Consider the following 56,358-nt stretch of genomic DNA (forward strand, 5'->3'; position numbering starts at 1 on the left):
GTCGGGGCCGGCCCAGACTTGGGGCGACGTCGTGAATATCTGTCCGCAGTTCCCGCCGATGTCACGCTGGCGACCCACGGCGTTGTCGACACCGCCGGCAACCGAGACGTGTGCTCCGACGTGCATGGTCCTGCCTCGCTGCCGGCGGGCAAAGGGGCTTCGAAGCCGGATAGGGCGAATGTGGCCCCGCGACCGCCGGCCACTCGATTGGATCCTCGCGGTCGGTTGCACTTCACGCTGCGGTGGGATCCTCGCGATCGCGGTTCCACGCCGCGGCGTCGTACTTCGCGCGGGCGCGCTCGCGGGCGCGGTCAAGCTCGTCGTCGGTCCACTCGCCCGTCTCGGCGTCGGCCCACTCTGCGAGCGACGCCTCGAACGCGTCCACCGCCGTCTCCCGGGCCACGTCCGCGTGCTCACCGATCGTCGTCACCCGCTCGCGGAACCGCTCGGTGGTGACCCCATCGACGAACGTCGCGAGATGGCGGTCGGATGTATCGTCGAACATGACCGACCCGTGTTGGATCACGCTATCGCGTCGGCGGTACTGGGCGTTCCCGCTGATCTTCCGTCCGTCGACGACGACGTCGTGAGCCGGATGGAGCGCACGCAGGTAACACGCCGGCTCGAACAGTTCGGGACGCTCCTCCTCGGCGAACGTTGCCGAAACCCCGAGCCGATCGAATCCCGAGAAGAGTGGCTCGCAGAGACGTTCGTACGTATCCATCAGATCGCCCGGAAGTTCGTCGGCGGGCGCGACGATCGAATAGGAGATGTCGGCGTGGGTGTCGTGATAGATCGCCCCGCCGCCGGTCGGCCGCCGAACCACGTCGATCCCCTCGCGTTCGCAGAACTCCCAATCCACTGTCTCGGGGTCCTGGTGGTAGCCGAGCGAGAGCGTCGCAGGGTCCCAGCGGTAGACCCGAAGCGTGCGTGGGCCACCCTCGGCGGCGGTCTCGGCGGCGATCTCGTCGAGCGCCATGTTCATCGCGCCCCGTCGTCGGTCCTCGCGGATCAGCCGCCACTCCCGATCGGAGATATCGGTCATACCGTCCGAACACAGCGCCGGAACAAATCGATTTGGAGAGCGGAGCGACAACCGGCCATCAGATTCTATATCGCTGTATGATGTTTATCGAAGTCCACGCGCGATGCTTTTGTCCGTCGCGGGGGTACGCGAGAGCGATGGTTCGCAACGTCGCGAGCGAAATGGCCGCCCTCGAACCCGAGGATTTCCACCTCCTCTCGGGCGTCGAGCAAGGGATGCGGTTCAGCGAGTGGGTCAATCGGGGGACGTTGCCCGATTTTGCGGGACTCACGAGCGAGAACGTCGATTACCGTCTGGATCGGTGTGCGGACCGCGGACTGCTCGAACGCCGGACGATACAGTACGAGGGCTACAAGCTCACCTTCGAGGGGTACGACGCGCTCGCGCTCCATACCTTCGCCGAGCGAGGCACCATCGAAGGCGTCGGCGCACCCCTCGGGGTCGGCAAGGAAAGCGACGTCTACGAAGTCCAATCCTACACCCCGTTCGCGCTCAAGTTCCACCGCGAGGGGTACACCAACTTTCGGGAGGTCATGCGCGAGCGTGAGTACACCGCCGACCGGGATCACGTCTCGTGGCTCTACACCGCGCGGAAGGCCGCCGAACGCGAGTACGACGCGCTCGAAACGCTCTATCCCGACGTGTCGGTACCTCGCCCGATCGATCACAACCGCCATGCGATCGTGATGGAGAAGATCGACGGTGTCGAACTGTCGAGAGCTGACCTTGACGACGATCAGGTGCTCGGCGTCTGCGATCTCGTGCTTCGGGAGGTCGCGCGTGCGTTCGATGCGGGCTACGTCCACGCCGACATGAGCGAGTATAACGTCTTCGTCGGCACAGACGGAGTCACTATCTTCGACTGGCCCCAGGCGGTCCCGACCGATCACGAGAACGCCGTCGACCTCCTCGAACGTGATGTCGAGAACGTCCTCGGGTACTTCCACCGGAAATATCCTCGACGGATGGCAGAAACACCCGATAGCGACGCTATCGCCGATGCGATTGCCGACGCGGAGTTCGAATCGATCGACGACGTAACACCGCTATAAACTCTATCCCGATACATCAAACTGCCTGGTGACGGTTCGCTTGATGGCTGAAACTCGGCCGAGTTCGCTGTTCGTCGCCCACCGCCTGACATCACTGGCGCTCCGGCGGTTTCCTCGATCGTAACAAAGAAACTACGTTAATTCATATCAGCGAACGATTTTGCCCTGGCCACTCGAGCGATGGGTCGTGCAGCCGACCACGCTCGCGGATCGGGTGAGGCGATGAGATTCAGCGGACGGCTCCCCTCTCGATTGATCCTGAAGTATTACATCTACCAGGCCACGACGACCTTCGGCTTTTTCTGGCCGGTGTTCACGCTGTTCTTGCTCTCGCGAGGGCTCTCCTATACCGAGATCGGACTGCTGTCGAGCCTTTCGGCTGGGGCGACCGTGGTCGGCGAGGTGCCGACCGGGTACGTCGGGGATCGACTCGGGCGACGCAATAGCCTCGTGATCGGGGCGGCTCTCCTCACGGTGTCACTGCTCGGGTTCGTCGTGGTGCACACCTTCTGGGGGTTCGCGGTTCTGTGGGTACTCTGGGGTCTCGGCGGCGCGTTCCAGTCTGGGAGTGCGGATGCGTGGCTCTACGACGCGCTCGAAACTCACCTCGACGAGGGTGAGTACACCCGGATTCGCGGGCGTGGTGGGTCGGTCAACCAGTGGGTGAGTGCGGCGACGATGCTGACCGCCGGCGGGCTGTACAGTATCGACCATCGGCTCCCGTTTCTCGCCGGCGGGCTCCTGCTCGCACTTTCGATCCCCGTCGTGCTCTCCTTCCCCCGGACGGCGACCGACACCGACGAGGACGAGTTGACGGTGCTCGACGCGCTGCCGGTCATCCAAGAGCGGTTGACTGCACCGCCGCTTCGATCACTGGTACTCTATGTGGCGCTGTTCTTCGCGATCATCGGCGCGGCCGACGAGTTCATTCAGCCGATCGCGACTCGCACTCTCGGACTCCCCGAGACTGGGCTGGGGCCGCTGTACGCGAGCTTTACCGTGGTCGCTGCGATCGCGAGCTACTTCGCCGGCGACATCGAAGACCGACTCTCGACTAGCGGGGCCGTGTTCGTCGTATCAGTGACGACCACGATTCTCTTCGTGGTTCCCGCATTCGCCCCGCTCGCCGCGTTCCCGCTGTTCTTCGGGATGAAGGCGAGCCAGGCGGTGCTCCGGCCGATCGTGAGTGGCTACATCAACGATCACGTCGCGTCACTCGGCCGGGCGACGGTACTCAGCGCCGCCTCGCTCGTCTACGCCGTCGTCCGGCTCCCGCTCCGTCCGATGGTGGGCTGGATCGCCGATCTCACAGCCCCGATCCCGACGACTGCGCTGCTCGGCGGTGTCTTCCTCGCCAGCGCGGCCGTGATCTATAGCTGGGAGACGCCCGCGGGGAACGCCGACGCGTCGCCGGGGCAAACGGCGGACTGAGACGATCGGCTCGTCGACGTTCGTCGGTTCACTCGTCGCTCGACGGGGACTCGTCGTCCGGTCGAGCGACGAGGACGGAGACCGAGGCGAGCCGGACGACGCGTTCGGCGACGCTACCGAGGACGAGTCCTTCGAGACCGGTGCGGCCGTGGGTGGCCATCACGATCAGGTCGGCGGCGTGATCGTCTGCCGCAGCGATGATCTCTTCGTGGGCCGCGCCGTGACGGACCTCGCCCGTGGCCGCGACGTCGCACCCTTCGGCCGCCGACACGAGGTCGTCGACGTAGCGCTCGCCGATGCGCTCCATGTCGTCGCGGACCTGGTCGTCGTACTCGTGGACCGTCACTCCCGAATCGGGGTCTTCGATGACGTGGACGATCCGGACGGCCGCACCGTACGTCGCAGCGAGGTCGAAGCCGCGTTCTGCTGCCTGGCGCGCGTGGTCGCTGCCGTCGGTCGGGATCAGGAGGGTCTCGTACATGGGTCGAATACGTCCAGCAGTCACATATACTGCCGGTGGGACGGCGTGACCGGCCTCGGTGTTTTGGGTACTAGTGCGGTGCAGGCCGGACAGCGGGCCTGCGCCGATTCACCGATCAGAGGAAAAAGGAGATGATCGCGAGGATGATGAAGACGATGACGAGAATCCGCGCGATCTCCATCGAGATGCCGGCGATGCCCTGTGCACCGACCACGTACGCGATCAGTGCGAGGACCAGAAACGCGATCGCGAGCTCAATGAACCCGCCGCCAAGCTGGAGCGCCGTCCCGGTGAGCGTCGCGAGCATTTTAGACCCTCCTTCCAGTGGGTGATTTCGGCGCGCGCGTCTCGGTCCGGATCATCGTCGGCGGACAAGTCTGTTGCATCACGCCAGAGCAAGTGGTTCCTCGAAGATTCAACCCGAGGCTTGCAACAGCCGGTCGTATAAAAACAACGCCTACGAGTCGGCCAAGGACCGTGGCGTTCCGAAGCGCTTAACAGCGCCACTGGCGGAGATCCAGTGACTCGCTGGGACGGGCACCGGCGGGCACCTGCGTGATACTGCAGGTCGGAATGTGGCCAGCGTGGTCCCCCGGACCACGCGGCTGAACCATCAACGCCCGCAAACAACACATGGCACGAAGTTTCTACTCCCACATCGGCGACGCGTGGCACGACGCGGACAACGAGATGCACGAGGAGCTCCAGTGGCAGCGCCTCCAGGAGTGGCGCGACCAGGGCGCGATCGAGCGGATCGAGCGCCCCACCCGACTCGATCGGGCGCGCTCGCTCGGCTACAAGGCGAAACAGGGTATCGTTCTCGCCCGGATCGCGGTCCGGAAGGGCACGGCCCGAAAGCAGCGCCACGACGCGGGCCGGCGGACGAAGCGCCAGGGCGTCAACAAGGTCACCCGCCGGAAGTCGATCCAGCGGATCGCGGAGGAACGATCCAGCCGGAAGTTCACGAACCTCCGCGTGCTGAACTCCTACCCGGTCGGCGAGGACGGCTCGCAGAAGTGGTTCGAGGCGATCCTCGTCGATCCCGAGCATCCCGCGATCGAGAACGACGACGACCTGAGCTGGATCTGTGCGGACGACCAGCGCGGCCGGGCGTTCCGCGGGCTGACGAGCGCCGGCACCCAGGGCCGTGGTCTCGGCACGAAGGGCAAGGGCACGGAGCACACCCGCCCGAGCGTCCACGGCGGCAAGGGCCGCGGGAAGTAAGTCCGCTCCGAAGCGACGACGAAGTCCGATTTCTGGACGAGAGGTCCGACGAGGCGAAGTTATACGGCCAGTCGGTGTCGACAGGCACCCGTGGAGTTCCGAGACGACGCGCTGATACTCGACAAACCGCCGAACGGCCTCGACGAACTCGTCCTCGATGTCACTGGCATTCTGGATCGTGTCGGCATCGAGTACGTCGTCGTCAGCGGGTACGTCGCCGTGTTGCTCGGTCGAGCGCGTGCCACCGAGGACATCGATGTCATCACGGACCGGTTCGACGAATCGACGGCCGACGACCTGGTCGATGGGCTGCAGGACGCCGGTTACTGGGGGTCGGCAATGTCGCTCGATCGGCTGTACGAAACGCTCAGCGACGGACTCCCGGTTCGGATCGCCGAAGAGGGCCATCGCGTGCCGAGCGTCGAGTGCAAGTTCGCCGCGGACGAGTACGACAAGGCATCCCTGCACGACACGCTCGCCGTCCGGCTTGGCGGCGAGGAGTTCGTGATCGGCTCGCTCGAACTCCAGATCGCGTACAAGCTCGACATGGGTGCGGAGCGGGACTACGAGGACGCGCTCTATCTCCACGAACTGCTGGAGCCAACGCTTAACACCAGCAAGCTCGAATCGTACGTCGAGAGGTTGGGTGTCGAAGCCGAATATGACGAACTCAAGCGGACGTGACGACCCTCCCCGCAACCGCGAGGCACGCCACGAGGAGATCACGGCGTGGGCCGAATACGTCCGGACACATCCCGACAGCGACTGGGGCGACCAGGTGAACAAGTTGGTGAACGCACAGCTCCAGTCGGCGCGTCACTTCGAGCACGATCGCCCGGACATGGACGACCTCCGCGACTCGCCCCTGTTCGATCGATCGTAGCCGATCGAGTATCCCCGGCGGCAAGGGTTGCAAGAAGTAAGCCGACCACTCTTTGCTCGCGAGGACGTACCGCTCTCGATGAGTCACGACACCGTCGCAAGCGACGCCGATCCGAACGCCGACACGCTCACGATGTACGCGGACTACGTCTGCCCGTTCTGTTATCTCGGGGAGGCCTCGCTGGCACAGTACCGCGAGGAGCGCGACGAACCCCTCAACGTCGAGTGGCACCCCTTCGACCTCCGGAGCCGCGAGCGAGGGCCGGACGGTGAGATCGATCCAGCGGCCGACAGCGGTAAGGACGACGAGTATTACGAGCAGGCCAGGGAGAACGTCCGGCGACTCCAGGAGGAGTACGACGTCGAGATGAGTCTCGAGATCGCCGAGGACGTCGACTCGAAGAACGCCCAGCAGGCGGCGCTGTTCGTCCGGGAGGAGTATCCCGAGGCGTTCGCAACGTTCCACGAACGAGTGTTCGACGCGCTCTGGCAGGACGAACGCGACATCGGCGACCCCGATGTACTCGCCGAGATCGCGGCCGACGTCGGATCGGCCGACGGCGAGGGGATCGATCCGGATGCCCTCCGGGCAGCGATCGACGATCCCGAGCGCGAGACGGCGCTCGAAAAGCGATTTCGGGAGGCCCAGCAGACGGGAATCACAGGAGTCCCGACGTTCGCCTACGACGGCCACGCCGCTCGCGGGGCCGTCCCGCCCGAGCATCTCCGGCGGCTCATCGAGGGCTGAGCCACGACACGATCGACGGCACCTGAGGAGCGAACCGCCGGCCAGCACGGGCGACCGTCCGGCCGGCCTCACCGGGATGATCCTGTCCGAGTTGATAACCGATCTCGTCCTGGCGCTTCGGAGCGTCGAAGACCGACGGTTCGTCGAACGCGAACAGTTCGCACAGTTCGGCGTCGACGTCCGCATCGGCGAGGATCGCGTTGGTGGCGCGCCGTGCGGCCTCGTTCGCGCCCTCCATGCTGGCGAGGTCAGTGGTTGTCCGGACGTAATCGGCAGCGAGAACGAAGTTGTCGGCCGCCGTCCGCGCGTCGGGCCGATGGCGGAGCGAGCGGACAGTGTTGAGCAGCAGCGGTTCGTGGTTCGCTGCGACGGTTCCTGCCGAACCGAACTCGATCGCGGGATCGAGAAACCAGTCCACGAGGTCGGTCTCGTCGAGGCTGCCGGTTTCGAGGTGGTCGTCGAGCTGGGCGAGCACCTCGGTTTTGATCTCCTCGGCGGTACACTCGCGAGCCGGCTTGTCGTAGACGATTCCAGGGGAGTTCCAATCGGAGATGCAGATCGAGAGGATTCCTTCCACCTGACCGTCGCCGTAGTCGTCGGGATCGAACTCGCTCCAGAACTGGCGCTGGGAGATCGAGGTGAGCGACCACGGCGCGTCGAGGTAAACACCGTGACCGTGGACGTCGGTCGAATCCTCGGCGAGGTAGAACTGGATCCCGTTCATCCACGCGGTGTCGAGCCCGTCGAGCCGGGAGAGCGACGGTGCGGCCGCCACGAGATCGGGCGTGCGGAGATCGACCATCACCTCGACCGGGACCGCACCGATGTAGTAGTCCGCCGCGATCCGTTCGGTCTCGCCATCGCGGCCGACTGTCACGCCGGTCACCCGGTCGGTGTCGGTGTGGATCTCGCGGACGGGGGTTTCGGGACGGAGCGCCACGCCGAGATCGTCGAGATACGTGACCCAGGGATCGATCCAGACCTCGCTCGACGGGCCGTCGAGCAGCGAGTCGGCGTCGACGGTCGAATCGACCAGGCCCCGAAACAGCTGGAGGTAGATCCGGCCGATGGTTCTCGTCGAACTCTTCTCGGGTCGCATCGCCACCAGCGACTGGGTGACGCCGTAGCCGAGGCGTTTCTGGTACGCTGGCGACATGTTCTCCGCGTCGATGAACTCCCACCACGAGATTTTGTCGTACTCCTCGCGCCGGCGGCGCTCGCACGAGGTCGCGAACTGGAGCAGTCGACTCGCGAAGAAGGCTTGCTCGTGTTCGGAGATGAGCTCGCGCGCGAAGAGGTTGCCGAGCAGCCGTCGCCAGCCCGCGATCGACTCCGGAGTTTCGGTCGGGAACACCTCCGGCCGGCCAGTTTCGGCCATCAGCATCTGGGTCGTGGGTTCGAGGTTGTCGTAGACGCCCTCGGGATTGTCGCCGTAGGGAATCCGCTTCATCGAGTCGGTGAGGTGGCGATAAAAGCCCGGAAAGAACCGGAAACCGTGTTCTCCGGGTAGCGGTTTCCGATCGGCGGTCGCGGAGCCGGGAACCGGAATGGAACGGGCCTTGCCGCCGAAACGCTCGCGCGCCTCGTACACCGTGACGTCGAAGCCGCGCTCGCCGAGTTCTTGGGCCGCGCTCAGCCCGCCGACGCCCCCGCCGAGTACCGCAACGGTCGGTGTCGTTGAACCCCCCATTGGTGACTCATCCGATAACGGGGTTCCGGCCCGTAAAACGTTGTGCTGGCGGCTATCGCTACCGAATTCGTGGCTCACGACGATCGAACGCCAGCGCTAAGTATCACTCGGTGGTATCATGAGTATGAGCGAACTGGGCAAGGTCGACCGCGAGTTCTTCGATTCGCACATCTATCCACGTCTCGGGGCCGATCGCGACGACGTGCGGCTCGGTCCCCAGCACGGCGTCGACTTCGCGGTGATCGATGTCGGCGATCGGACCGTCGTCACCGCGACCGACCCCGTGTTCGTGATGCCCTCGCTCGGGTTCGAGCGCGCGGCGTGGTTCGCCTTCCATGTCCTCATGAGCGACGTCGCGGTCTCGGGCATCCAGCCGACGCACCTCTCGATCGATCTGAACCTTCCGCCGGAGATCACCGACGAGGAGTTCGAACAGGTGTGGAAGACGTTCGACGCCGAGGCAACGGAACTGGGTGTGAACGTCGTCACCGGCCACACCGGTAGGTACGCGGGTTGTACGTATCCGATGGTGGGCGGCGGAACGGTACTCGGCGTCGGCGATCCCGCTGATCTCGTGCGACCGGACGGCGCGCGACCGGGCGACAGAGTGCTCGTCACGAAGGGACCGGCGATCGAGGCTACCGGCCTCCTCTCGATCCAGTTCGAGGAACTCATGCGCCACGACCTCGCTGCCGACGAGATCGCGGCCGCCACCGACCGCTTCGACGACATGAGTCCGGTCCGGGACGCGCTGACCGCGGCCGCCGCCGGGCCGGTGACCGCGATGCACGACGCGACCGAGTGTGGCGTCTTCGGCGGGCTCTACGAGATGGCGCGTGCGGGCGGGGTCCACCTCGATGTCGAGACCGATTCGATCCCCGTCCAGCCAGGCGTCGAGGCGGCATGCGAATTCTTCGACATCGATCCGTGGATCGCGATCAGCGAGGGGACCCTCCTCCTCACGGTGGCTCCCGAGGGCGTCGATAGCGTGCTCGCCGCACTCGATGACGAGGGAATCCCGGCAGCTGAGGCCGGAGTGGTCTCCGAGGGCTCAGGTGTCACGGTCGACGGCGAGGAAATCAACCACCCCGAACGCGATCCGTTCTGGGCCACCTTCGAGGAGTACATGGGGAAGCTGGAGGACGAGACATGACCCGCGAGCCGGCACCCGTCTCGCGCCCGGTCGGGCTCACGATCGCGAGCAGCGATTCTGGGGGTGGGGCGGGAATTCAAGCCGACCTGAAGACGATGGAGGCTTGCGGCGCGTTCGGGACGAGCGTGATCGTCGCCACGACGGCCCAGAACACCCGGGGCGTCGACTCGGTCCACGTCCTCCCGATCGACGAGATCGACGCCCAGTACGCGGCCATCACGACCGACTTCGATCTCGGAGGGGTGAAGACCGGAATGCTCGCCACGGCCGATGTCGTCGAGACCGTGACCGGCTACGCCCGCGACCTCGACGCGCCGCTCGTGGTCGATCCAGTGATGGTGGCGGCCTCGGGCGATCGGTTGCTCGAACCCGAGGGCGAGAATGCCTACGAGGACTTGGTCGGTGAGGCGGCGCTGGTGACGCCGAACGCGGACGAGTGCGCGGTGCTCACCGGAACCGAACCTGAGGACGAGGTGAGCGCACGCGAAGCGGGCGAGCAGTTGGTCGAGATGGGTGCGGACGCGGCGCTGATCAAGGGTGGACACGTTCCTGGCGAGACGGCAATGGACGTGCTCGTGACCGGCGATGGAGCGACGGTCTACGAGCACCCACGAGTCGAGACCGACGCGACCCACGGATCGGGCTGTACGCTCGCCAGCGCGATCACCGCGCGTCTGGCCCACGACGATACGCTCGATGCGGCCGTCGAAGACGGATTGGCGCTCATGGAGCGCGCGATCCGGTACCCGCTCGACGTCGGCAAAGGGCCCGGCGCGGTCCACCACTACGCCGATCTCCGCAATCGTGCGGCGCGCGAACCCACCGCCGAGACCGTCGCTGGCGTGGTCGAGGCGCTGGTCGAGCGCGACGTCAGCCCGCTCGTTCCCGAGGTCGGGATGAACGTCGTCGGCGCGACACCGTACGCCGAACGGGTGAACGAGACCGCCGCGGTCGAGGGCCGGATCACGCGGACGCTGTCGGGCGTGAACCCGAATCGCGGGGTGCGCTTCGGCGCGTCGAGCCACGTCGCACGATTTCTGCTCGCCGCCCGCGAGTTCGACAGTGAATTGCGGTTCGCCGTCAACTGCCGATTCGACGACGACGTGGAGGCATCGCTCGACGCGCTCGACTGGTCGGTCGCCAAGTACGATCGGAGCGAGGAACCCGAGCAGGTGAAAGCAGCCGACGAAGGCACGATGGGATGGGGCGCGCGCCAGGCGTTCGATCGCTCCGAGACGCCGGCTGCGGTGATCGACCGCGGCGAGGTGGGGAAGGAAGCGATCGTCAAACTCGTCGCGGCGAATGGGGAAACGCTGACCGAGCGGGCGCTTTCGTTGCTCGACGTGCTCGAAAACGCCTAAGCGTCCCCCGTCTCGTCATCAGACCCGCCGGGTGAGCACGAACAGCAACAGCGCCATCAACACCGATCCGAGGAGTGCTTCGATGCCGGCGATCGCCCGCGCACCCGCCCCGATCGGTTGTATGTCGCCGTAGCTGAGCGTGGAAAACGTGACGACACTGAAGTAGAGGCCGTTGTAGAACACGCGCACCAGCTGGCCCGGTGTCGCCGCGAGAACGTCCGCGACTGGCTGTTCGAACCCATACGTTCCGGAGTCCGTGCGCAGCCCACCGGTCAGCGGATACAGGATTCCGGAACATCCCATCACCACGACCGAGCTCGTGACGACCCGCGTAGGGCTGGTTCCGTACCGCATCACCCACCGCGAGCCTTCGAGTTTGAGCGCACGGAGGTACTCGCCGCTCGCCCACGCCGCCCGTCTCCGAGAGCTCTTCTCGCCGAGATAACACGCCCGCGACCGCTGCGGGAGGGCGTCCTGCTCGAACAGCCGACGGAGCTCCCGGTAGGTCCAACTCGCCGCTTCGAGCGTTGCGACCCGCGTCTCGCGGTCTTCGATGTCGTCGACGAGGCTCTCGTAGATCACTCGGTCGCCGAAGTCGGTCGCGCGGTCGAGGCGCACGTCGGTGAAGCTGGCGCGGTAGAGCTTCGTCCCGTCGAGACTCGCCTCCCGGAGATCGATGTCGTCGAACGTCGCCCCTTCCACGTCGGCCGCGTCGAAGCGCGCTCGGCGGGCGTCAACCCGATCGAACGTCGCCCGCCGACAGTCCGCGCCGGTGAGATCGGCTCCACGGAGGGTTGCACCGGTGAAGTCCGCCCCGACGAGACTTCGCCCGCGCAACCACGACGCGCCCGTGAGGTCCGCCCCGCGGAGGTCAGCCCCGTCGAGGCGTTCGTCCGGTTCGGGTCGGTGGGCATCGAGGGCTTCGCGCGTCTTCGGGCCGTTGCCGTGCCAGAAACACCGATCGTCGTCGCCACGCACTGGCCGCCAGCAACGTGCCGTGCCCCGATTCGTGAGCAGTTCCACGTCCTCGACGTAGCCGCATCGTGTCTCGGACATCGTTCGGAACTGGCCTGAGAACCGTTATAGGCTTTTTAGCCGTGACGGGCGAACGTGGCCGGTAGCAGGCACTTACTGGTTCGGAACGTGTCGGGTGAGGGTGTTTCGGACGATCAGTACGACGAACAGCGCCATGCCGCCCACAGCGATCGCGAACACGAGGTTCGAGAGCGCGGCCGTCACGGCGCGATCGAGCAGCGTCGTCGACCACCGGAGCAGTAGTTGCGACGGCAGCACCTCCTGGCCGGTGACGACGAGCGCCGCGACGCCCGCGGCGAACAGGCCGCTCCCGATGCCGGAGTAGGCCGCGAACTTCCCGGCATGCATCCTCGCGATCCCGGCGGGAATCGAGATCACCGAGCGGAGCACTGGGAGGAGGCGACCCCAGAACACCGACGACTCGCCGTACCGGCGGAACCAGCGCCTGGCGCGCACGAGATCGTCATCGGAGACCCGGACGTAGTTCCCGTACCGGTCGATGACCGGCTGGTGGGCCGCATCGAAGACGTAGTACGCGAACAGACTGCCGACCGTGGCCCCGGCGGTCGCCGCGAGCACGAACGCGGCGAAGCTCGCGGGGCCATCGACGAGCGTCGCGGCCGCGACGGGGACGACGAGTTCGCTCGGGATGAACGGAAAGAGCAGCGAGGTTTCGAGGAACATGAAGACGAACAGCGCGAGGAGCCCATAGCGAGCGACGAGATCGGTCGCCGTTCGTCCGAGGTCGCCCCAGTCACCGAACCCGTCCCACCAGCCGAGATCGGCCATCGCTGGCTCGATGGCCACACGAAGGACACACTCGACGACCATTCGTCGGCCGTACGCGCATCCGACGTTTCTTCGTTCTGCATTGCGTCGCCTGGTTTCGATCGCTGATGTCTGCGCTCCCCCTACACTCGGTCGACGTGGCTCGACACGCTCGCGGCGAACGCGGGACGGCTCCTGGTCGGCTTCGTCGACGGGACGATCAGTCGTCGTTCGTCGGTCGCCGCTCGCCGGTCGTCCCGTCATCGACGTGCTGGCCCCAGAACCCGTCGTGTTTCTCGACGACGAGATCGCCCTCGACACGGGTCCGGCAGGCGAGTCGGAGGCCGGAATCGGGCGAATGCGGCGGGAAAGAGAGTCGGCGACGCTCGCGGTCGTCCATGTCGCTGACCGGTCCGTCGATCGCGACCGCGCAGGTCCCGCAGGTGGCGTGGCCACCGCAGTTCAGCGTGCTCGACGCACCGTTGTGTGGTGATTCGCCCGTAACGAGGAGCGCGTCCCGGAGGTTCGCCTCCTCTTCACACTCGATCTCGCGCCCGTCGAACGCGATGGTTGGCATACCGTCTCACAGTTCTCGGGAGACAAATCCCTGTCGCGGTCGAGCCACGATTCGACGCGAGCGACGATCAGTTCCACCCCGGAACCCACAGGCTTTAGCGCTCGGGTGCGCCGGATACGGACATGGCAGAGGGGATCGTCGGGGAGTTCCTCGCACTCAAGGAGGAAACGGATGCCGACCTGTTGGCGATGCAGTGTGGCGATTTCTACGAGTTCTTCGGCGACGACGCCGAGTTCGTAGGCGAGGAGCTCGATCTCAAAATTTCCGAGAAGTCCTCACACGGCTCGGCCTACCCGATGGCCGGCGTTCCCCTCACCGAACTCACGCCCTACCTGAAAGCCCTCGTCGAGCGTGGCTACCGCGTCGCCGTGGCCGACCAGTACGAGGTCGATGGCGGCCACGAGCGCGCGATCGAACGAGTCGTCACGCCTGGGACGCTGCTCGAAACCACCGACAGCGAGGCACGCTATCTCGCGGCGATCGTCCGCGAGGGTGGCGGAAACGGCGGGGAGGACGAGAGCCGCTACGGCCTCGCGTTCGCGGACGTGACCACCGGCCGATTTCACGCCACCGAAATCGTGGGCGGCAGCGAGGACGTGCTGACCGAGTGCTACCGATTCGCACCCGCCGAAATACTCCCGGGTCCCGCGGTGCGGACCGACGACGACCTCCTCGGACGGCTCCGCGATCGCACCGACGGGACGCTCTCGCTCCACACCACTGACGCGTTCGCACCGGATACCGCACGCGCGACCGTCGACGAGCAGTTCGGATCCGAGGCGCTCGCGAGCGTCGGTCTCGACGAGGCCACCGGTGCGATCCGTGCGGCCGGTGGGGTGCTCGATTACGTCGACACGACCGGGGTCGGCACGCTCGCGTCGATGACCAGGCTCCAGCCCTCACAATCGAAGGAGGGCGTCGCGCTCGACGCGACCACCCAGCGCAACCTCGAACTCGTCGAGCCGATGGGCGATGGCGGGCGGACGCTGCTCGACACCATCGACCACACCGTGACGAGCGCCGGTGGGCGACTCCTCCGCGAGTGGCTCTGTCGGCCGATCCGGGCGCGCGAGGAACTCACCCGCCGAGCCGACGGCGTTGAGGCGCTCGCCGCGGCGGCGCTCGCACGCGAAGAGCTTCGCGAGGAACTCGGCGCGGCGTACGATGTCGAACGGCTGTCGAGCAAGACGGTGTCGGGCAGCGCCGACGCACGCGACCTGCTCCGGGTGCGCGACACGCTCGCCGTGCTGCCGCGGCTCGTCGACGCCATCGAAGGCTCGCCGGACCTCCAGAATTCGCCGATCGCCGACGTGCTCGCGCGGCCGGACCGCGCCGCTGCCGAGGAGCTTCGAGGAGCGCTCGACGAGGCACTCGCCGAGGACCCGCCAGGAGGTGTCCGCGAGGGCGACCTCATCCGGCGGGGCTACGACGACGATCTGGACGAACTGATCGACGGTCACGAAGCGGCGCTCGACTGGATCGACGGCCTCGCCGACCGCGAGAAGCGTCGCCACTCGATCACCCACCTCTCGACCGGGCGGAACAAGACGGACGGGTACTACATCCAGGTCGGCAACTCCGAGACCGACGAGGTCCCCGAAGAGTACGACCAGATCAAGTCGCTGAAGAACGCGAATCGGTACACCACCGACGAACTCGACGAGCGCGAGCGCGAGGTGTTCCGGTTCGAGGAGCGCCGGAGTGACCTGGAGTACGAGCTGTTCTGCGAGCTCCGCGAGCGGGTCGCGGACGCGGCGGAACTCCTCCAAGACGTGGGCCGCGCGCTCGCCGAGTGCGACTGCCTGGCGAGCCTCGCGGTCCACGCCGTGAGTCACGACTGGACCCGGCCCGAGCTGGTCGATTCGGGCCTCGACATCGACGGCGGCCGTCACCCGGTGGTCGAACAGGAGGTCGAGTTCGTCCCGAACGACCTCGCACTCACCGAGGATCGCGCGTTCCTCGTGGTGACGGGGCCGAACATGAGCGGAAAATCCACCTATATGCGCCAGACCGCGCTCATCACGCTGCTCGCCCAGATCGGGAGCTTCGTGCCCGCCCGGAGTGCGCAGGTCGCGCCCGTCGACGGCATCTACACCCGAGTCGGCGCGCTCGACGAACTCGCCCAGGGCCGGTCGACGTTCATGGTGGAGATGGCCGAACTCGCCAACATCCTCCACTCCGCGACCGACGAGTCGTTGGTGATCCTCGACGAGGTTGGTCGAGGAACCGCAACGTACGACGGCATCTCGATCGCGTGGGCCGCGACCGAGTATCTCCACAACGAGGTGCGCGCGAAGACGCTGTTCGCGACTCACTACCACGAACTTACAGGCCTCGCCGAACACCTCGACCGGGTGGCGAACGTCCACGTCGCAGCGGACGAACGAGGGGACGAAGTCACGTTCCTCCGAACCGTCGAGGAGGGGCCGACCGACCGCTCCTACGGGATCCACGTCGCGGACCTCGCCGGGGTGCCCGAGCCTGTGGTCGGACGCTCACGAGACGTGCTCTCGAAGCTCCGGGCAGAGAAGGCGATCGAGGCGCGCGGGTCGTCTTCGGACGAGTCGGTCCAGGCCGTGTTCGATCTCGACTCGGGGTCGTTCCGCGGCTCGGCGAGCGCGGACGGCGGCCGGACGGCGGACGAACTCTCCGAAGGGGAAACGACCGAGAACGAAACCGTTGACGGCTCGCTCGACCCCGACGCCGAATCGGTGCTCGACGCGGTACAGGAAACGAACATCGGCGAGACGTCGCCGATCGAACTCATGAGTCGGGTCGAAGAGTGGCAACGGCGACTCGACGACACGGAGGACGACGAATGAGCGACGGAGCGGACGGAGACGAGCAGGTCGACGAAATCCACCGACTCGACGAGGCGACGATCGAGCGTATCGCCGCCGGCGAGGTGGTCGAGCGACCCGCCTCCGCGGTGAAGGAGCTAGTCGAGAACAGCCTCGACGCCGACGCCTCGCGGGTGCGGGTCGTGGTCGAGGCGGGCGGCACCGACGGGATCCGCGTGACGGACGACGGCCGCGGGATGAGCGCCGAGGCGGTCGAGCGCGCGGTTGAGAAACACACCACGAGCAAGATCGCGGACATCGACGATCTGGAAGCCGGTGTGGGGAGTCTCGGCTTCCGGGGGGAGGCGCTCGCGGCCATCGGCGCGGTCTCGCGGCTGACCATCCGGACCAAACCTCGGGGAGCGAACCGTGGTACCGAACTCCGGATGGCCGGCGGCGAGATCGAAAGCGTCAAACCTGCGGGCTGCCCCGAAGGCACCACCGTCGAGGTCGACGATCTCTTCTACAACGTCCCCGCGCGCCGGAAGTACCTCAAGCAGGACGCGACCGAGTTCACCCACGTCAACCGGGTGGCGACGGGCTACGCGCTCTCGAACCCCGAGGTGGCGCTCGCGCTCGAGCACGACGGTCGCGAGGTGTTCTCGACCACCGGCCAGGGCAGTCTGGAGGCGACAGTTCTGGCGGTCTATGGCCGCGATGTCGCGACGGCCATGCTGCCGATCGGCGCGCGCGCGGAGAGTGGGGCCGACGATGCGGACGAAGCTGCGATCGAGGCGGGCGGACCGCTCGACGAACTCTCCGGCATCGTCAGTCATCCCGAGACGACCCGCGCGAGCCCGGAGTACTGCTCGGTGTTCGTCAATGGCCGGTACGTGAGCGCGACCGCAGTTCGGGACGCGATCGTGGCGGCCTACGGCAGCCAGCTCGCGCCCGATCGGTACCCGTTCGCGGTCCTCTTTCTCTCGCTGCCGGCAGACCAGATCGACGTGAACGTCCATCCCAGAAAGCGCGAGGTCCGTTTTGCCGACGAGGCGGGCGTGCGCGATCAAGTCCGGACGGCGGTCGAGAGCGCACTCATGCGTGAGGGGGTAGTCCGCTCCGGCGCGCCACGCGGGCGATCGGCACCGGATCAGACCGAGATCGAACCAGAGAGCGGGGACGCAGGATCGGCAGACGACGGGGGAGCGTCGGCGAGACCGGACCGATCGACTGACGCCGACGAACCGGCGTCCCGTCCGGCAGAACCATCCGACGCGACGGACACGACGAGGGCGGATCCCGACGACTCCGGAACCGAAACGACGGGGACCGGGTCCACCGACGCCGAGCCCGAACAGCCTCCAGCGAGCGGATCGCACACGGCGATCTCGTCGGAGCCGACGGAGGTCGAGAATGGGGCGACGACATCTGACCAGACCACTCGAACAGCCGACGATGCGCCCCACGAACCGAACGGCGAGCCATCCGCCGCCGATGACAACGACCGACAGCGCGCTCCGGCGGACGCAGGGAAGTTCACCGACACGGCCGAACAGACCACGCTCGCCGGCGATCGGGTGCCGGACGATCACGCGTTCGATCGGCTCCCGCGACTCCGGGTGCTCGGCCAGCTCCACGACACCTACATCATCTGCGAATCGTCCGACGGCCTCGTCCTGATCGACCAGCACGCCGCCGACGAGCGAGTCAACTACGAGCGCCTCCGCGAGCGCACTGCGGACGGGACGACGGTACAGCAGCTCGCCGACCCGGTTGAAATCGAGCTCACGGCGGCGGAGACCGAGCTGTTCGAGACGTTCGCCGACGCGCTCGCCGAACTCGGGTTCGAGGCGTCGCGGGCCGACGATCGATCCATCGTGATCCACGCGGTGCCGGCGGTGCTCGACGGCGCGGCCGATCCCGACCGGCTCCGGGACGTGCTTTCGGGGTTCGTCGGCGACGGGGAGCCAGGCGAGTCGATCGAACGCGACGCCGACGCGCTGCTTGCCGATCTCGCGTGTTATCCTTCGATCACGGGCAACACCTCGCTCGCCGAGGGCAGCGTGATCGACCTCCTCCGGACGCTCGACGACTGTGAGAACCCCTACGCCTGTCCGCACGGCCGCCCGGTCGTGATCGAGGTTGGGAGCGACGAACTCGACGACCGCTTCGAGCGCGATTACCCTGGCCACGCCGGTCGACGGGAGTGAGCCTCTCTCGGGCGTGCATCGATCCCGAGAATTAATGTAGGCGGTCTCGATGGCGAAACGATGGCTGATCTTCTCACGTTCGGTGCAGCGATCATCGAACTCACCACACCCGGCCGCGAGCGCCTCGTAACCGCCGATCGGCTGGATGTCGCAGCGACGGGGCCGGCGGCGAACGCCGCAATGACTGCCGCCCGGATCGGTAGCGATGCGACGTGGCTCTCGAAATTGCCCGACACCCACCTCGGCCGGCGCGCTGCCGCCGGGATCGCCTCTCATGGCGTCGAAACCGCGATCCGCTGGACCGACGAGGGACGTCAGGGTCTCGCGTTCGCCGAGCGGGCGGGACCGCCGCGCGGGAACGCTCGTATCGACGATCGGACGGCGAGTGCGGTCGCGTCGGCGACGCCCGACGACCTCCCACTGTCGGCGGTCGGCGATCCGGAACTGGTGTTCGTCGACGCCGCGCTCCCGACGCGCTCGGCGACGCTCGCCGACACCACCGCGACCCTCTTCGCCGAGCTCGCGGCTCGTGGAACGTCCACTGTGCTCGGACTCGGTTCCCGGGAGCCGTCGGCAGCGACGGTCGAAGCGACCAAGGATCTTCTCCCAGCGGTCGACACCCTGATTGCGACGGAGGCGGGCGCTGCGGCGCTCGGCGACCGTGCGAACTCGGCCGAAACCGCTCACACGCTGGCTGCCGAGAACGGCCTCGAAACGGTCGTGATCGTGCGCGACGAGCGTGGCGGCGTGGTCTGGGACGACCGGACCGTCCACGAGCGCGCGCCGCCCGTGACCGAGACGGTCGACGAGCGTGGCGCGTTCGACGCGTTCTGTGGGGGATTTCTCGCTCGCCGAACCGCCGGAGCCGGGGCCGACACGGCGCTCGAAGCTGGGGTTGCGAGCGAGGCGCTCGCGCGGACCGTCCCCGGCCCTGTCCCCGCGATCACCGTCGAGGAGGTCGAGCGCTGTACCGCGTCGATGACCGAACCCGGGATGGACGAGTGACGCGCCGCCGAGCGTGTGCTGCCGCGGCCAGCACGGACAACGGCTAAGCCGGTCGGCGGCGTGGAGGCCCCATGCACGTGGTGATCGTCGGCGCGTACGGCAGCGCGGGAGTCGCGGTCGCACAGGAACTCGTCGAGCGACGCGAGGAGCATCCCGAAGACGTCGAACTCACGCTCGTCGACGACGGCGATCCGGGCGGCGGGCTCTGCATCCTCCGCGGATGTATGCCCTCGAAGGAGGTGCTCTCGGCGGGCGCACACCGGTTCCAGGCCCGTCACGACCACCGACTCTCGGGAGCGCTCCCCGACGTCGACCTCGATTCAGTCGTCGAAACCAAGAACGACCACACGTCGAACTTCGCGGCGCACCGCCGGAGTGCAGTCCACGACCTCGCCGAGCGCGCGAACGTCGAGTTCCTCCACGAGACCGCACGGTTCGTCGACGATCACACGGTCGCCGTCGGCGATCGGACGATCGAGGCCGATTACGTCGTGATCGCCACCGGCTCGACGGTGAACGTGCCCGCTATTCCGGGGATCGACGAGGTGGAGTACATGACCAGCGCGGACGTGCTCGACAGCACGGAATTCCCCGACAGCGGGATCGTGATGGGCTTTGGCTACGTCGGGATCGAGATGGTCCCCTACCTGAGTGAGGCGGCGGGGATGGATCTCACCGTGATCGAACACGACGCGCGCCCGCTCGACGAGGCCGATCCCGAATTCGGCGACGCGCTCCTCGACATCTACCGCGAGGAGTTCGGGATCGAGGTCCTGACACACACCACAGAGCAGTCGATCGAGCCGACGGCCGACGGCGGCGTGCGCCTCCACGTCGAGCGCGACGGACAGGACGAACGGGTGGACGCAGACGAACTGTTCCTCTTCACGGGCCGCCGGCCGACGCTCGACGGGCTCGGTATCGAGAACACGACACACTCGCTCGCCACCACGACGGTCGGCGACCGCAACGAGCCGGTGCCGCGACCCGAACCGGGCTGGGTCGGGCCGACGATGCAGGCCGCCGACGATCCCCGAACCTTCGTGGTCGGCGATGTCAACGCCCGCGAGCCGATCCTCCATGTCGCCAAGGAGCAGGGGTTCACCGCCGGGCGAAACCTCCTCTCCCACGCCGCCGGCGAAGAGCTCGAAGAGTACGAGAACGTCCATCACCACGTGATGTTCTCGGGACTCGGAGTGTACCCGTTCGCGCGGGTGGGCCACTCGCAGGCCACGGCCGAAGAGGCGGGTTTGGATGTCGTGACCGCGACTCGCCAGTCATCTGACGACGGCGTATTCAAGACCAAGGACGTTCCCGAGGGACTCGCACGCCTCGTGGTCGACGCCGACGACGGCACGGTGCTCGGCTATCAGGGTCTCCACTACCACGCCGACGTGATGGCGAAGACGATGCAGGTGATCGTCGAGCGCGGGATGGACGTCCGCGAGATCCCCGACCGGGCGTACCACCCGACCACGCCCGAGATCCTGGATGGATTGTTCCGCGAGACGAGCGATCGGGTGAATTGACGGGACTGTCGGTTCGGTTTCGTACCCGCTTCCGTGTGGTACGTAGCCGAACGGAGCCCTCGTCAGGGATGATTTATCCGGGCGGGCGATACAGTTCCGGGTATGGCGAGCGAACCCGCGAGCGTTCGCGATCGTGTTCGGGAGCTGTTCGCGCTCGAACGCGACGTGCTCGTGCTCTCGGTCGCGATGTTCGCGTTCAGCCTCGGGTTCCAGATGACGAGCCGGTATCTCGGGGAGTACATGGTCGCACTCGGCGCGAGCGCGTTCGTCGTCGGCCTCTACGGCACCTTTTCCAATGTGATCAGCGCGGTTTACCCCTACCCCGGCGGTGCGATCTCCGATCGGATCGGCTCGCGGTACGCGCTCACCGTCTTCGGACTCCTCTCGGTAGTCGGCTTCGTGGTGTGGCTGGTCGCACCCGTGTTCGGCGCGCTCGCCGTTCCCCTAATCTTCGTCGGTCTCGTCTTCGCCCAGGCGTGGAAGTCCTTCGGGCTGGGCGCGACGTTCGCTATCGTCAAACAGAGCGTCCCGCCCGCGCGGCTCGCAGAGGGATTCGCCAGCACCGAGACCTTTCGGCGGACTGCCTTTCTGGTGGGACCGTTGCTCGCGGCTGGCGTGTTTGCCACGTTCGCTACGACCGACGCCGGGTCGATGACCGATCCGCAGGTGGTCGACGCGTTCGTCTACGTCCTCGCGATCGCGGTCGTCTTCGCCATCCTGGGAACGCTCGCCCAGCACGTTCTCTACGACTCCGCCGGCGACGACTTCGGCAAGAAGTTCGAAGGGGTCTCGCAGGTCGCCAACGACCTCCGGAACCTCCCGCCGGAGCTCCGTCCGTTGCTGATCGGCGACACGCTGGTCCGATTCGCCAACGGGATGGTGTACGTTTTCTTCGTGATCGTCGTCACGCGCTTTCTGGACGTCGGCCTCTCGACGACCGTTCCTGTCGTTGGAACCATCGACCTCTCACCCCAGGCGTATTTTGGAATTCTCCTCGGGATCGAGATGGCGGTCGCGCTCCTGACGATGATCCCCATCGCGAAGCTCACCAGGCGAGTGGGGCTCAAACCCGTGGTCGGGCTCGGATTCGCGGTGTACGCGATCTTCCCCACGTTGCTCATCGTCGCGCCGCCGGATGCGGGGGTGCTTGCGGCGTTATTCGCCTTCTCTGGCCTGCGGTTTGCAGGACTGCCGGCGCACAAGGCGCTCATCGTCGGCCCCGCAGAGCGCGGTGCGGGCGGCCGGGTCACCGGCTCGTACTACCTCGTTCGCAACGTCGCCGTGATCCCGAGCGCGGCGCTCGGTGGCGTGCTCTACGGCGGGCTAGCGTTGCCAGGCGTCGGACAGGTGCTCGCCGGAAGCCCGCCGCTCGCGTTCGGCGCAGCGACCGTCGTCGGCCTCCTCGGCACGGGCTACTTCCTCGTCTTCGGCGAGGAGTTCGCGGCTATCAACGAATGACTGGAACCGGAACGTCCACTACTGCGCGGAGTAGCCCCCGTCGACGACGAGCCCGTGGCCGGTCACGTAGGAGGACTCGTCGCTGGCGAGGAACGCGATACAGTCGGCGATCTCCTCGGGTTCGCCGAGCCGCCGGAGGGGGTACTGGGCCGTCATCCGCTCGCGGGCGGTCTCGGGGTCGCCCCGTGACTCGAAGTACTCCCGCCCGAGTGCGGTGTCGGTGAAGCCGGGACAGACGGCGTTCGCGCGCACTCCGTGTGGCCCCGCCTCGGCCGCCACCGCGCGGGTGAAGTTGAGCACCGCGCCCTTCGTGAGCGAGTACACCGACTGTTTTGGGAGGCCGAGCACGCTCGCCAGCGACCCGACGTTCACGATCGCACCCGATCCCTGTGCTTTCATCGCCGGTAGGGCGGCGTGACAGCCGTTCCACACCCCTCGAAGGTTGATGTCGAGGACTCGATCGAACGTCTCGGTGTCGGTTTCCTCGACGACCGCTGGCGGCTGACCGATCCCGGCGTTGTTGACCAGCGCGTCGAGACCGTCCTCGGCGGCGATGGACTCGACGAGATCCGCGAACGCCGCCTCGTCACGCACGTCGAGTTCGTGGAACGTCGCGTCGCCGTCCGCCGCTTCGATCCGCTCGACGGTCTCCTTGCCGCCCTCGCAGTCGACATCGGTCACGATCACCCGAGCGCCCTCCGCGGCGCAGCGCTCCGCGGTCGCACGTCCGATTCCCGCTCCTGCACCCGTCACGAACACCGTTCGATCGTCGAATCGCATGGAACGATCACCACAGGCCGGTGATATAAACCCGATCGATCGTGGACGAACGATCGTCACCTTCGAGCGGACCGTCGGCGATCGGGAGCACGACGGATCGACATCGAGCGCGATCGCGAGCCGCCGAAAGAACGAACCACACCGCCGACCATCGGGCGGTATGGCAGCCGACCAGCCACTCGCCGGCCACGCGGCGATCGTCACTGGAGCCAGTTCGGGGATCGGGAGTGCGACGGCACACGCGCTCGCGCGCGATGGGGCGGACGTCGCACTCGCTGCACGACGGGAGGCGAAGTTGGAAGAACTCGCCGACGACCTCGAAACCGATCACGGCGCTACGACCCTCGTCGCGCCGACCGACGTGACCGAGGAGGACGCGGTCGCGGAGCTGATCGACGGGACGGTCGACGCGTTCGGCGGCCTCGATATCCTCGTCAACAACGCCGGCCTCGCGCGCGGATCGGCTGTCGAAGAGCTCTCGACCGAGGAGTACCGCACCATGATGGGCGTCAACGTCGACGGGTGTTTCTTCACGACGCGCGCGGCGCTCCCACATCTCCGGGCATCCGAGGGAAACCTGATCTTCGTCGGGAGCTTCGCGGGACAGTACCCCCGTCCGTTCAACCCGGTCTACGCAGCCACGAAGTGGTGGGTCCGTGGGTTCGCCCATAGCGTCGCCGGCGCGGTCGGGGAGGCGGGCGTCGGCGTCACTGTGGTCAACCCCTCGGAGGTGCGGACGGAGTTCGGCGACGACGAGAGTTTCGAAGAGCGGTTCGACGAGGGTGAGGTCACCGAACCCGACGAGATCGCCGACGCGATCGCGTTCGCCGCGCGCCAGGATCGCTCGACGGTGAGCGAACTCGACCTCTTCCGACGCGACAAGCTCAGCGACTTCTGAGTTCGACTGCGAGCGCGGCGGCGGGGTCGGCCGGTCCGCGGACGTATCTCGTGGGATCGCGCTCGACCGCGAAAGCGTGGATCGTGACCACCAGCCGCTCGGAATCGAGCGTCGCGCGCAGGACGGGACCGACGCTCGTGACCGCGACGTACGGCGGCGCGGCGACCGGCTGTGCCGGGAGTTCCTCGTCGAGCGCGTCGACGGCCCCTGCAAGCGCCGCCGGCAGACGATCGAGCACACCCGCACGATCGAGCGCACGTTGGAACGGATCGACCACCGCCGCCCGGTCGGTCGTCACCGCACCGTCCCACGAGTCGGCGACGGCGTCGGCACACGCTAGGACGGTGTCGAGCAGGTCGGCGTGCGCGTCGAGGAGATACTCGCGAACGGTGACCGCCCCGGACATCGCTCGCTGGCTCACTCCGTGGACGCAGCGGCGCAGTTGTTCGGCCCGAGTTCGAGTTCGAACGCGGTCTCGTCGTCGGTTTGTTCCCGTCCGCGGTTGATCGCGACGATGCGTTCGTGGTTCGCCGGCCGCGGCCCCATCCGGTCGAGCACCCGCTCGACGAACCGCTCGCGATCGAGTGAGAACACGGGAAGTCGATCGCGGAGGTCACCGAGCCGCGCGGTGTACGCACCGCCAGCTTCCGGCTGCTCAGACGGACCGTGGTGGCCTGGCGCGACGAGCAAGTCGTCGTCGAGCGCGTCGAATCGCTCAGTCAGCGTGTCGTGGAGCGTCCCCGCGAGGTCATGCGCGCCGTCGGCACCGGCTTCGAGGTCCGGCCGCGGAACGCCGTCGAGAAACAGCGAGTCGCCAGTCAGCAGGGCGTCGCCGGCCCGGAACGCGAACGCGCCCGAGGTGTGGCCCGGTGCGGCGATCGCTTCGATCACCGTGTCGCCGAACGCGAGTGCTTCGCCGTCGGCGACCGTCGTGACGCCGTCGACGCCGCGTGCGGCGGCAGGCTCGGGAAGGATCGGCTCCGCCCCGGTTTCGGCTGCGAGCCGTCGAACGCCGCTCACGTGATCGGCGTGGAGATGGGTGTCGATCGCGTAGCGGAGGTCGACCCTGCGGTCCGCCGCATCCGCGGCGTACCGATCGACGAACGTCCGGAGCGGGTCGATCACTGCCGCCTCGCCGCCGGCGTGGACGAGATACGCAAGGCAGCCGCTGGAGGGGCGGCGGTACTGGACGACCGTCGCGGGCCCCTCGACATCGATCTCGTCCGCGTGATAGACCCGCGCCCAGCCCGTCATCCCCTCGACGAGGTTGCGGGCCGCGACGCCCGCCTCGGCGAGCAGGTCGGCAACGTGATCGCTCGCCTCGCCGCGGCCACAGACCACCGTGATCGGCTCGTCGAGTTCGAGATCGGCGGCGAGGTCGTCGACTCCGCCGGTGACCTCGGCCTGAAGGAATCGGGCGTAGGGAACGTGCTCGCGCTCGATCGACGGCCCCTCGATGGCCCACGACGCGACTTCGTCGCGGTCGCGGACGTCGAGTAGCGCCACCGGCTCCCCGGCGTCGATGGCGCGCGCGAGTGCAGCGGGGGCGATCGCGTCCGTCTCCGGTGTGGAGTCGGACTCGGACGTGGCGTCGCTCATGGATACGGTACGCACTCGTCGGGGATAAGCGCACCCGGGACAGCACTAAGTGTCAGCCGAAGGATGGTGATGCATGGACGGCGAGACCCTGATCGACGACGTGCGGGACGCGAAGGCGACCCGGCTCGATCGGCTCGGCGGGACCAAGTGGCTGCTCGCGGCGACGGGGGCCGACCTCGAAACCGAGCGCGTCCTCCGGGTGGCGGCAGCGAGCGAGGCGGCCGCGGCTACGACGTTCGAGCAGTGGGCCGACGACGAGGGAAGCGATCGGGCGCGCGAGGCGTTCGCATCGGTCGCGGCGCTCGAACGCGACCACGCGGCCCGGGTCACGGACCACCTCGACGAAGATCCCGAGTCGGGGGCCGACCCCGAACCGGACGCCGCGCCTAGCGCGCTCCACGAGCACCTCCGAAGCCTCGACGACACCTCCAAGCGCGTCGGTGCGGGCCTCGTCGGACGGCCGCTCGTGAGCGATCGTACCACCGTCCAGATCGTGAGCTTCTTCGTCAACGAGGCGGACGAGCGCCGTGCCGATCTCTTTCGAGAACTCCGAACCGAAACCGGCGAACTTCTCGACGAGGGGGCGACGGTGCTCGATGCGGTCTGCACCACGGACGACGACTGGGAGCGCGCCTGCGAGGCCGCCACGGGGACGATCGACGTCGCGTACGACGAGTTCGCGGGTGATCTCGACGCGATGGGGCTCGATCCACGCTCGATCTGCTGAGTCGTGCCGTCGCAGGCGCGGAGGACTGCCGAGAGCGGAGCGTGTCTCAGATCGAAAACTCGTAGAGGTCGTCGCCGACGTGGTGGACCGACGCGACGACCTTCCCCGAATCCCCGTCCATCTCGGTGCCGTCGACGAGCGCACGTCCGATCGCGAGCGCTTTGCCATGGGCCTCTTCGACGATCACGACGTGCTGGTTCGCCTCGATTCCGGGATCGGCTTCGGTGATGCCTGGCCGCATCACGTCCGCACCGTCGGAGACGAACGAGATCGCGCCGGTGTCGACGGTGACGACGCCCGTCTCGGGCGGGTGGGCGTTCGCGCCGCGCACCGTGAGAAAGGGGTCGTCGTCGAGATAGATCACGAGCGGCTCGCCGTCGACGAGGACGAGGTCACGATCGCTTTCGGCGAACTCGACGCGCTCGTAGGTGTCACCAGCGAGATCGACGCCGAGCCGATCGGCGAGCGTCCGCTCGATCTCGTCGACCGCGTCGCTTCTGAGGTGGTGTCGGGATCTGACCTGCATACCCTCCCCTGCCGACCGGCGGGGATAAATCGTGCGCCAGCGACGCGGACACAACTCGGATACGACAGCGTACCGACGCGAAGAGGTAAGTGCGCGGGCGTCGAAGACGATCGTATGTGGGGGTCCCGGCGCACCCGGGAGAGCAAGACGGTCACCTGTATTGCGTGCGGCGGCTCGGTCCGGCGCTCGGAGGCGCGCGAGTACGACAAGCACGGCGACCGATGGGAACGCACAGGAAAAGAGTTCGAACACCTCTGCAAGGACTGTTATCGGGATCTCTGCCACCAGCCGCGCGACGATCTCGAAGCCCTGCTCGTCGAGATCCACGCCATCGAGGGGACCGCGTCGCAGACCGCGTTCCTCCGGCGATACGACGAGATCGTTGAGGAACGCTACGGCCCGCTCGAAGAGCGCGAGCGCTGATCGCGGCTCGCCGTTCTCTCCCCTGTCGTGCACGCGTCCCTGCAACCGCGCTGCCAGAACGACTAATTGTTGGCTTCCCGTAGCCCGGTCATGAGCGATCAAGCAGCCGCCGGCACCACCGAGGGCCAGGGACCGGTCGAGATCGACGAGGAACTCGCCCGCCACCTCGAGAACAAGCGTGAGGAGCTGTTCGAGAAGTTCGAGATCCGCGACGAGTTCCCCGACGCGGTGCTCGAAGAGGCCGAAGCCCGCACCGAGGGCGTCGAGAGCGAAATCGACGCCGAACTCGACGATCGCCGGGATCTCCGCGATCTGACGACGTGGACCACCGACCCGGTCGACGCACGCGACTTCGACGACGCACTCAGTATCGAGAAGGGTGAGGAGGAGTTCGTACTCCACGTCCACATCGCGGACGTGACCCACTACGTCCACCCCGAGAGCGAGATGTGGGCCGAGGCGGTCGAGCGTGCCAACACGGTGTATCTGCCCGATCACACCGTCCACATGCTGCCCGCGACGCTCGCCGAAACGGTTTGTTCGCTCGTGCCCGACGAGGACAGATTAGCTCACACCGTCGAGATGCATCTCGATCGCGAGACCCTCTCCTTCGAGTCGATCGACATCTACAAATCGGTGATCCGGAGCGACGAACGACTCACGTATACGCAGGCCGAGCGCCGGCTCGACGATCCCGAGAGTGCGCTTCACGAGGAGAGTTCTCTAGTGTTCGAACTCGCCGACCGCCTCCACGAGCAGCGCAAGGAGGACGGTTCCCTCGTTCTCAATCCGCGCCGGGACCGCGCCCACACCATCATCGAAGAATGCATGCTGAAGGCGAACAAGGCCGTGACTCACGAGCTGATGTGGAACCGAGGGGTCGAGGCGATGTACCGCGTCCATCCCCAGCCCTCGCCCGACCAGTGGGACGACGCGCTCCAAGAGATCCAGGAGCTCGACGGTGTGTCGATCCCTGGCGACGCGTGGGGCGACGATCCCCGGATCGCGGTGAATGCCACCCTGGAGGAGGCCCCCGAGCGACAGTTGGGAAAGATCCAGTATGCCGTGATGAAGGTAATGCCCCGTGCCCGCTATATGAACGACCCCTTCGGCGGGCATCACGCGCTCAACTTCGATATTTATGGGCACTTCACCAGCCCGATCCGGCGACTCTCGGATCTCGTGAACCACTGGATCGTCCACGCGAACGACGTGCCCGAGAACCTGTTACAGCTGTGTGATCACGCCTCCGACCAGCAACAGGCCGGCGAGAAGTGCGAACGCGAGTACAAGCAGTTCCTGGAGGAAGTCGGGCTGGATGCGGACGCGGTGAACAATCGGGGTATCGAAGTCGTGGAGGAGACTGATGCAGAATGAAGGAAATCTCTGCGTCGTCGATCCCGGCGACATCGAAACGAAGTGACTGAGCCCGAAACCGTAGAAGACAGTCGGGATAGGTGAGTTCTCGACGAGGCCGGTCGATGAACGAGAGTGATACGCCAGACGTCAGTCGGTCGCCGTCTCTGTGGCGCTCGGAGCACGACTCGCGCTCTGGAGCTTGCCGATCCGCCAGCGAAGGACGACGACCGTCACGAGGCCCACGACGAGAGCACCGTTCATGACGTACAGCGCGCTCGTGTAGTTCCCCGTCGATTCGAGGATCGTCGAGGCGAGCTGTGGGCCGGCCACGCCGGCGACGCCCCACGCCGTGAGCGCGTAGCCGTGGATCGCGCTGACCTCCTCCGTGCCGAAGAGGTCGCTGAGGTACGCCGGCAGGCAGGCGAACCCGCCGCCGTAGCACGTGATGACGAGGAAGATGATCCCCGCGAGGAGCCAGACGCCCGTAACCTGTGGCATCACGAAGAAAGCGACGATCTGAATGGCGAAAAACGCCGCGTACGTCGTCGTCCGCCCGATGTAGTCCGAGAGGGAGGCCCACGCGATGCGACCGCCGCCGTTGAAAATGCCGATGTAGCCGGTGATGAACGCGGCAGTCGTCGCGCTCGCGCCGGCGATCTGCTGGAGCATCGGCGAGGCAAAGGCGAGCAGCATGATCCCCGCCGAGACGTTGATGAAGACGATGAGCCACACCATCCAGAAGCGCGGCGACGTGCGTGCTTCCTTCGCGGTGAGGTTGGCGAGTCCCGACAGCGCACTCCTCGCTTCCTCCTGGTTTTCCGGTGTGTCCTCCATTCCTTCGGGGAGCCATCCGTCCGGTGGCTTGGCGAGATAGCTCGATCCCGCCGCCATCAGAACGAAGTACAACGCTCCGAGAGCGAAAAAGGCCGTTGCGACGCCGTAGCCCTGGATCAAGAAGTTCCCGAGCGGGCCGGTCAGCAGCGCGCCGGCACCGAACCCCATCACCGCGAGGCCGGTGGCCATCCCGCGGCGGTCGGGGAACCACTCGACGAGCGTCCCGATCGGTGTGATGTATCCGAGTCCGATCCCCATCCCGCCGACGACCCCGAAGGTGGCGAGAAAGAGTGGGAGGCTTCCCAGAAGGACACTCACGCCGGAACCGACCATCCCGAGGCCGTACAGGACGGCCGCAGCCAGCCCGGATTTCCGTGGGCCGTACTTCTCGACGTAGCTACCGAGGAAGGCGGCCGTGATCCCGAGGACGAACACCGCGATGGAGAACGCGGTCGTCACGCTCGACGTGCTCCAGCCCAGCGTCTCGTTCAGCGGTATCTGGTAGATACTGTACGCGTAAATACTGCCGATCGACAGGTGGATCGCGACGGCCGACGCCGCGATCAACCATCGGTTCTTGTCCGTGCCTGTGGCTGACATCCTCTAACAGCACGTTCTATCGTTAATAACAAGTTTTGGTTAGCGAAACGGTTGCCGATTCTTGCGCGCAGGCGAAAGAAGTTTTTCCTTGCACTAACTACCAACCGTTCCGTTGTCCAAGACGGGCTCCGCATCGGGTCAGTCACGACGTACAGCTCCGCGGTCCGAACGCGTTCGTCGCGATGGGCCACCGGCGGCAGTGCAGATTTCCGATGGCGCGAAACGTCACGACGGCGGTCGTCCGAACGCGCCACGCCGATCACTTGCCCATCGAAGCGGGGACGGTCGGGACGACCGGCATTCGCGACGTGGCGAGATAGGTCGCTTTCCGGAGCGCACCCTTCGTATACTGACGCGCGCTGCGGTGGATCGGCGTTCGTTTACCTTTGATCTCGGTCGCGCCCGCACGCATTGCCTCGACGACCGCCTCGCCGTCGATGGCCTCGGAACGAAGCGACGCCGCGTCGAGATCGATCCGGATCTCGGTGTAGGCTCGGCCGACGTTCGGGAGGGTATGAGCGTCGCTCGCGCCGACCTTTGGGTAGTCGTGTGCGGCCGCGAACGCTCGTGCTCGACGGTTCCGGTAGCCCGTGAAGACCATCGAGTTGTAGACTTCGATCGCATCACAGTCGGAGAGGTTCCGCTTTCTAACGCCGTGACGGCTCCGCTGGAAGGGATGGGGGACGACTGCGACACCGCCGAGATCACGCACTCGTTCGACCGTTTCAGTGAGCGACCGTCCCCGTTTCGGACGGGTTTCGACCCCGATGGCGAGCAGGTGGCCATGGCTGGTCGAGACCTCGACACCTGGAATCCCGAGCAGGCCGTACTCGGGTGCGAGCTCGGCCGCCCGGAGCGACTCCTCGATGGCGTCGTGGTCGGTGACGACGATCCCGTCGAGTTCGAGGTCGGCCACGTGTTCGAGGAGGAGCTCGACCGGCTCCCGGCCGTCGTACGAGCCCTCCGAGTGGACGTGCGGATCGATGGCGACCGTGGCCGTCTCGGTCATCGATACAACACCATCTCCCGGATCGGTAATAAACGCTCCCTCTAAGGAGTGTGAACAGTAGCTGTGCGGCGACGAGTGGTCGTGTCGTGATCCGAGTTCGTGGATAGTGGCTTCGAGACGTCAGAATCGCCCACCATCGCTGGCATGCACCGAGATTATCCGAGTGCAACGAGATCTACGACGGACTCGCCGGGACCGAGCAAACGCTTCGCGTTTGCGAGGGTCGGCGAGTCCACGACTGAACGAGCGAAGCGAGTGAAGGAGTGGACTCGCCGGGATTCGAACCCGGGGCCTCTTCCTTGCGAAGGAAGCGATCTACCACTGATCTACGAGCCCGCACCCACTCCTATCCGGGCGGCCCGCTTGTAACTTGCGTTCTGTCCCGCGGTTCGCCGACCGCCAACAGCCCCATTCGCCCGGCGAGCAACCCGAGCAAGAACCCGGTGAAGTGCGCGACCAGCGCGACGCCGGGAGCGCCGGTCAGTACCGTGACCACGATCGCGAGCACCGCGAACAGCGCGATCTGAGCCCGCCGACTCAGTCGAAGGACGTCGAGCACCGACCCCGACACCGGATTGCCGGCGACGACGTACCCCAGTAAGGCGAAGATCGCGCCACTCGCACCGAGCACTCGACTGCCCGGTAGTAGCATCACTTGGGCGAGGCCCGCGAGCACACCCGTCGTGATGAAGAAGACGTGATATCGAAACCACGTGGTCGAACGCTCGACGATCAGCCCGACGAGGACGAGCATGATCGCGTTGCTCACGAGGTGTGCGGGGCCGGCGTGGGCGTACACACTGGTGATCAGCGACCACGGTCGGAGCGGGAAGGTCGGACCGAGAACGAACAGGAACTGCGACAGACCGAGCAAACCGAGCAGCTTGGTGGCCTCGTTGACGACGAACACGACGGCCATGATCGCGAGCGTCTGGACCGTCGGACTTCCCGCGAGGCGACCCATACACGCCGTTGTGGCTCGTGATAGAAAACTGCACGGGTGGTGCGAGCCGAGCGCGTGAGCGATCAGTTCCGGCGAACGCCACCCGTCGACCCGGGCGAAGCGCCGAGTCGTTCAGTTCCAGGAGATGGTGTCCTCGATTTTCGTAAACCGTCGGTTTACTCAGTTACGAAGGACAACTCCTCCGATCCCCGCGGAACCTGCGGTTCCGTTCAGTCCCGAAAGACAAACTGCGTCTTCCGACCTTCGCCTCGTTGCACTCGGTTCAGTCCTCGAGGACGATCTCGATCGAGACGTCGTTCGGCACCTGGATCCGCATGAGCTGGCGGAGTGCGCGCTCGTCGGCGTCGAGGTCGATCAGCCGCTTGTGGACTCGCATCTCCCAGTGCTCCCACGTGGCGGTCCCCTCGCCGTCGGGGGATTTTCGGATCGGGACTTCGAGCTCCTTCGTCGGCAGCGGGATCGGCCCGCTGAGATTGACCCCCGTTTTGGTGGCGATCTCGCGGACATCGTCGCAGATGTCGTCCAAGTCCTCCGGGCTAGTGCCGGCGAGGCGGACGCGCGCCTGCTGCATTATTTCTGGTCGACCGAGAGGACCTTGCCAGCGGCGATGGTCTGACCCATGTCGCGGATGGCGAAGCTCCCGAGTTCGGGGATCTCGCTCGACGGCTCGATGCTCAGCGGCTTCTGCGGGCGCACGGTCACGACGGCGGCGTCACCCGACTGGATGAAGTCGGGGTTCTCCTCGTCGACCTCGCCGCTGGAGGGGTCGATCTTCGAGTCGATGGACTCGATGGTGCAGGCGACCTGTGCAGTGTGAGCGTGGAAGACCGGGGTGTAGCCCGCGGTGATCACGCTCGGGTGCTGCATCACGACGACCTGCGCCTGGAAGGTTTCGGCGACCTTTGGCGGGTCCTCGGCGGGACCACAGACGTCGCCCCGGCGGATGTCGTCCTTGCCGATGCCGCGGACGTTGAACCCGACGTTGTCACCGGGTTCTGCCTTGGGGACCTCCTCGTGGTGCATCTCGACGGTCTTGACCTCGCCGCCGACATCGCTCGGCTGGAAGGAGACGTTGTTTCCGGTCTCGAGGATGCCGGTCTCGACACGCCCGACAGGGACAGTGCCGATGCCCGAGATGGTGTAGACGTCCTGGATCGGGAGCCGGAGCGGGGCGTCGGTCGGCGGCTGGGGCTCCGGAAGGGTGTTGAGCGCTTCGAGCACCGTCTCGCCGTCGTACCACGGAGTGTCGTCGCTCTCCTCGGCGATGTTGGTACCCTCGAACGCCGAGATCGGGATGAAGCTCGCGTCCTCGGTGTCGAAGTTGACCTGTCCGAGGAGCTCTTTGACCTCCTCGACGGTCTGCTTGTAGTCGGTCTCGGAGTTATCGACGAGGTCCATCTTGTTGACCCCGACGATCAGCTCCTGAATGCCCAGCGTTCGGGCGAGGAAGACGTGCTCCTGGGTCTGCGGCTGGACGCCGTCGTCCGCCGCGACCACGAGCACGGCGTGGTCGGCCTGGCTCGCGCCCGTGATCATGTTCTTCACGAAGTCGCGGTGGCCAGGGGTGTCGACGATGGTGAAGTAGTACTCGTCGGTGTCGAACTCCTGGTGGGCGATGTCGATGGTGACACCTCGCTCTCGCTCCTCCGCGAGGTTGTCCATCACGTAGGCGAACTCGAAGCCGCCCTTGCCCTTCTCCTCGGCTTCCTCTTTGTGCTGCTCGATGACGTGCTCGGGGACGTTGCCTGTCTCGTACAGGAGGCGTCCGACGAGCGTGCTCTTGCCGTGGTCGACGTGGCCGATAATGGCCAAGTTCTGGTGCGGTTTGTCTGCCATAGGTGTCTCACGCGCAGGGTGCGCTGTACCGGGAGCGTTCGGTAGTTCCGGTTAAAACGATTACGATACAGGGCCCGAGAACGCCAGCCTCGGCCGGTTTGGGACGCCTGCGCACGGCCTCGTCGCTGCGGATGACGGAGTTCGATCAGGGGAGTCGACCCACGTCCCCGAGCACCGCGGTCGCGGTCGCCCGACCGCCCGCACCGCGCCCGCTCAGGTTCAACTGGCCGGCGTGGCGGGTTTCGAGCTGGACGATGTTCTGGGTCCCAGTCACGGCAAGCGTCCCGTTTTCCGGCACGAGGCGGGGACCGACCCGTACTTCCGGAGCCCCGTCGCCGTCGACGACCTCGCCGACGAGTCGGACGGTGCGGCCGTCGTCGGTGGCGAGATCGAGTGCGCTCGGGGTGAGGTCGGTGATCCCAGTGACGTTCGCATCCGCGAGCGTCGTCTCGCCGTCCCCGAGAACGTTCGCGAGGATGACACACTTGAGCGCCGCGTCGGTGCCCTCGACGTCGAAGGTGGGGTCGGCCTCCGCGACGCCGAGATCCTGGGCTTCCGCGAGCACGTGGCCGTAGTCGAGCCCCTCGGCGCTCATCCGCGAGAGGATGAAATTCGCGGTACCATTGAGGACGCCCCGGACGGCGGTCACGTTCGTCGGGCCGAGGTCCGCGATCGTCGAGAGCACCGGGATCGCGCCGCCGACGGCGGCCTCGAATAAGACCTCGCCCTCGCTCTCGCGTTCGGCCGCGCGGAGATCGGCGTACCGCTCGGCGACCGGGCCCTTGTTCGCGAGCACGGCGTGGGCGTCGCGATCGAGCGCGTGGCGGACGTGCGCGAATCCAGGCTTGGCGTCGCCGAGCGTCGTCGGCGTGGCTTCAACGAGGGCGTCGTACTCCGCATCGAGCGCGCGATCGATTCCGTCGGTGCCGACGCCCCGGCCCTCGGCCTTCCGATCGAGTGCGGTCCCGACATCGATACCGTCGGGGTCGACCGTCGCGCTCGTCGAGTCGGCGAGCGCCGTCACGCGGTGGCCGTACTCGCCAGCAAGCTCGGCGACCGCGCTCCCGACCGCGCCACAGCCGACGATCGCGAGTTTCATCGATCGGCCCCCACGAGCGGCTCGACGAGGAGGAGGTCCTTCTCGTCGGCAACCGCGCGAACGGTGTCGAGCGCTTGGTCGCGCTCGCCGGCCTGGGTTGCCAGCCGGAGGCGGGCGCTCGCGGGTTCGTCGGTGCCTTCCGGGGCCGAGAGCGCGATGTCCGCCACCGAGGCGCTCGTACATTCGAGCCGCGAGAGCGTGTCCGAGAGATCGGTCTCGACGAGGTCGCCGACGAGCACGACCGAGAGCTCCTCACCGTAGCGTTCCGCGCCGGCCTGGATGACGTTCACGCCTGCTTCGCGGAGCGCGGTCACGATCGACTCGAAGCGTTCGGGTGTCGCCTCCAGATCGACCTCGACTGGGATGTGGCCCCGGGGGGTGAGCGAGCCGCGCTCGTGGAAGATCGAGAGGAGGTTGCCGCCGTTGTCGGCGATGGGTTCGAGCGCGCGGAGGAGTTCGCCAGGCTCGTCGACGAGCTCGAGCCGTACCGTGTACGCCGAGACCGCGCTGTCGGTCGACTCGCTCACGGCGACCACCGCAGGGTGTGTGCGTCAGTTGGGTTCATACCCCCTGCTCGCGGGCCGTCGGGCTTAAACACTCACTTCTGTGTCGCGTTCGTCGACGCCGTGACTGTAACTCGGCTGCTCGGTCCGAACCATCCCGCCGCCAGTCGAACCGCTTAGGGTCGCGCCGTCCCAACACTGTGCATGTCGGTCGCCCATCAAATCGTGGATGTCTTCATCTCGGGATTGATCGCGGGGCTCTCGTCGTTCATGCTCAGTGCGTTCGCGCCGCGGCTCGCGGTGACGATCGGGGTCATCCTCGCCAGCATGTACTACTTCTCGCGCAACCCGTGGGGCAGTCAGAGCGGCGACGAGATCAACGATCGGTTGGACGATCTCTACGAACGGTATCTTCCGTTCTGAGCGGCTGCCGTGGTGCGGTTGCGGTGTGGTGCGATCCTGGCGGATGAAGGGCGAGCGAACGAAGTGAGCGAGGGCTTCGGCGGTGCTGTGCGGTTGCGGCGAGCACCAGTGATTCCACCGCGAACGAGCGAAGCGAGTGAGCGGGTGTTTTTAGTCCAGGTTTTTACGAGGAGTGGTGGGCGAGCGAAGCGAGCGCACCCGACGAAGTAAAAAAGTGGGTGCTTAGAAGTAGTCGACGCCGGGCGGGAGTTCGAGTTTCATCCCCTTGCGCTCGCGGATCTCCTTGATCGTCTCGGGCTGGAGGTTGTCGGCCATCACTTGGAAGCCGGCATTCTCGGTGTTCCACGAGGCACGGCCCTCGGTCGCCGAGCGGATGTCGGAGGCGAACCCGATCATCTCATCGACCGGGGCGACGCCCTCGACCACCATGAGGTCGCCCTCCTGGTACATGTCGTCGACCTGGCCACGGCGGCCCTGGATCTCGCCCGAGGCGGGGCCCATGTGTTCGCTCGGCACGTCGATCCGGACGTTCTGGATGGGTTCGAGCATCGAGATCCGACCGTCGATCAGCGCGCGATGGACCGCCTGGCGGACGGCGGGGATGACCTGGGCGGGCCCACGGTGGATGGCGTCCTCGTGGAGTCGGGCGTCGTCGAGTCGGATGAGGGTGCCCTGGACCGGCTCCGCAGCGAGAGGCCCGTCGTCGAGCGCTTCTTCCCAGCCTTCGACGACGAGTTCCATCGTCTCGTTGAGGTGCTGGATCCCCTTCGTGTCGTCGACGAGGATGTTGGTGCCGTGGATGGTCTCGACCTCTTGAGAGGTGTCCTTGTCCATTCCTGCTTCTTGGAGCGCCTCGCGGCGTTCCTGCTCGGGCATGTCCATCGACGCCTCGCCGCGCTTGATCGTCTCGACGACATCCGCCGAAAGGGGTTCGACGGTCAGATAGAACCGGTTGTGGCGGTTCGGCGACTGACCCTCGACCATGTCGGAGGGCTGCTGGACGGCTTCGCGGAAGACCACGATGGGCTCTCCCGTGGTGACCGGGATACCCTGGTTGCGCTCGATGCGCTGGGTGATGACTTCGAGGTGGAGCTCGCCCTGGCCCGAGATGAGGTGTTCGCCGGTGTCCTCGTTGATCTCGATTCGGATGGTGGGGTCCTCTTTCGAGACCTGCTGGAGCGTCTCGATCAGCTTCGGGAGGTCGTCCATGCTCTGGGCCTCGACGGACTTCGTGATCACCGGCTCGGAGATGTGCTCGATCGACTCGAACGGCGTCATCTCCACGCTCGATACCGTCGAACCCGCGATCGCGTCCCGAAGGCCGGTGACGGCGGCGATGTTCCCGGCGGGAACGCGCTCGACCTCCTCGCGCTCGCCGCCCATGAAGATCCCGACCGATTGGATGCGGTTGGTGCCGGCCGTCCCGGAGACGTAGAGGTCCTGGCCGCGTTCGAGCGTACCGGAGAACAGTCTCCCGGAGGCGATCTCGCCGGCGTGGGGGTCCATCCCGATATCGGTCACCATGAACACGACTTCGCCCTCGTCGTCGACGAGGCGCATCCCCTCAGCGAGATCGGAATCGTCGTCGCCACGCCACACGGTGGGAACCCGTTCCGGCTGGGCCTTGACGGGGTTCGGGAAGTGTTCGGCCACCATGTCGAGCACGACGTTCGAGAGCGGCGAGTGCTTGCGGAGTTCGTCGATCTCGTCGTTGCGATTGTACTCGATGATGTCGGCGAAGTCGATCCCGGTCGCCTGCATCTGTGGGAGACTGGTGGCCCAGTTGTACAGCGCCGAGCCAAAGGCCACGGTGCCGTCCTGGACCGAGACCTTCCAGCCGTCCTCGTAGCGCTCCTCGTCCATCCCGCGGATGAGCTCGTTGACGTCGCCGATCACGGCCTGGAGACGCTCCTGCATCTCCTCGGGGCCCTCCTGAAGCTCGTTGATCAGGCGGTCGACTTTGTTGATGAACAGCGCAGGCTTGACGTTCTCGCGGAGCGCCTGGCGGAGAACGGTTTCGGTCTGGGGCATTGTGCCCTCGACTGCGTCGACCACCACGAGCGCGCCGTCGACTGCGCGCATCGCCCGGGTGACGTCGCCGCCGAAGTCGACGTGGCCCGGCGTGTCGATGAGGTTGACGAGGTGGTTGGTGTCCTCGTACTCGTGGGTCATCGAGACGTTCGCCGCGTCGATGGTGATCCCGCGTTCCTGCTCGTCCTCCTCGGTGTCCATCGCGAGCTGCTCGCCCGCGAGGTCCTCGGAGATCATTCCCGCGCCGGCGAGCAGGTTGTCCGTCAGCGTCGTCTTGCCGTGATCGATGTGTGCGGCGATCGCGATGTTCCGGATGTTCTCCGGCTTGTCCATCAGCCGCTCGCACTCCTGTACGATCTTTCTACGTCGGCCCATTATGCAGATTCGTACCGGAAGCAGGGTCAAAAGGGTGCTGTTTCGCCGGAGTGACCGGAGGGAACGACGGCGAAGCTCGATAGACGAACGGAGTGAGTCTATCGGTGTTTCCGCCGAGCGACAGCGAGGCGGAAGCTCGTCAGGGAGTGAGCGCCAGCGAACGGACTGATGGTGTTTCGTGTGACGAGCGTAGCGAGTGAACACGAAGCTCGTTGCGAGCGAGACGACACCAGTACTTCAACTGGAGCACGCGGCTGTGATATTCGCCGGCACAAGAGTCATACCTGCCCCGCCCTGTGATGAATACACATGGACGTTCGCGTGCAGTCTGCCGGCCCGACCGAACCGTTCCTCGGCGCGCGCGACCTCTTCACGACCGAACACGACCTCGATCTCCCGGTCAACGTCCACGTTCGCGACAACCCCGACTCGCGGACGTGGACCGCCCATTACGACGACCATCACGTACTCAACATCTCTCGTCAGGCGGCAAACTCCGCGATGGCGCGCCCGCTCGCGCTCCACGAGTATTCGCACATGCGCCGCCACGAAACCGACCACCCCTCACACGTCCAGTCGACGCGGGAAGCGCTCTATCTCGCGCTCGCGGGCCACTCGGTCGAGCGGCGGACCCTCTCACACTGCTATCAGATCGCCAACCACATGAAGGACATCTACGCCGACGATATCACGCTCACAGTGGCTCCCGCCGACCGCTTGGTGGCGTTTCTGGAATCGAGCCTCGCGGCCGCGCTCGCGGATCGTCCGGCGGACCCCCCGTCGTGGACGCGACTCACGCCGGCGGCCGACCCGGAGATCACCGCAGTCAACGCGGCGTTCGCGCTCGCGCTCCTCGAACGCCACGACTGTATCGACGACGATCACCGATTGTACGACCTCGCTCACGCCGCCGCGAACGACGCCGTCGGGATCGAACTCGCGGCGTTCAAGCGCCGCTTCCGGGACCTCGGGACCGATCCCGACGCGGGCGAGTACCGACGCGCACTGGTTGAAGCAACCCGTGAGTACGCGACTCGGTCGAACTACGCTGCCGACTGAGACCGTCGCTGTTCGTCAGCCGAAAACAAGAAATCTGACGGCCGAACCGAAATCCGATTCCGACCGGATCAGCGAGCCGCGGCCGCGACGCGCTCTTTTTCCTCTTTCTGGTTGACCGCGTACGTCTGGACATCGTAGTTCGCCGCGCCGGTAAGCTGGTCGGCGAGCGCCTCGTGAGCGTCGGTTGGCGATTTGAACGACGCGTTGTACGCGCCCTCTGCGAGGAACATCAGCGCCTGGTCGACCCGGCGCTGGGGGGCGACGTCGACGGCTTGGGGCACCGAGATCCCGCCGTACTTCAGCCGGACGGTCTCCTCGCGCGGGGCGGCGTTCTCGACAGCGGTGACGAGCACCTGGATCGGGTTCTCGTCGGTCCGGTCGTGGACCTCCTCAAACGCCTTTCGGACGATCCGGGTGGCCTGCTGTTTCTTGCCGGTGTTCGAGTCGGTCTGCATCAGCCGGTTGATCAGTCGCTCGACGATCGAGACCTCGCTCTTCTGGAACTGTTTGCCGGCGTGGCGACCCATCGTGTGCTCCACAGGAGTGACCGTGATGTAGCGCTTGGTCGAGGGGTCGTTGTACTCGAATCCCGTGACTTCCCAGCGCTCGAACAGCTTCGCGTCGGTCTCGCTCTCCTCGTCAGTCCCGGCGGGTTTCTCCGGCTCGGGGGCGTCCTCTTCGGCCGACATTATCGCACCGGCTTCTCCGCGTTCCCGCGGACGAGTTCGATCAGGCTCACGCCGTTGACCTTCTCGACTTTGTAGTTCACGCCCGAGATGTCACCCATCGCACGGCCCTTCGCGCCGCCGATCCCCGCGATCGTGACTTCGTCGTGTTCGTCGATGAAGCTGATCGCGCCATCGCCGGGACAGAACGCCGAAACCTGCTTGCCGTTCTTGATGAGCTGGACCCGCACACATTTGCGGATCGCGGAGTTCGGCTGCTTTGCCTCGATACCGACCTTTTCGAGCACGATACCGCGCCCCTGGGGGGCTCCTTCGAGCGGGTCCGACTGCTCGCGCAGCCCGCGCTCCCGCCGGGCGTACTCCGAGTCGGACCACCGGTGGCTCTGGCGGTCCTTCTTGAGTTTCCGCGCCGCGTACTTGCCGTTGGCCATATGGGTCGATTATCCGACGGGCACACTTAAGCCTCCCTTTTCGGGGTTCGAGTGGTCGTGCCGACGCGGCGTGCTCGTCGGTGCGGACACGGTTCGTCAGTAGCGACGTGGTTCGTCGGTATGGATACGGTTGGCGCGCGGCGGGAGCGCTGCGGTGCAGAGGCGCGCCCGCTCGTGCGAGGGATAAGCGAGTGAGTGTAAACGAACGAGCGAATCAGCTGGGGAGGCGTGTGGTGCAGTCTGTGGAGCGGTGGCGGTTTCTCATTTGTGCCAGCAGTCGCGTTCGTCTCGCATTTCAGTCCACCACATTCTCCGAGGTCGCCCACCTCGGTCGGATTCTCTTCCACAGTACTGTCTCACGCCAGTTCGATGTCGTCGATGTCGAAGTGCCGTTTCGCCAGGCGACGCGCGGTCTCGATCCGTCGGCCGTCCGCGCCGATCGCCACGCCCCGGTCGGCTCGATCGACCTCCGCATAGGCCACCGTATCCCGATTCTCGCTGATCGTGACGTTGTACACTGCGGCGGGCGCGAGCGCGTTGGCGACGAACGCCTCGGGCGTGTCGGCGTTCTCTACGAGAGTGACCTGCCGGCCGAGGCGCTGTTCGACTTTCTCGACCGTTTGGCCGTCGGGGCCGATCGCGTCGGCTATCTCGCCGGCCGTCACCAGAAAACAGATTCGATCGTTCGTATCGTCGAACAGGCAGTCGACCGCGGTCGCATCCGTGACGTCCTCGAACAGCGCGATGTGACGGCGCGCCGCGTCCGAGAGCGTCACGCGCATTGGTACCCTCGCTCGACGGCCGATGTGGGAAAATCCGTCGTTGACACGCTATCGTCCATGAGTACGGCTGGTGAGTCGTCGATACGGTCGACCGAGGGGATCAGTCGGCGCGACTGTCGTCCGCGCCGCCGGCACCGCCGCTCGCGCCACCCATCCGGAGATTGACGTCGCCAGTGCCGAGCTTGATCGGCTTGCCGACGATCACGTTCTCGGTCACACCGTTGAGATCGTCGATCTCGCCGTGGACCGCCGCGTCGAGCAGGTGGTTCACCGTGACCTCGAAGGCGGCGCGGGCGAGCACCGAGTCCTTCGAGCCCGAGATGCCGTGGCGGCCGATCGACTCGATCGTCCCCTCGGTGGTCATGATGTCTGCGACCAGCATGAGGTGGCGGATGTTGACGTTGCCGAGCCCCTGCTCTTCGAGCGTGTCCATCGTCTCCTCGATGATGGTCTCGCGCGCGGCCTCGACCCCGAGGTTCCGGTGGATCTCGTGGATGTTGTTGCACGTCGTCCGCGAGGCGTCGACACCCTCGATGTCGAGCACGTCGCCGAACGCCGATCCTTCGGTGTAGAGCACGAACTCCTCGCCCTCGTCGAGCTCTTCCTTCCGGATCACGACCCGTGAAACCTCGTCGATCCCCTTGAACACGATCTCGCGCAGCTCCTCGACGAGCTGGAGCAGATCGCGATAGCTCGGCTGGTCGGGACCGAACTCGACGGTGGTCCCCGACTGGACGACGTCGACGCCGAGACTGTCCTCGATGATCTCGGCGACTTCTTCCGGCGTGATCATCCGCTCTTCCAAGGTCTGCTCGTTCAGATCGATCTGCACGAGCATGTCCGCGACGTTGGTCGAGACGTCCCCGAGCGCGAGGATCCGTGTCGCCTCAATCGCCCATACCACCTCGTGGGCTTTCTCGCGATCGGTCGCGTACTCCCCGTCGAGATGGACCGTCATCATCGGCGTGTCGGGAGTCTTTCGGGCGTCGACGAGTTCGATCAGCCGCGGCAGCCCCTGGGTGACGTCGATCTCCGCCACGCCCGCGTAGTGGAACGTGTTCATCGTCATCTGGGTGCCGGGCTCGCCGATCGACTGGGCCGACACGGTGCCGACGGGATCGAGCGGGTCGACCCGGGTGTCGAGATACCGCTCCTCGACAGCGGCCGCGATCTCGCCGGCCTCCTCGGCCGTCACCTCGCGGTCCTCGATCGTCGCGTACACTTCGTCCTTGAGTCGTTTCGGGAGATCGGTCCCCTCGACCGTCGACTCGATCCCGCTCGTGATCTCAGTCATCGTTCACCTGTGGCACTTCGATCGGCGTGTCGGTTCGGTCGTCGGCCATCCGGTCGTCGGCAGCCTCCGAGAGATTGGTCGTCGGCTCGGCGACGAACGCCTCGCCGTCGTCCTCGAACTCCGCGGCGAGCACGTCGTCCGCGATCGCCTCGACGTCGACCTCGTTCTCGGTATCGGAGGAAACCTTCACCGGGCTGGTGCCGTCCTCGCCGAACTCGAACTGGACGATGTTGTCGTTGGTGTCCCGGACGGTGCCGTCGTACTGGGTTTCGAGCTCCGAGAGCGCGTTGATCAGCCGGCGCTGAAGGTAGCCCGATTTCGAGGTCCGGACCGCAGTGTCGACCAGCCCCTCGCGGCCACCCATCGCGTGGAAGAAGAACTCCCGGGGCGTGAGCCCGCCGCGATAGGAGTGCTCGACGAACCCGTGGGCCTCCGCCGAGAGATCGTCGGGTTTGTAGTGACTCAGCGTGCGGTCCTCGTATCCGCGATTGATCCGTTCGCCACGGACCGCCTGCTGACCGACGCAGGCCGCCATCTGGGTGAGGTTGAGCATCGAGCCACGCGCACCCGACTCGGCCATGACGACCGCGGGGTTGTCCTCCGCGAAGTGGTCCTCCGCGATGTCGCCGGCGGAGTCACGAGCCTTCCCGAGCGTCTGCATGATCTTCATCTCGAGGGTCTCGTCGACCGTCCGTCCGGGCAGCGATTCGAGCTCGTCGTTCTCGTAGGTGGTGATGAGCTCGTCGATCCGCTCGTAAGCGTTGTCGATGCTCTCGTCGATCTGGGTCTCGGCTGCCGCCGGAATCGACTCGTCGTCGATCCCGATCGAGAACCCGAAGTGCATGATCGCGCGCATCGCGAGCGACGCGACCTCGTTGATGAGCACCCGAGCACGGGTCTCACCGTGCTTTTTCACGATGCTGTCGACGACCTCGCCGCCGAACGCTCCGACGGCGTCCTCGTCGACGGTTCCCTCGATGAGCTGGCCGTCCTCGATCACGACCGTATCGCCGGTCGACGAGCTGAACTCGAGGTCGAGCCCGCCGGGCAGGAGTTCGGAGAAGATCGTCCGGCCGGTCCAGTACGGCTTTCCGTCCTCCTCGCCGTCGGGGTCGGGCAGCCCGTCGACCGCCGTCGCCCGCAGGAGATCGAGCGCCTGTGTCTCGTTGAACCGCGGGAGTCCCCCGGTCTCGGGGTCGTCGTGGGTGAGGAGATAGGTCCCGCTGATGTGATCCTGAATCGCGCCGATGATGTTCTCGCCCATCTTCGGCGAGAGGATCTGCTCTTGGACCCGCATCAACACGCGGGCCTCCGCACGCGCCTCCTCGTTCTGGAGGGCGTGCATGTTCATCTCGTCGCCGTCGAAGTCGGCGTTGTACGGCGGACAGACCACCGTGTTGAGCCGGAACGTCTTGTACGGCATCACCACGACCTCGTGGGCCATGATACTCATTCGGTGGAGCGACGGCTGGCGGTTGAAGATCACGATGTCCCCATCCGAGAGGTGGCGCTGGACCTGCCAGCCGGGTTCGATCCGCTCGGCGAGCTCTTCTTTTGCCTGGTCGAGGATCTTCATCACCTTGCCGTCGGGTCGGATGACCCGATTCGCGCCGGGATGGGTCTCTGCGCCGTTGCGAACGTACTGGCGCGCCTCTTCGATGTTGCGCTCGTTGACGTTCATCGTCTGGGTCATCTCGCTGGCGACCCGTTCTGGAACCCCGACCTCGTTCAGACTGAGCGTCGGGTCCGGCGAGATCACCGTCCGCGCCGAGAAGTTCACGCGCTTGCCCGAGAGACTACCTCGGAACCGGCCGTCCTTGCCCTTCAGCCGCTGGGAGAGGGTCTTGAGTGGCCGACCCGAACGGTGGCGCGCGGGCGGCGTGCCGGAGATCTCGTTGTCCATGAACGTCGTGACGTGGTACTGGAGCAGCTCCCAGAGGTCCTCGATGATGAGCTGGGGCGCACCGGCCTCGCGGTTCTCCATGAACCGCTGGTTGATCCGGATGATGTCCACCAGCTTGTGCGTCAGGTCGTCCTCGCTTCGCTGGCCGTTGTCGAGCGTGATCGACGGCCTGGCGGTGACCGGCGGCACGGGGAGGACAGTCAGGATCATCCACTCCGGGCGCGAGCGCTCGGGGTCGATCCCGAGCACCGCGACGTCCTCGTCCGGGATCGCCTCGAACCAGTCCCGGATGTCGCTCGGCATCAGCTTGTTCATGTCCTCCTCGGTGAGGTCGACGTCGAGCGCGCGCTCGATCGCCTCGCGGTCGGCCTCGCGTGGCCGGAACTCCCCACCGAGAATGTCGTTGATCCGCGAGAGGTCGATGTCGGTCTCGTCGGCGAGCTGCTGTGGCGAACTCCCGGGATCGTCCGACTCCTCGTCGGGCTGCATCGCCTCGGCGATCAGTTCGGGGTACTCCGCCGTGAGAACGTCCTGGACCTCGTAGTACGTCGTCGGCTTCTCGTGTTGGATGTCGTACTGCTCCTCGCCACAGTACGCACATCGATCCTTCTTTCGCGCCTGACGGATCGCGGCCTTCGTCACGTCGTTGATGTCGTCGTCGAGCTCGCGCGCCCGCTGGAGCCGGTTCGCGAACTCGTTGCGCTCCTGTTCGTCGAGCAGGAGCCGCGAACACTCCCGGCAGGTTCCTCGGAGCAGCCGCCGCATTAGTTTTGTGAACCCGACGTGGATCACGGGCGCGGCGAGTTCGATGTGGCCGAAGTGGCCGTTACACGACCCCGAGTGCTGGCCGCAGGTCTTACACTCCAGACCGGGATCGATCACGCCGAGCCGAGGGTCCATCAGCCCCATGTCGATGGGGTAGCCGTCGTCGTCGTAGGTGTCGGCGGTGATGATCTTCGTCGCGCTCATCTCGCGGTACTCCTCCGGGTTCATCAGCCCGAAGTCGATCGCACCGATCTCCTTTGGTGTTGCGTTCGTGCTCATGTGTAGTCGGTAGTGATCCTCAGACCGCGTCCTCGAGTTCGAGCCGCGGGGCGATCCCCAGCGCCTTCATCTCGTCGAGCAGGAGTTTGAACGCGTAGCTCATCTCGATCTCGTGGATCTCGGTCTCCTCCCCACAGTTCGGGCAGTACACCCGACGCTGCTCGACGTTCTCGACCGCACTCATCCCACACTCACCGCAGACGTAGACGAACTCCCGGTCGGATTCGTCGAGCAGGCGCTCCTTCAACGCCATCGCCGCGCCGTGCCCGATCAGGACATCGCGTTCCATCTCGCCGACCCGGAGACCACCCTCGCGGGCGCGCCCCTCGGTCGGCTGGCGCGTCAGCACCTGGACCGGACCCCGCGACCGGGCGTGGATCTTGTTCGAGACCATGTGGTAGAGCTTCTGGTAAAAAATGGTCCCGACGAAGATCTCGGCATCGATCTTCTCGCCGGTGACGCCGGAGTACATGATCTCCTTCCCGCTGGAGTCGAACCCGTGCTCTTCGAGCGAGCCGCGGAGTTCCTCCTCGTCTTCGCCGGTGAACGCCGTGCCGTCGACCCGTCGCCCTTCGAGGGAGCCGACCTTGCCGCCGAGCATTTCGAGGACGTGGCCGACCGTCATCCGCGACGGTAACGCGTGCGGGTTGATGATCAGATCAGGGACGACGCCCTCCTCGGTGACTGTCTCTTATACACANGAGATGTGTATAAGAGACAGCTTCTGACCGTGCCGGCTCGCGAACTTGTCGCCGAGTTCGGGAATCCGTTGATCGCGAACCGAGACTTTCGAGAGTTTCGAGCCGTCCTCGCCCTGCATCAGCGTCACGGTATCGACGACGCCCGACTCGCCCGAGCGCATCGTCACCGATGTTTCGCGGCGCTTCTGTGGTGAGAGGCCACCCATGTCGTCGGGCTCCTCCAGGAACCGTGGCGGCGAGGTCTTGCCGAGCAACACGGCGCTCTCGTCGACCGTGGTTTCGGGGTTTACGAGACCGTCCTCGTCGAGGTGGGTGTACGCCTCCTCGCCGCGTGCACCGCGCACGTCGTCGTCGGGCATCTCGAAGCGATCCTCCTGACCGCCGGGATACCGTCGCTCCTCGCCCTCGTACGTCCGGAAGAAGTGCGAGCGTGCGAGCGCGCGGTCGACCGACCCCTCGTTGAGCACGAGCGCGTCCTCGATGTTGAATCCCTCGTAGCTCATCACGGCAACCACGAAGTTCTGGGCCGCGGGGCGGTCGTCGTACCCGATCTGTTCGGTGGTCTGGGTCTTGACCATCGAGAGCTGCGGGTAGTGCAGCAGGTGCTGGCGGGTGTCCGGCCGGATCCGGTAGTTCGCGCTCGGCAGCCCGAGCGACTGTTTGATCATCCCCGCACCCATCGTGATCCGGGGCGAGGCGTTGTGCTCGGGATAGGGAATCATCCCCGCACCGATCCCGAAGATGAGCTGCGGGTCGATTTCGAGGTGGGTGTGGTCCTTGGTGAGGTCGCCTTCGTCGACGCCCACGAGGATGTCCTCCTCCTCCTCGGCGTCGATGAATTCGATGTAGCCCCGATCGACGAGGTCTTCGAACTCGGTGTCGCCGTCGGTGAGCGTCTCGACTTCCTCCTCGGTGATGAGCGGTTCGCCCTCTTCGACCACGATGAGCGGTCGTCGCGCTCGGCCGGCGTCGGCGTTGATGATGACCTCGTTGGTGCGACCCTTGACCGAGACGTTCACCGTCTCGGCCACGTCCCCGCGGCGTCGTGCCTCGCGGACCTGGTGGGCGAGCTGTTCGGGCTGGTCGTGCGTGCCGACCAGGCTGCCGTTGACGTAGACTTTCGCGTCGCGTGCCTGACTCATCTCAATCAGCGCTCGGGGTGACGCCCTCGATGCCGGGGATCCCCTCGACACCCATCGACGCCAGCTCTCGTTTGAGTCCCTGTTCGTCCTCGATGTCCTGGGACAGCTCCATCGCCTGCGCGAAGTTCTTCACGAGGCCACAGTTCGGCCCCTCCGGCGTCTCGGAGGGACAGATCCGCCCCCACTGGGTGGCGTGGAGGTCCCGCGCCTCGAAGTGAGGCTGACTCCGCGAGAGCGGCGAGCGGAGCCGCCGGAGGTGCGAGAGCACGCCCATGTAGTCGGTCCGATCGACGAGCTGACTCACGCCCGAGCGTCCACCGACCCAATTCCCGGTTGCGATCGGGTGTTCGAGCCGCTCGGTTAGCACGTCAGACCGAACGACGGTGTTAACTGAGAGCTGCCGGTTGCGCATGTTCGCCCGCTCCAGCTGGTACTTCACGTCGCGTGCGAGCTTGTTGAGCGCCGTCCGGAACAGGTCGGTCATCAGGTCGCCCGACACCTTGAGGCGCTTGTTGGCGTAGTGGTCCTTGTCGTCGGATTCACGCCGCCCCAAGGCAAGCTCGAAGCACGCCTCGGCCATCCGGCAGAGGTAGAACGCCTTGTTGATCCGGGTCTCTTCGTCCGGAACGCCCTCCTCGTGGAGATGTGGCAGGAGATACCGGTCGATGACGTAGTTCGCGCGCTTCAACTGGTAGTTCTTGCCCTGGCCCGACGCGACCCGCTCGCCGAGGTCCTCGATCGCGGCCTCCTCGGTCTGGACCTCGGCCGCCTCGAGGTTTTCGAGCATGAACTTCACGATCTCGGGATCGTCGCTGACCCGGTGGACGATCTCCTCGTCGGATTCGAGCCCGAGCGCCCGGACGAGGGTCACGAAGTTGATGCTCCCCGACACCGAGGGGAAGCTGACTTCGAGCAGCCCCTCCCGGTTGCGCTCACAGAGCACCAGCGCCCGATACCCGCGGCGCTGGCTGAACGTCTTGGCGACCTGAATCTCGTCGCCGTACTTCGAGTCGTACTCCGCGAGGATCTTGTTCGGCGCGAGGTCCTCGCTGGTCATCAGGACGCGCTCGGAGCCATTCACGATGAAGTACCCACCCGGATCGGCGGGGTCCTCACCGAGTTCGATCAGCTCCTCGTCGGTCGCATCGGCGATGTTACACTTGTCCGAACCGACCATGATCGGGAGCCGCCCGATCTGGGTCTCGGCGGTGTCGACGACGCGCTCTTCTTCCTCTTCGCCACCCACGACGACCGCCATCTCCATGAAGACGGGTGCGGCGTAGGTGATGTTTCGGAGGCGAGCTTCCTGGGGGTAGAGTCGTTCCTCGCTGCCGTCGGCCTCGCGGACGCGAGGTGTCACGACCCGTACGTCGCCAAGCTCGACGTAGACTGGCTCCTCGCCCTCCTTGTCGCCGATGTCGGTGTCGATGGTCTCTTTCTCGTCGACCACCTGCTGCATTCCGCGGCCGAGGAACGCGTTGAACGACCGGAAATGATGCTCTGCGAGCCGCTCCCGGGAGAAGTACTCCCGCGAGATCGAACGCCTGTCTTGCCTGTTCATTCTACCACGAGTCGGTATACGACCGCCTGGTCGGTCGTTCGGGAGTCCCGCACGATTCGGATCACGTCGCCCGCGGCGGCGTCGTCGGGGAGTGCCGGATCGGTTCGTTTGATCTTCGGAAGGTCGGTGCGCCTGATGTCGTACTCGTCGAGCACCTCGTCGATCTCGGAATCGTCCTCGACGATCGTGTGCTCGGGAACGAGTGTGTGCTGACCTACGTCCACCATGTGTGTCTGGCCGGGGGAGAAGTGGCTATCACGAGATACTACAGGGCCTACGCCGTGGGGCGACTTAAGCGTTGTCAACGCCGCCAGCGTGGGCTGGCAAGCGCAGCTCGGACCCGCCCGTTCGGTTCGAGATCGTCGAATCGATCGTAGCTGCACCGACGGTCGGGGGGAACATAGCGTTTCGGGCTCTCTCGGAAAGTACTGGATCGGTTTGGAAACCCTTAAGGGCGTCTCCGGATAACGAATGGATGTCGCTTGCCCGGGTGGTGTAGTGGCCCATCATACGACCCTGTCACGGTCGTGACGCGGGTTCAAATCCCGCCTCGGGCGCTTTCTGCTGACGCCGATTCGTGAGCGTCGTTGATCGGTAACGAACGATGGCACGGTAACGAGAGGTGCATCGATAGGTTATCCACTATGAATAGGCGTGTGATCCCTCTCGAAACGATCGAGCAGACAGCAACTACCGGAGGCGAACGGTGTCGTTCTCGTCGCTGATCCGAATCGTTGTGGATCAGCGGAATCGAAACGTCGATCGAACGTCAGCAGGAAGGGCCACCGACTGAAGCGCAGCGGGGACGCGGACGATTAGTTGTCGAGCGATTCAGGCTGAGTGGTGATCGAGACCGAGTCCTCGACCGAGGCCTGAAGCAGCCGGCCGGTGTAGTTGTAGACGTCGCGAGAGGAACCGACGCCACCTTCGACCGACTGGCCGTCGTCCGAGATTGGGTCGCCCGAGCTGTCTGCGTGTTCGAGTTCGCCGCTGACTTCGAGGGAGTAGTCCGTCGGGCCAGTGCTCTCCTTGCCGATCACCTTGATCGTCTGCGCGCTCGCATCGAGCTTGAGGATCGCACGGTCGTCGACTTCGAGTTCGACGATCTCACCCTCGTACTCGTAGCTGTCGCGCCACTCGTTGACGCCGCCCGAAGCGGTGTTCCCCGAGATGTTATCGTTGTCGTCCGCGGTTGCCCCGCCGGTTTTTGCCTTTTCGAGATCGCCGCTCGTCGCGAGCTCGTAGGGAATGCGGCCGCCGGACGTGTCAGTGTCCGTGACGACGAAGTTCGCGCTGTCGGACGGTTCGGGCACGTCCGATTCGTCGATGTTGCCGCTCAGTTCGTCGTCCGACCCGGCACCATCGGAGTTGCCCGACGAGGAATCGTCGGACGAGTCGCCCGAAGCCTCATCCGATGAGCTTTCCGAGGAGTCGCTATCCGACGAACCATCGTCACTGGATTCTTCGTCCGATGAACTGCTCGACGAATCCTCCGAGGAGCCGTCACTCGACGAGGAGTCCTCGGACGAACTGTCGGACGACGAATCACTCGAATCGTCGTTCGAGGACGAGTCGGACGAGGAATCCTCGCTCGAAGAGTCATCTGACGACCCGTCGGAGCCCGACGACGAGCTACCGGTGTAGTTCGACGAGCCGAGGCTCGGTGCGGGACAGGTCCCGCTCTCCTGGATGTTGCTGAGATTCACGTTGCCGCTCTTCACTCGAACCGCCTGTGCGCTCGCGTTGACGGTGGTGTTGGCCACTCGGCTGCCGTCACAGTTGTGGAGCGCGATACCGACGCGACCGCCGCCGGTCTGCTGGATGCAGCTGTCCTCGATCGTGGTGTTCGGCCGATCTTCGATGAGAACGCCGACCGCACTGGAAGCGTTGCCCGTGACGCTTACGTTTTGGAGCGTCCCGCCGACATCGCCGCCCGACCCGTTGGGCGACTTGCCGCGGATCGCGTACGCCTGATCCGGGTTGAACTCCACGCGGGTGTTCTTGATACTGAACGAGGGGTAGTTCCCGAAGATCTGGATCCCGCCGTCGGCGTTGACTTCGGGGCCGACGCGGACGTCACAGTTACGGACCTCCGCGCCCGAGCCGCCACGGTCGCTTTCGAGCCGGATCCCCGAACCGTTGAGCATGTCGCCCGGGTTCGGACTGTTGCTGTCGGAGAGGTCGGTCTCGATGGTGGCACCGTCGACGTAGCTGCCGGAGCTGCCGATTCGGACCTGTGAGAGGTCGTTGTTCTTGTAGGTGCCGCCTTCGATCTGGACGACGCCGGGTGTCCGGCTGGCGTACACACCGTTGTTCGAGAACCCTTCGACGTTGCAGTTACGAAGGGTGAGTGTCCCTTTGTGGTTGCTGCCGACCCAGATACCCGTCCGGGCGTACGCACCCATCTTGCCAGCGTTGTTCGCGGTGAGGTTCGAAACGACGCCCTGGCCACCGGACGACCGGACGGCCGCGGCGAACGCGTCGGACGCGGAGTCGCTCGACGCCCGACCCTGACCGACGATCGAGAGACCGTGGACCTGGAGGTTGTCGTCCGGGGCACACTGTACCAACGGGGTTGCGCCGTTCTGGTCGACGGTAATGTTCTCGATCAGCAGCCCGTTGCCGTTGTTGATTGTCAGAAGTTTGTCGTCGAACCCGCCGGAGACGACGAACGTGACGTCGCCCTCGCCGACGATCCCGAAGTTGTCGTACCCGTTGAGCGCGTTCTTGCCGTTGAACTTGTAGGTACCAGACGGGAACTTGAGCAGCGTGTTGCTGCCCGCGGCCGACTGCAGCTTGCCGTCACACGCGCTGTTGCCGTTCGGATCACAGCCGGCGTCATCGACCATGTCGACGACGTTGTCGAAGCTGATTCCGTGACGCGACTCCGCTGCCCCCTCCCCAGCGAGCAGCGGTACCGACGCCACGGCCGCTCCGGCGGCCTTCAGATACGTACGGCGGTTCGTTCGAACGCCTTCGCCTGTGCTATCGCTATCGCCTCGTGCTCCGTTGCGCGGCATCACCTGTTCATTAGGCATTCGTAAAATACCCGTTCTGGCCAATTACTTACGTTTACTATCGATTCGATCGTAGTTGCTGGCTGTTCACGTTCTAGGCTGGATAATTAGCTTCAATATCTATTGAAATAATATTGCAGCCGGGGAACATCGCGCGAATGTGGGGTGTTTCCACGGTACGGATGCTGTCAGGAATGATGGATTGGTTGATCGAAGGTACGAGGGTGAACCACGAGGGTGACTATCGCATTCGTGCGTCCGGATGGACGAGGCAGCAACGACGACTACTCCCAGTCGATCCAATCGTGTTCCCAGCCGGTGCGGCGCTGTGCGGTCCGTTCCGCCCGCTCGCGGTCCTCCCGATGGGTTCGGTTTCGCTCGACGGTATCCGACTGTTCGCCCTCGACGAGCAGCGGGGCGAACGATACCGGACCGAAGCGCTCCGTGGTTCCGCCCTCGACCGCGACGAGCGATTGATCGTGCGTGCCGACGGGGAGGACGAGACGACCATCGGCAGCGAGCTGGTCTTCGAGCGCGCGCGGCGGGCGGACGGCGGCGGCTTCGACCAGAATCCGGTCGAACGGGGCGTACTCCGCTAGTCCGTGTGTGCCGTCGCGTCGATCGACGAGCACGCCGTCGTAGCCCGCACGCGCGAGATTGCGGCGGGCGTCGATCACGAGTCGGCGCGAGATATCGACCGCGTGGACGTTGTGCTCGCCCGCGATCGCCGCGCAGATCGCGGCGGTGTAGCCGACGCCAGCACCGACGACCAACACTCGATCGCCTGACTCGGGTGCGAGCGCCTCGACGAGCCGTGCAGCGGTGCTCGGTGCGAGAACGCGCGTCCCCGCGTGTTCGAGCGTGTGGTCGGCGTACGCGGCCGCGTCGTCGACGAACTCGTGGCGGGGGACCGTCCGCATCGCGGCGCTCACCCGTTCGCTCTCGACGACGGCCTTGCTCTCGTGTTCGAGGCCCGCGACCATGTCGTCGCGAAGCATCGCGGTATCCATGGCTAAAATTCCCCCTCGATCGTCTTGAACTGCGCGACAGTGCCGCCACACACGTCGACCGCGAGAACTGTCCGGCCACCGGACTGCCGACTCCCTCTCGACGCCGGGTCGACGATGAACCAACGCTCCGGGGCACTCACTCCGACTGCATCGGGACGAACCGCACGCCACCGTGGCGCTCGCGATCGAGCCCGCCGTCGGCCCGTTTGGTCGCGCGCACGAGCGTCTGTCGTCCCTGGCCGATGGGGGCGACGATCCGACCGCCGGGTTCGACCTGCTCGACGACGCGTTCGGGGAGGTCGGCCGCGGCGCAGGTGAGGTAGGCGGCGTCGTAAGGTGCGCCCTCAGGCCAGCCCGCGTGGCCGTCGCCGACCCGCACGTGGACGGGATATCCCAGCCTGTCGAGGCGTTCGCGGGCGGCCGCGGCGAGCGGTTCGTGGAACTCGACGCTGTAGACTTCGCCGACGTCGTCCCCGCCCTCGGTGTCGTCGTCTCTGGGCTCGGTGTCGTCGTTTCTGGCCCCGACCACCGCAGCCGTGACTGCGGCGTGGTAGCCACAGCCGGTACCGATTTCGAGCACGCGATCGCCGAGTTCGAGCCCGAGCAGATCGGTCATCATCGCGACCATGTGGGGTGCGCTGATGGTCTGATCCTCGCCGATCGGGAGCGGCCGGTCGGCGTAGGCGCTCTCCTGGCGGCGTTCCGGAACGAACTCGTGGCGCGGCACGCGGAGGAGTGCCTCGCGAGTCGTCTCGCGCTCGATCCGGCCCTGTCGCTCCAGCCGATCGACCAGGCGCTCGCGCTGGACCGCCGGGTCGGTCATCTCACCAGACCGACCACGCGCTCGAGGACTCGTCGTCGGCGTAGAGCCGATCGATGTCCTTCGCGAACGCCATGTCCTCCTCGTGATCGAGCCGATCGAAACCGTAGCCCGTTGCGTCCGCCCGGAGGTGAATCCCCTTCACTGTGAAGGTCTCGTCGGCGAGGTCCTCGCGCTCGCCGACCGTGAACTCGTAATCGCCAGGTACGCGAAGTTCGATGCTCCGGGTCTCGTCACGACCGTCTTGGGGATTGAGCGTCACGTCGACGCCGACGTTCCCGACGACGCGGGTCCAGATCGTGTCGATGTCCTCGGCAGTGGCGCTCTCGGGGCGCTGGTCGTCACCGACTTCGAGGCTGGTGATCCTGACTGTGAGAAGGGCCTCGGGCGTGTCGAGGACGAACTCCTCGCCCTCGGCGAGCGACTCGCCCGCGGGAACGTCGGTCGCGGTCGCAAAGGACTCGCCGTCCTGGGAGACGATCACGTCGCACTCGACGGTCTCTGGTTCCTCGATTTTGGTCTTGTGGGTGTGGCTGCACTCGGTACACCGCACCGTAGTCTGACCGCCCGGTTTCAGCACTTCGTGAACGACCGGCTCCGCGGGCGAACACGACGGACAGGCGACCGCGACGCGCTCTGTAGCTTCGCTCATGTCTACCGCTACTTCGTGAGTGTGTAAAAGCGTCCGGTGTGACTCGGGAGACAGTCGGCCCGTCTCAGTCGAGTTTCACCATGACCTTCACTGCCTCGCGCTCGTCCATCGCCCGATACCCCTCGGGGACGCCGTCGAGACCGACGGTCTTCGTGAAGATGGGTGACGGGTCAAGCGTACCCTGGAGAACGTCGGCCATCAGCTCGTCGATGTAGGCACGAACGGGAGCGACGCCACCCTGAAGCGAGACGTTCTTGCCGAACATCGTGCCGAGGAAACCGGTGCTCTCGACGCCCAACGGGACGCCGACGTAGCCGATCGTCCCGCCCGGGCGGGCGACCGCGGCGGCGGTCTCCATCGAGGACTCCGCGCCCACACATTCGAGCACGTGGTTCGCGCCGCCCGCTGTGAGTTCGCGTGCTTCCTCGATCGCGTCCTCGCCGCGGGCCGAGACGACCTCGGTCGCGCCGAACGATTCCGCGATGTCGAGGCGGTCTTCGTGGTGGCCCATCGCGACGATCCGCTCCGCCCCGAGACGCTGTGCGGCGAGTACGCCACAGAGCCCGACCGCGCCATCCCCGACGACCACGGCGGTGTCGCCAGCGCCGACACCCGCACTGACGGCGGCGTGGTGGCCGGTCCCCATCACGTCCGTGAGCGGGAGAAGGGCTTCGAGCGCGTCCTCGTCGTTCGCGTACCGGTCGGGAACCCGGACGAGCGTCCCGTCGGCGTACGGCGCGCGGACTTTTTCACCCTGTGCGCCGCCACCGTCCTCACCCCACGACAGATCGCGGGCACAGGACGTGTAGAGCCCTTTCCGGCAGAACTCACACTCGCCACAGGAGATCGAGAACGGTGCGAGCACCCGGTCGCCCGGCTCGACGTGACGGACGTCATCGCCGACCGCCTCGACGACTCCCATCGGTTCGTGGCCGATGGGTGAGCCTTCGGAAAGGTCGCGCTCGCCCCGATAAAACCAGAGGTCCGAGCCACAGATCGCCGTGTGGGTGATGCGGACGACGGCGTCCGTCGACGCCTCGATCTCGGGATCGGGAGTGGTCTCGATGCGAACGTCGCCGGGACCGCGAAAGATGGCTGCTTCCATGATCGATGCATCGAACGGGGATGGCCAGCCCAAAGAACCCCCCAGCTACCGGCAACGCTGCCACCTCTTCGGCGTTTCCGTCCGCGTACTCTACGAACCGTGACCCTCCGAGTGACGATTCCGGCAGCGCCATTCTCGCGCCGTCTCACGGTGTTACCGTCTTCTCGCGGGCCGCGCGAGACGGCTTCGCCGCTCGCACTATTGCGGAAGTTCCACTTTCTCGCCGTCGGCGTAAACCGACGGCTCGCGGAGAATCCCGTCGAGGTGGAGCGGCGCTTCGACGTCGCCGCCGATGCCGTGGTCGTCGCCGATCGCGATATGCACAGTCCCAGCCGCTTTCTCGTCGAGCAAGACCGACCCCACGAGCTCCGTGACGGCGAGATTGGTGCCGATACCGAGCTCGGCGAGGTTGTAGGCGTCCTCGCCGACCTCGTCGGCGGCGTTCTCGATCTGGTCGTGGATCGCGTCGTCGGATACCTCGGTCACGGAGCCGTCTTCGACCTCGAATTCGAGCTCGCGATCGAGCAGGCCGTGGGGCATCATCGTGCCGTCGACGACGTACGTTCCATCGGCGGTTTCGGGGCTGACGAACACTTCTCCGGCGGGAAGGTTCGACATCGCGCCGGGCTCGTGGACGATTCCAGTATCTTTGAGCCACTCACGGTCACCCGGCTCGAACGTGATGTCGGTGCCAGCCGGCGACGTCACGCGGATTTCGGCCGCGTCGGCGACCGTG

At 66.0% G+C, this 56,358-nt stretch carries 52 protein-coding genes, 2 tRNA genes and 1 pseudogene (2 of these 55 running past the window's edge); 20 read left to right on the top strand and 35 right to left on the bottom strand.

All coding sequences use genetic code 11. The features are described from left to right. Both C449_RS15045 and C449_RS15050 read right to left on the bottom strand, forming a co-directional pair. Nucleotides 1–126: the start of a deoxyribonuclease IV gene (locus tag C449_RS15045; protein ID WP_006078896.1), read on the bottom strand. The gene continues 699 nt to the left of window position 1, outside the view; 126 of the gene's 825 nt are visible here — the first part of the coding sequence; it begins with the start codon at nt 124–126; its stop codon lies off the left edge, out of view. 106 nt (nt 127–232) lie between these two features. Then, nucleotides 233–1,045, bottom strand: coding sequence for a lipoate--protein ligase family protein (locus tag C449_RS15050; RefSeq protein ID WP_006078897.1), 813 nt, complete (start codon nt 1,043–1,045; stop codon nt 233–235). Between the two features lie 137 nt (nt 1,046–1,182). Here C449_RS15050 and C449_RS15055 point away from each other — a divergent pair, with 137 nt between their 5' ends. Both C449_RS15055 and C449_RS15060 read left to right on the top strand, forming a co-directional pair. Further along, a complete protein-coding gene (locus C449_RS15055) occupies nt 1,183–2,097 on the top strand; it encodes a serine/threonine-protein kinase RIO2 (RefSeq protein WP_006078898.1) in 915 nt (304 codons plus the stop codon). 180 nt (nt 2,098–2,277) lie between these two features. After that, nucleotides 2,278–3,528: an MFS transporter gene (locus tag C449_RS15060; protein WP_006078899.1), complete on the top strand. Its 1,251-nt coding sequence runs from the start codon at nt 2,278–2,280 to the stop codon at nt 3,526–3,528. Between the two features lie 28 nt (nt 3,529–3,556). Here the strand turns inward: C449_RS15060 and C449_RS15065 are convergent, their stop codons facing one another. Beyond that, a complete protein-coding gene (locus C449_RS15065) occupies nt 3,557–4,009 on the bottom strand; it encodes a universal stress protein (protein WP_006078900.1) in 453 nt (150 codons plus the stop codon). Nucleotides 4,010–4,124: 115 nt separating this feature from the next. Next, nucleotides 4,125–4,316 carry a DUF1328 domain-containing protein gene (locus tag C449_RS15070; protein WP_006078901.1) on the bottom strand — a complete coding sequence of 64 codons (192 nt, stop codon included), beginning with the start codon at nt 4,314–4,316 and terminating at the stop codon, nt 4,125–4,127. Between the two features lie 326 nt (nt 4,317–4,642). Between C449_RS15070 and C449_RS15075 the strand changes: the two genes are divergently transcribed. From C449_RS15075 to C449_RS15090, 4 genes are all read left to right on the top strand, one after another. Beyond that, nucleotides 4,643–5,233, top strand: a complete 591-nt coding sequence (locus tag C449_RS15075; RefSeq protein WP_006078902.1) for a 50S ribosomal protein L15e — start codon at nt 4,643–4,645, stop codon at nt 5,231–5,233. Nucleotides 5,234–5,323: 90 nt separating this feature from the next. Next, nucleotides 5,324–5,917, top strand: coding sequence for a hypothetical protein (locus C449_RS15080; protein ID WP_006078904.1), 594 nt, complete (start codon nt 5,324–5,326; stop codon nt 5,915–5,917). After that, nucleotides 5,895–6,116, top strand: a complete 222-nt coding sequence (locus tag C449_RS15085) for a hypothetical protein (protein WP_006078905.1) — start codon at nt 5,895–5,897, stop codon at nt 6,114–6,116. The genes C449_RS15080 and C449_RS15085 overlap by 23 nt, the downstream gene beginning before the upstream one ends. A gap of 78 nt (nt 6,117–6,194) precedes the next feature. After that, nucleotides 6,195–6,863, top strand: coding sequence for a DsbA family oxidoreductase (locus C449_RS15090; RefSeq protein ID WP_006078906.1), 669 nt, complete (start codon nt 6,195–6,197; stop codon nt 6,861–6,863). On the opposite strand, the gene C449_RS15095 is transcribed toward C449_RS15090, so the two are convergent. Then, nucleotides 6,850–8,553, bottom strand: a complete 1,704-nt coding sequence (locus C449_RS15095; RefSeq protein ID WP_006078908.1) for a hydroxysqualene dehydroxylase — start codon at nt 8,551–8,553, stop codon at nt 6,850–6,852. The genes C449_RS15090 and C449_RS15095 overlap by 14 nt on opposite strands. A gap of 124 nt (nt 8,554–8,677) precedes the next feature. On the opposite strand from C449_RS15095, the gene C449_RS15100 reads away from it, so the two are divergent. Then, nucleotides 8,678–9,706 (top strand): AIR synthase family protein, encoded by a 1,029-nt coding sequence (locus C449_RS15100; protein WP_049914305.1) that lies wholly within the window; start codon nt 8,678–8,680, stop codon nt 9,704–9,706. Then, nucleotides 9,703–11,067: a bifunctional hydroxymethylpyrimidine kinase/phosphomethylpyrimidine kinase gene (thiD, locus tag C449_RS15105; protein WP_006078910.1), complete on the top strand. Its 1,365-nt coding sequence runs from the start codon at nt 9,703–9,705 to the stop codon at nt 11,065–11,067. Before C449_RS15100 ends, thiD begins: the two co-directional genes overlap by 4 nt. Before the next feature lie 18 nt (nt 11,068–11,085). Here thiD and C449_RS15110 read toward each other — a convergent pair whose 3' ends face one another. The 3 genes from C449_RS15110 to C449_RS15120 form a co-directional block, all read right to left on the bottom strand. Beyond that, complete coding sequence (locus tag C449_RS15110) at nt 11,086–12,123, bottom strand: pentapeptide repeat-containing protein (protein WP_006078911.1); 1,038 nt, start codon at nt 12,121–12,123, stop codon at nt 11,086–11,088. A 72-nt stretch (nt 12,124–12,195) separates the two neighbouring features. Further along, nucleotides 12,196–12,891, bottom strand: a complete 696-nt coding sequence (locus C449_RS15115) for a DedA family protein (RefSeq protein ID WP_049914353.1) — start codon at nt 12,889–12,891, stop codon at nt 12,196–12,198. A gap of 199 nt (nt 12,892–13,090) precedes the next feature. Continuing rightward, nucleotides 13,091–13,447 carry a 2Fe-2S iron-sulfur cluster-binding protein gene (locus C449_RS15120; RefSeq protein ID WP_006078913.1) on the bottom strand — a complete coding sequence of 119 codons (357 nt, stop codon included), beginning with the start codon at nt 13,445–13,447 and terminating at the stop codon, nt 13,091–13,093. A gap of 122 nt (nt 13,448–13,569) precedes the next feature. Between C449_RS15120 and mutS the strand changes: the two genes are divergently transcribed. From mutS to C449_RS15145, 5 genes are all read left to right on the top strand, one after another. Continuing rightward, complete coding sequence (mutS, locus tag C449_RS15125; RefSeq protein ID WP_006078914.1) at nt 13,570–16,269, top strand: DNA mismatch repair protein MutS; 2,700 nt, start codon at nt 13,570–13,572, stop codon at nt 16,267–16,269. Beyond that, a complete protein-coding gene (gene mutL, locus C449_RS15130; RefSeq protein ID WP_006078915.1) occupies nt 16,266–18,437 on the top strand; it encodes a DNA mismatch repair endonuclease MutL in 2,172 nt (723 codons plus the stop codon). The genes mutS and mutL overlap by 4 nt, the downstream gene beginning before the upstream one ends. Before the next feature lie 60 nt (nt 18,438–18,497). Beyond that, a complete protein-coding gene (locus C449_RS15135) occupies nt 18,498–19,442 on the top strand; it encodes a PfkB family carbohydrate kinase (protein WP_006078916.1) in 945 nt (314 codons plus the stop codon). Nucleotides 19,443–19,513: 71 nt separating this feature from the next. After that, entirely contained in the window at nt 19,514–20,971 is a 1,458-nt protein-coding gene (locus C449_RS15140) for a dihydrolipoyl dehydrogenase family protein (protein WP_006078917.1), read from the top strand. Between the two features lie 102 nt (nt 20,972–21,073). Then, complete coding sequence (locus C449_RS15145) at nt 21,074–22,429, top strand: MFS transporter (protein ID WP_006078918.1); 1,356 nt, start codon at nt 21,074–21,076, stop codon at nt 22,427–22,429. 18 nt (nt 22,430–22,447) lie between these two features. Here the strand turns inward: C449_RS15145 and C449_RS15150 are convergent, their stop codons facing one another. Beyond that, complete coding sequence (locus C449_RS15150) at nt 22,448–23,209, bottom strand: SDR family NAD(P)-dependent oxidoreductase (RefSeq protein ID WP_006078919.1); 762 nt, start codon at nt 23,207–23,209, stop codon at nt 22,448–22,450. Nucleotides 23,210–23,369: 160 nt separating this feature from the next. On the opposite strand from C449_RS15150, the gene C449_RS15155 reads away from it, so the two are divergent. Next, the gene (locus tag C449_RS15155; RefSeq protein ID WP_049914354.1) at nt 23,370–24,107 is read left to right on the top strand and encodes an SDR family oxidoreductase; all 738 of its coding nucleotides are present in this window, start codon (nt 23,370–23,372) and stop codon (nt 24,105–24,107) included. On the opposite strand, the gene C449_RS15160 is transcribed toward C449_RS15155, so the two are convergent. Beyond that, nucleotides 24,094–24,513 (bottom strand): hypothetical protein, encoded by a 420-nt coding sequence (locus tag C449_RS15160; RefSeq protein ID WP_006078921.1) that lies wholly within the window; start codon nt 24,511–24,513, stop codon nt 24,094–24,096. The genes C449_RS15155 and C449_RS15160 overlap by 14 nt on opposite strands. Nucleotides 24,514–24,524: 11 nt before the next feature. Further along, nucleotides 24,525–25,706, bottom strand: a complete 1,182-nt coding sequence (locus C449_RS15165; RefSeq protein WP_006078923.1) for an MBL fold metallo-hydrolase — start codon at nt 25,704–25,706, stop codon at nt 24,525–24,527. 73 nt (nt 25,707–25,779) lie between these two features. On the opposite strand from C449_RS15165, the gene C449_RS15170 reads away from it, so the two are divergent. Further along, nucleotides 25,780–26,433: a hypothetical protein gene (locus C449_RS15170; RefSeq protein WP_006078924.1), complete on the top strand. Its 654-nt coding sequence runs from the start codon at nt 25,780–25,782 to the stop codon at nt 26,431–26,433. Nucleotides 26,434–26,479: 46 nt separating this feature from the next. On the opposite strand, the gene C449_RS15175 is transcribed toward C449_RS15170, so the two are convergent. Next, on the bottom strand, nt 26,480–26,959 hold the full coding sequence (locus C449_RS15175) for an RNA-binding protein (RefSeq protein WP_006078925.1): 480 nt from the start codon (nt 26,957–26,959) through the stop codon (nt 26,480–26,482). A gap of 114 nt (nt 26,960–27,073) precedes the next feature. On the opposite strand from C449_RS15175, the gene C449_RS15180 reads away from it, so the two are divergent. Both C449_RS15180 and C449_RS15185 read left to right on the top strand, forming a co-directional pair. Continuing rightward, entirely contained in the window at nt 27,074–27,382 is a 309-nt protein-coding gene (locus tag C449_RS15180) for a DUF7562 family protein (protein ID WP_006078926.1), read from the top strand. Nucleotides 27,383–27,472: 90 nt separating this feature from the next. Then, nucleotides 27,473–28,759, top strand: coding sequence for a ribonuclease catalytic domain-containing protein (locus tag C449_RS15185; protein ID WP_006078927.1), 1,287 nt, complete (start codon nt 27,473–27,475; stop codon nt 28,757–28,759). 129 nt (nt 28,760–28,888) lie between these two features. On the opposite strand, the gene C449_RS15190 is transcribed toward C449_RS15185, so the two are convergent. The 8 genes from C449_RS15190 to C449_RS15225 form a co-directional block, all read right to left on the bottom strand. After that, nucleotides 28,889–30,175, bottom strand: a complete 1,287-nt coding sequence (locus tag C449_RS15190) for an L-lactate MFS transporter (protein WP_006078928.1) — start codon at nt 30,173–30,175, stop codon at nt 28,889–28,891. Between the two features lie 259 nt (nt 30,176–30,434). Beyond that, a complete protein-coding gene (locus C449_RS15195) occupies nt 30,435–31,184 on the bottom strand; it encodes a CehA/McbA family metallohydrolase (RefSeq protein WP_006078929.1) in 750 nt (249 codons plus the stop codon). A 264-nt stretch (nt 31,185–31,448) separates the two neighbouring features. Continuing rightward, a tRNA-Ala gene (locus C449_RS15200) sits at nt 31,449–31,520 on the bottom strand. 10 nt (nt 31,521–31,530) lie between these two features. Next, a complete protein-coding gene (locus C449_RS15205; protein WP_006078930.1) occupies nt 31,531–32,148 on the bottom strand; it encodes a rhomboid family intramembrane serine protease in 618 nt (205 codons plus the stop codon). 262 nt (nt 32,149–32,410) lie between these two features. Then, the gene (gene rpsJ / locus C449_RS15210) at nt 32,411–32,722 is read right to left on the bottom strand and encodes a 30S ribosomal protein S10 (RefSeq protein WP_206536545.1); all 312 of its coding nucleotides are present in this window, start codon (nt 32,720–32,722) and stop codon (nt 32,411–32,413) included. Continuing rightward, complete coding sequence (tuf, locus tag C449_RS15215) at nt 32,719–33,984, bottom strand: translation elongation factor EF-1 subunit alpha (protein WP_006078931.1); 1,266 nt, start codon at nt 33,982–33,984, stop codon at nt 32,719–32,721. Before tuf ends, rpsJ begins: the two co-directional genes overlap by 4 nt. A 145-nt stretch (nt 33,985–34,129) precedes the next feature. Continuing rightward, on the bottom strand, nt 34,130–35,083 hold the full coding sequence (locus C449_RS15220) for a homoserine dehydrogenase (RefSeq protein ID WP_006078932.1): 954 nt from the start codon (nt 35,081–35,083) through the stop codon (nt 34,130–34,132). After that, entirely contained in the window at nt 35,080–35,610 is a 531-nt protein-coding gene (locus tag C449_RS15225; protein WP_049914356.1) for an amino acid-binding protein, read from the bottom strand. Before C449_RS15225 ends, C449_RS15220 begins: the two co-directional genes overlap by 4 nt. Nucleotides 35,611–35,790: 180 nt before the next feature. Here C449_RS15225 and C449_RS15230 point away from each other — a divergent pair, with 180 nt between their 5' ends. Then, on the top strand, nt 35,791–36,009 hold the full coding sequence (locus C449_RS15230) for a hypothetical protein (protein WP_006078934.1): 219 nt from the start codon (nt 35,791–35,793) through the stop codon (nt 36,007–36,009). Nucleotides 36,010–36,231: 222 nt separating this feature from the next. Here C449_RS15230 and C449_RS15235 read toward each other — a convergent pair whose 3' ends face one another. Further along, complete coding sequence (locus C449_RS15235; RefSeq protein WP_006078935.1) at nt 36,232–38,415, bottom strand: elongation factor EF-2; 2,184 nt, start codon at nt 38,413–38,415, stop codon at nt 36,232–36,234. Nucleotides 38,416–38,724: 309 nt separating this feature from the next. Between C449_RS15235 and C449_RS15240 the strand changes: the two genes are divergently transcribed. Then, entirely contained in the window at nt 38,725–39,474 is a 750-nt protein-coding gene (locus C449_RS15240; protein WP_006078936.1) for a DUF5781 family protein, read from the top strand. A gap of 68 nt (nt 39,475–39,542) precedes the next feature. On the opposite strand, the gene C449_RS15245 is transcribed toward C449_RS15240, so the two are convergent. The 8 genes and pseudogenes from C449_RS15245 to C449_RS15280 all read right to left on the bottom strand — a co-directional run bounded on the left by C449_RS15245 (nt 39,543) and on the right by C449_RS15280 (nt 49,245). Then, nucleotides 39,543–40,163, bottom strand: coding sequence for a 30S ribosomal protein S7 (locus C449_RS15245; protein WP_006078937.1), 621 nt, complete (start codon nt 40,161–40,163; stop codon nt 39,543–39,545). Beyond that, the gene (locus C449_RS15250; RefSeq protein WP_005045278.1) at nt 40,163–40,591 is read right to left on the bottom strand and encodes a 30S ribosomal protein S12; all 429 of its coding nucleotides are present in this window, start codon (nt 40,589–40,591) and stop codon (nt 40,163–40,165) included. The genes C449_RS15245 and C449_RS15250 overlap by 1 nt, the downstream gene beginning before the upstream one ends. A 356-nt stretch (nt 40,592–40,947) precedes the next feature. After that, complete coding sequence (locus C449_RS15255; protein WP_006078938.1) at nt 40,948–41,373, bottom strand: NusA-like transcription termination signal-binding factor; 426 nt, start codon at nt 41,371–41,373, stop codon at nt 40,948–40,950. A gap of 100 nt (nt 41,374–41,473) precedes the next feature. Continuing rightward, nucleotides 41,474–42,667 (bottom strand): DNA-directed RNA polymerase subunit A'', encoded by a 1,194-nt coding sequence (gene rpoA2, locus C449_RS15260; protein WP_006078939.1) that lies wholly within the window; start codon nt 42,665–42,667, stop codon nt 41,474–41,476. After that, nucleotides 42,660–45,614 carry a DNA-directed RNA polymerase subunit A' gene (locus tag C449_RS15265; RefSeq protein ID WP_006078940.1) on the bottom strand — a complete coding sequence of 985 codons (2,955 nt, stop codon included), beginning with the start codon at nt 45,612–45,614 and terminating at the stop codon, nt 42,660–42,662. Before C449_RS15265 ends, rpoA2 begins: the two co-directional genes overlap by 8 nt. 19 nt (nt 45,615–45,633) lie before the next feature. Next, nucleotides 45,634–47,457: pseudogene (gene rpoB, locus C449_RS15270) on the bottom strand (DNA-directed RNA polymerase subunit B). Nucleotide 47,458: 1 nt separating this feature from the next. Beyond that, the gene (locus C449_RS15275) at nt 47,459–49,018 is read right to left on the bottom strand and encodes a DNA-directed RNA polymerase subunit B'' (protein WP_049914308.1); all 1,560 of its coding nucleotides are present in this window, start codon (nt 49,016–49,018) and stop codon (nt 47,459–47,461) included. After that, nucleotides 49,015–49,245: a DNA-directed RNA polymerase subunit H gene (locus tag C449_RS15280; RefSeq protein ID WP_006078942.1), complete on the bottom strand. Its 231-nt coding sequence runs from the start codon at nt 49,243–49,245 to the stop codon at nt 49,015–49,017. The genes C449_RS15275 and C449_RS15280 overlap by 4 nt, the downstream gene beginning before the upstream one ends. Before the next feature lie 257 nt (nt 49,246–49,502). Between C449_RS15280 and C449_RS15285 the strand changes: the two genes are divergently transcribed. Then, nucleotides 49,503–49,575, top strand: a tRNA-Asp gene (locus C449_RS15285). A gap of 258 nt (nt 49,576–49,833) precedes the next feature. Here C449_RS15285 and C449_RS15290 read toward each other — a convergent pair. The 6 genes from C449_RS15290 to C449_RS15315 form a co-directional block, all read right to left on the bottom strand. Beyond that, nucleotides 49,834–52,038 (bottom strand): hypothetical protein, encoded by a 2,205-nt coding sequence (locus tag C449_RS15290; RefSeq protein ID WP_006078943.1) that lies wholly within the window; start codon nt 52,036–52,038, stop codon nt 49,834–49,836. Between the two features lie 281 nt (nt 52,039–52,319). Next, nucleotides 52,320–53,045 (bottom strand): protein-L-isoaspartate O-methyltransferase family protein, encoded by a 726-nt coding sequence (locus tag C449_RS15295; RefSeq protein ID WP_006078944.1) that lies wholly within the window; start codon nt 53,043–53,045, stop codon nt 52,320–52,322. A gap of 136 nt (nt 53,046–53,181) precedes the next feature. Beyond that, the gene (locus tag C449_RS15300; protein WP_006078945.1) at nt 53,182–53,868 is read right to left on the bottom strand and encodes a protein-L-isoaspartate(D-aspartate) O-methyltransferase; all 687 of its coding nucleotides are present in this window, start codon (nt 53,866–53,868) and stop codon (nt 53,182–53,184) included. 1 nt (nt 53,869) lies between these two features. Next, complete coding sequence (locus C449_RS15305; RefSeq protein WP_006078946.1) at nt 53,870–54,517, bottom strand: HVO_0476 family zinc finger protein; 648 nt, start codon at nt 54,515–54,517, stop codon at nt 53,870–53,872. A gap of 64 nt (nt 54,518–54,581) precedes the next feature. Then, a complete protein-coding gene (locus C449_RS15310; RefSeq protein WP_006078947.1) occupies nt 54,582–55,622 on the bottom strand; it encodes a zinc-dependent alcohol dehydrogenase family protein in 1,041 nt (346 codons plus the stop codon). A gap of 198 nt (nt 55,623–55,820) precedes the next feature. Further along, nucleotides 55,821–56,358 carry the 3' portion of an aminopeptidase gene (locus tag C449_RS15315; protein WP_006078948.1) on the bottom strand. Its footprint extends 431 nt past the window's final position, so the window shows 538 of its 969 coding nt (coding positions 432–969); its start codon lies off the right edge, out of view — the gene reads right to left on this strand; it ends in the stop codon at nt 55,821–55,823.

The organism is Halococcus saccharolyticus DSM 5350 (assembly GCF_000336915.1).
Lineage (GTDB): Archaea > Halobacteriota > Halobacteria > Halobacteriales > Halococcaceae > Halococcus > Halococcus saccharolyticus.

Bases quoted from the DNA above. Each gene is read 5' to 3' on its own strand.
- C449_RS15160 (WP_006078921.1), bottom strand. From the start codon at position 24,513: ATGTCCGGGGCGGTCACCGTTCGCGAGTATCTCCTCGACGCGCACGCC.
- C449_RS15175 (WP_006078925.1), bottom strand. From the start codon at position 26,959: ATGCAGGTCAGATCCCGACACCACCTCAGAAGCGACGCGGTCGACGAG.
- C449_RS15135 (WP_006078916.1), top strand. From the start codon at position 18,498: ATGGCTGATCTTCTCACGTTCGGTGCAGCGATCATCGAACTCACCACA.
- thiD (WP_006078910.1), top strand. From the start codon at position 9,703: ATGACCCGCGAGCCGGCACCCGTCTCGCGCCCGGTCGGGCTCACGATC.
- C449_RS15120 (WP_006078913.1), bottom strand. From the start codon at position 13,447: ATGCCAACCATCGCGTTCGACGGGCGCGAGATCGAGTGTGAAGAGGAG.
- C449_RS15155 (WP_049914354.1), top strand. From the start codon at position 23,370: ATGGCAGCCGACCAGCCACTCGCCGGCCACGCGGCGATCGTCACTGGA.
- C449_RS15280 (WP_006078942.1), bottom strand. From the start codon at position 49,245: ATGGTGGACGTAGGTCAGCACACACTCGTTCCCGAGCACACGATCGTC.
- C449_RS15110 (WP_006078911.1), bottom strand. From the start codon at position 12,123: ATGTCCGAGACACGATGCGGCTACGTCGAGGACGTGGAACTGCTCACG.
- C449_RS15290 (WP_006078943.1), bottom strand. From the start codon at position 52,038: ATGCCGCGCAACGGAGCACGAGGCGATAGCGATAGCACAGGCGAAGGC.
- C449_RS15295 (WP_006078944.1), bottom strand. From the start codon at position 53,045: ATGGATACCGCGATGCTTCGCGACGACATGGTCGCGGGCCTCGAACAC.
- C449_RS15050 (WP_006078897.1), bottom strand. From the start codon at position 1,045: ATGACCGATATCTCCGATCGGGAGTGGCGGCTGATCCGCGAGGACCGA.
- rpoA2 (WP_006078939.1), bottom strand. From the start codon at position 42,667: ATGACTGAGATCACGAGCGGGATCGAGTCGACGGTCGAGGGGACCGAT.
- C449_RS15165 (WP_006078923.1), bottom strand. From the start codon at position 25,706: ATGAGCGACGCCACGTCCGAGTCCGACTCCACACCGGAGACGGACGCG.
- C449_RS15190 (WP_006078928.1), bottom strand. From the start codon at position 30,175: ATGTCAGCCACAGGCACGGACAAGAACCGATGGTTGATCGCGGCGTCG.
- mutL (WP_006078915.1), top strand. From the start codon at position 16,266: ATGAGCGACGGAGCGGACGGAGACGAGCAGGTCGACGAAATCCACCGA.
- C449_RS15245 (WP_006078937.1), bottom strand. From the start codon at position 40,163: ATGTCGGCCGAAGAGGACGCCCCCGAGCCGGAGAAACCCGCCGGGACT.
- C449_RS15300 (WP_006078945.1), bottom strand. From the start codon at position 53,868: ATGACCGACCCGGCGGTCCAGCGCGAGCGCCTGGTCGATCGGCTGGAG.
- C449_RS15310 (WP_006078947.1), bottom strand. From the start codon at position 55,622: ATGGAAGCAGCCATCTTTCGCGGTCCCGGCGACGTTCGCATCGAGACC.
- C449_RS15275 (WP_049914308.1), bottom strand. From the start codon at position 49,018: ATGAACAGGCAAGACAGGCGTTCGATCTCGCGGGAGTACTTCTCCCGG.
- C449_RS15185 (WP_006078927.1), top strand. From the start codon at position 27,473: ATGAGCGATCAAGCAGCCGCCGGCACCACCGAGGGCCAGGGACCGGTC.
- C449_RS15265 (WP_006078940.1), bottom strand. From the start codon at position 45,614: ATGAGCACGAACGCAACACCAAAGGAGATCGGTGCGATCGACTTCGGG.
- C449_RS15150 (WP_006078919.1), bottom strand. From the start codon at position 23,209: ATGCGATTCGACGATCGAACGGTGTTCGTGACGGGTGCAGGAGCGGGA.
- C449_RS15090 (WP_006078906.1), top strand. From the start codon at position 6,195: ATGAGTCACGACACCGTCGCAAGCGACGCCGATCCGAACGCCGACACG.
- C449_RS15140 (WP_006078917.1), top strand. From the start codon at position 19,514: ATGCACGTGGTGATCGTCGGCGCGTACGGCAGCGCGGGAGTCGCGGTC.
- C449_RS15250 (WP_005045278.1), bottom strand. From the start codon at position 40,591: ATGGCCAACGGCAAGTACGCGGCGCGGAAACTCAAGAAGGACCGCCAG.
- C449_RS15115 (WP_049914353.1), bottom strand. From the start codon at position 12,891: ATGGCCGATCTCGGCTGGTGGGACGGGTTCGGTGACTGGGGCGACCTC.
- C449_RS15195 (WP_006078929.1), bottom strand. From the start codon at position 31,184: ATGACCGAGACGGCCACGGTCGCCATCGATCCGCACGTCCACTCGGAG.
- C449_RS15220 (WP_006078932.1), bottom strand. From the start codon at position 35,083: ATGAAACTCGCGATCGTCGGCTGTGGCGCGGTCGGGAGCGCGGTCGCC.
- C449_RS15305 (WP_006078946.1), bottom strand. From the start codon at position 54,517: ATGAGCGAAGCTACAGAGCGCGTCGCGGTCGCCTGTCCGTCGTGTTCG.
- C449_RS15060 (WP_006078899.1), top strand. From the start codon at position 2,278: ATGGGTCGTGCAGCCGACCACGCTCGCGGATCGGGTGAGGCGATGAGA.
- C449_RS15205 (WP_006078930.1), bottom strand. From the start codon at position 32,148: ATGGGTCGCCTCGCGGGAAGTCCGACGGTCCAGACGCTCGCGATCATG.
- C449_RS15230 (WP_006078934.1), top strand. From the start codon at position 35,791: ATGTCGGTCGCCCATCAAATCGTGGATGTCTTCATCTCGGGATTGATC.
- C449_RS15085 (WP_006078905.1), top strand. From the start codon at position 5,895: ATGACGAACTCAAGCGGACGTGACGACCCTCCCCGCAACCGCGAGGCA.
- C449_RS15055 (WP_006078898.1), top strand. From the start codon at position 1,183: ATGGTTCGCAACGTCGCGAGCGAAATGGCCGCCCTCGAACCCGAGGAT.
- tuf (WP_006078931.1), bottom strand. From the start codon at position 33,984: ATGGCAGACAAACCGCACCAGAACTTGGCCATTATCGGCCACGTCGAC.
- C449_RS15145 (WP_006078918.1), top strand. From the start codon at position 21,074: ATGGCGAGCGAACCCGCGAGCGTTCGCGATCGTGTTCGGGAGCTGTTC.
- C449_RS15075 (WP_006078902.1), top strand. From the start codon at position 4,643: ATGGCACGAAGTTTCTACTCCCACATCGGCGACGCGTGGCACGACGCG.
- C449_RS15180 (WP_006078926.1), top strand. From the start codon at position 27,074: ATGTGGGGGTCCCGGCGCACCCGGGAGAGCAAGACGGTCACCTGTATT.
- C449_RS15170 (WP_006078924.1), top strand. From the start codon at position 25,780: ATGGACGGCGAGACCCTGATCGACGACGTGCGGGACGCGAAGGCGACC.
- C449_RS15065 (WP_006078900.1), bottom strand. From the start codon at position 4,009: ATGTACGAGACCCTCCTGATCCCGACCGACGGCAGCGACCACGCGCGC.
- C449_RS15255 (WP_006078938.1), bottom strand. From the start codon at position 41,373: ATGCGCGTGACGCTCTCGGACGCGGCGCGCCGTCACATCGCGCTGTTC.
- C449_RS15100 (WP_049914305.1), top strand. From the start codon at position 8,678: ATGAGCGAACTGGGCAAGGTCGACCGCGAGTTCTTCGATTCGCACATC.
- C449_RS15240 (WP_006078936.1), top strand. From the start codon at position 38,725: ATGGACGTTCGCGTGCAGTCTGCCGGCCCGACCGAACCGTTCCTCGGC.
- C449_RS15095 (WP_006078908.1), bottom strand. From the start codon at position 8,553: ATGGGGGGTTCAACGACACCGACCGTTGCGGTACTCGGCGGGGGCGTC.
- C449_RS15235 (WP_006078935.1), bottom strand. From the start codon at position 38,415: ATGGGCCGACGTAGAAAGATCGTACAGGAGTGCGAGCGGCTGATGGAC.
- C449_RS15070 (WP_006078901.1), bottom strand. From the start codon at position 4,316: ATGCTCGCGACGCTCACCGGGACGGCGCTCCAGCTTGGCGGCGGGTTC.
- mutS (WP_006078914.1), top strand. From the start codon at position 13,570: ATGGCAGAGGGGATCGTCGGGGAGTTCCTCGCACTCAAGGAGGAAACG.